Raw genomic sequence first — 57,671 nt, forward strand, 5'->3', positions numbered from 1 at the left:
CTATCCCCCATTTCCAGGCAGGTCACTCACGTGTTACGCACCCGTTCGCCGGTTGCCCTTGCGAGCCCCCGTGACTTGCATGTGTTAAGCACGCCGCCAGCGTTCGTCCTGAGCCAGGATCAAACTCTCCAAGAGAGTTGATATAGCTCTACCGAACGCGACCATCGGATACGATCCAATGATCGCATCCGGAATCACAGAATTCGTGTTTGTTCTCTCCCTGCCGCCCACGTGAGCAGCAGATCAACGAGAGCCACCGCACGATTCTCTCACACTCGATTGTCAATCAGCGACTACTAAATCCCCCAAGTTTTTGGGGAACGCGAAGTATAGCCCGAGTGATGGGAAGTTCAAGTGGTAGCTGGTCGTTGGTGATTGGTCGTTGGTGAATTCTGATTGCCGGCGAGCTCTGCTCGCCGGCGCTCCCTTCACGAACAACCAATCACCAATCACCAATCACCGAGCATCACTCCACGCGCCGCCCAGGCCGCTCGCTCTCGTCATCCTCGCCGAGTTCCTCGTCGAGCTCCTCGAACTCGTCCTCGAAATCGTCGTCCTCATCCTCGTCGAGGTCGTCGTCGTCGAGGTCGTCCTCATCCTCGTCGTCTTCGTCGTCCTCGTCGTCTTCATCGAGATCGTCGTCGTCGAAGTCGTCCTCGTCATCGAAGTCCACTTCATCGTCGAGATCATCGTCGTCGTCGTCAACATCGTCGTCCAACGGCTCATCGTCGAGATCGTCATCATCGCGGCCGCCTCGTGGTGACAGCGACATCTCCGACGACTCGAACATGTCCGACATTGCCCGGTTCTCCTTGCTGTGTAGTTAAACGAGGGATTGCGCGACGACTGTTAAATGGAGGCGCGCTCGCGCCCGCGCTTTGCCTCTCGCGAAAGCTTCTTTCGATCCGATGCGCTGAGGGAGCGCTTGCGGAGTCGAATCGATTGCGGCGTCACCTCGATCAACTCATCGTCTTCGATATACTCGAGGGCTGCTTCGAGAGTCAACTCCCGCGGCGGCTCGAGCTGAATGTGCTCATCGGCGGACTTCGAGCGCATGTTCGTCAGCTTCTTTTCCTTCGTCGGATTGACGTCCATGTCACCCGGCCGAGCACTCTCGCCAATAACCATTCCTTCGTACACTGCGTCACCCGGCGCAACAAAAAGCGTCGACCGCTCCTGGAGATTTGCGAGCGCGAATGCGACAATCGTGCCGTTTTCCATCGACACGAGTGAGCCGCGCGTTCGACCCGCGAGTGGCCCTGCCCACAATCCGTAGTCCAGGAAACGATGATGTAAAATGCCGGTCCCGCGTGTATCCGTCAGGAACTCGGAACGGTAGCCGAACAATCCCCGCGCCGGAATCCGATAGCGCAATCGAACGAGCCCCTGCCCGGGGTTTTTCATTTCGAGCATCTCGCCACGCCGCGGTCCCAGTTGCTCGATCACTACGCCAAGGAAATCCTCGGGCACGTCGATCATCAACTCCTCATACGGCTCGAGTCGTTCACCGTTGAGGCCCTCGCGCGTGATCACGCGCGGGCGCGAAACCTGGAACTCGTATCCCTCGCGGCGCATCGTCTCCATCAGAATGGAGAGGTGCAGCTCGCCGCGGCCAGAGACCGACCACGTGTCCGTCGAGTCGGTATCCTCGACGCGTAATGCGACGTTTTTTTCGAGCTCCCGCATAAGGCGCTCACGCAGCTGCCGCGACGTGACGAACTTTCCTTCCTTGCCGGCGAACGGGGAGTTGTTGACGATGAAATCGACCGAGATCGTCGGTTCCTCCACCGCGATGCCCTCGAGCCGCTCCGGCGATTCCACGTCCGCGATCGTGTGCCCGATCTCGACGCCTTCGAGCCCGGCGAGCGCAACGATCTCTCCCGCCGAAGCCTGCTCGACCTCGATGCGCTCCAGTCCCTCGAAGGTGTAGAGCTTCGTGGCGCGCGCGCGCTCCGTCGCCTGGTTCGTGTCGAGCGGCAAGAGCGCAACCGCATCACCGACGTGCACCGTGCCGCGCTCGATGCGGCCGATGCCGAGCCGGCCGAGATACGGTGAGTGATCGATCGTCGAGATCAGCATCTGGAACGCGCCTTTCGAATCACTCGGCGGAGCAGGCACATGCCTGACGATGGCCTCGAAGAGCGGCGTCAGGTCCGTTGCCGGCGTGTCGAGGCTGGCGGTCGCGACGCCGTCGCGAGCCGACGCGTAGACGACGGGCGCATCGAGCTGCGCCTCTTCCGCCTCGAGCTCGATCAAGAGATCGAGCACCTCGTCGTGCGTGCGTAGCGGATCGGCGCCGGCCCGATCGATCTTGTTGATGACGACGATGGGCGTACGACCCAGTCCCAACGCCTTGCGTAGAACGAAGCGCGTCTGCGGCATCGGTCCGTCGAACGCATCGACCACGAGCAACACGCCATCGACCATACGCAGGATGCGCTCGACCTCTCCGCCGAAGTCGGCGTGCCCGGGCGTATCGACGATATTGATCTTGGTGCCACGCCAGCGGACCGACGTGTTCTTCGCGAGAATCGTTATTCCCCGCTCGCGTTCGAGCGGGTTCGAATCCATCACGCGCTCCTGGACGACCTGGTTCTCGCGAAATGCGCCCGCCTGCCGGAGCATCTTGTCCACGAGGGTTGTCTTGCCGTGATCGACGTGCGCGATGATGGCGATGTTGCGGATTTGCATAGCCTTGAAGTATAGCGGGAGGCGCAAAATCCAAACAAGCCAACCGGTCTGATGCGGCTGTGGGAATCGCGTGACACTTGCGTCGGAACTCATACGAATACACAATGCGGAAGGACGCTCAGACACGCCCTTCGCAGGAGGTGGCCCATGAATGAGACCGACGAGGCTTCGCTGGAGAATTATCCCCACGGGCGAGGCTACGGGCACGACTACATGCGTGGAGGTGAGGTGCTTGGCGGCTACGGCTACGCCGAGCGAGATGAATACGAGAAGTGTCGCGGCGAGCTATTGGAGAGCACATCGCAGGACGCGATCGAGCTTCCGCCAGACGACAGCGAAGAAGCCGACACCAGAACCTGAAAACGCAGGGGCTAGAGTTTAAGGGTTAGGGGCTGGGGTTCACCCTTGCTCCGTCTTTTCGCACGCTCTGCCCTCGGCCCGACTAGCGCTTCGCGCCGGCCTTCACTGCCGGTTTCGAGACCGGCGTCTCGTTTGCCTTGCCCTGTCCCTGGCTCGCGAGATCGGATTCCGCGAACGATACGTCGAGGCCGCGCTGCTTGAGCATCGACATGAAGTTCAGTTTGTCCACGGCCTTCATGTACGCTTCCTTCGGCTCGACGCGTCCACCGTCGACGTGCTCGATGAGCGCGTCGTTCAGCGTCACCATGCCGAGACGGCGCGACGTCTGCATGATCGAGTGAATCTGGAACGTCTTTGCCTCACGAATGAGATTTGCGACGGCTGGAATCGACAACAGAATCTCGCGCGCCGCGACGCGGCCGCCGCCGATCTTCTTGCATAACGTTTGCGAGATGACGCCCTTGAGCGAATCGGAGAGCATGATGCGAATCTGCTCTTGTCGATCCGCTGGAAACTGATCGATGATGCGGTCGATCGTGCCTGGCGCCGTGGTCGTGTGCAGTGTTCCGAAGACGAGGTGGCCCGTTTCCGCCGTCTCGATCGCGATCGAGACGGTCTCCAGGTCGCGCAATTCACCGACGAGCACGATGTCCGGATCCTCACGAAGCGCGGCGCGCAGCGCGCTCTTGAACGACTTGGTGTGAACTCCGACCTGTCGCTGCGTGATGATGCAGTTCTTATTCGGGTGCACGAACTCGATCGGATCCTCGATCGTGATCACGTGATCATTACGGACGCGATTCACCATGTCGATCAGCGCGCACAGCGTCGTCGACTTGCCCGAACCCGTCGGACCCGTCACCAGCACCAAGCCTTTCGTCAGGTAGCAGAGATGCTGCACCTCCGTCGAGATCTGCATCTGATCGACAGTCACGACCTGCGAAGGAATCTGCCGGAAGACGCCCGCGACTCCCATGCGATCTTTGAGCGCATTCGCACGGAAACGTGCGCAGCCAGGAATCTCATGCGCGAAGTCCGTGTCGTTCGAGTCGTGGAACTCGATCCGATTGCGCTCGGGCATGATCGAGCGAAGCATGCTGTCGAGATGCGCGTTCTCGAGTGCGTCCCATCCTTCGAGACGGTGCATCTCGCCGTGCAGGCGAATGATCGGCGGCTCACCGCAGCGCAAGTGCAGATCCGAGGCGCTTCGTTCGACCGTCGTGCGCAGCAACTGCTCGATCGTCGCTTTCGCCTCCTCGCTGCCCTCGAAGTCGTGAACGTGGTCCAGCGCCGCATTCGCGCTCGCGCCCGGCGCTGACGCCGATGGCGGAGTCACGGCGTGCGCGGGCGTCGGTACGGTCGCCATTGGAGGCGCACTGGGCCGAGCCACGTTAGGCATTGCCGCGATCGGTGTCAGCGTCGCGGGCGCCGCCGGCCGTGGCGACGCGGGCGTCGGCCGAGAAGTGACGCGTGGGGCCGGCTCGACCGGTGTGAACATCGATGTGCCGCTCTGGAGACCAGCCAACGGATCGAAGCCGCTACCTTCTTGCTCGGCACTCGGCACGCCACTTCCCGGCGTGATACGCGCCCGCCACTTGCCTCCCTCTTGCGCGGCTCGTACCGCGAACGCGCCGTCGGCGAACGTGTAAGTGAAATTGGCCGCCTTGGTCGTGTCGAGCGCTCGACCGGCATCCGGCGGTGCGATCTCCTTCAGCAGTCCCACCACCTGCTGCGCGGTGAGCGGCGACTTCGTCACGGCGCGCGCGGCGCCCTGAACCTCGAGCTTCGCCGGGTCGCCCTCGTCGAGCGTCAGGGCATCCGCCCTGTTGCTGATGACTGCGGAAAGAAGACGGTCGAGTTGAGGCATGTCAGGTCAGTTGGCTCACGCTCGCGATGAGAAACCGATTCACCAGGCACACCTGCTCGCCCCAGAAGACGGGCATGAATCGCTTCGCGTAGCCGTTCAGAAAGTCGAGGAGTCGGGTTTGTTCGCCGCGCTTTTCCAGCGGCACGAACCCGCTGATCGTGGACCCGTCGATGAGCGTAATCTCAACCGCCATCGCACCGTCGGGCATATCGGACGAGGGATCCCCTTCGGGCGCCGCCGTCTCCACACGAGTCACCTGAGCCTTCGCGACGAGGACGACTTCCTGTTCATTAAGAAAGAACGGGAAGAAGGGCGCATCCTCGTTCAGGAGATCGATCGGTTCCTGAGGCTCGGCACGGATCCTCGTGCGCTCCGCGAGGAACACCTCGCCGTCGAGCCGGCGGCCGTCCGTGAGGACGACGCGGACGGCGCGACGCAACTTCTCAACTCGAAAGAGTCTTATGGTGTCCATAGCGGCAGGTTCTTCTCTGCCACCGACGCACTGCGCGCGACTCAGGTCACGGATGCAGGTGCAATTCGCGTTCGTACATCTCGCGACGCTCGAGCTGCACGGTCACGTGCTGGATACCCATCTCCTGAAGGAGATCGTGCGCGTTCTCGAGCACATCCTGATGGTTTTCCGGCTGCCTGACGATCGCGTGCACACTCATCGCGACGACGCCCGAGGTCACGGTCCAGATGTGCAGGTCGTGCACCGATTCGACTCCCGGTATGGACTGCAAGCGCGTTCGGACCGCTTCGAGGGCAATGTGCGGCGGTGCTGCCTCGAGCAGCACGTCGACGGCCTCACGCACGAGGCTCCACGCGCTGCCGATGATCAAGACCGTGCTGACGAGCGATGCGATCGGGTCCGCGATGATCCAGCCGGTCGTTCGCACGAACACGGCTGCAATGATCGTCCCGCCCGACGCGAGCAGATCGCCGAGCACGTGCAGGTAGGCACCGCGGACGTTCAGGCTCGCTCCATTCACCCCGTGCAGGATGTAGACAGCGATCACGTTCACGACGAGGCCGATGGCGGCAAAGACGAGCATCAAGCCGCCGGCGACATGCTCAGGATGGCTGAATCGCCGGATCGCTTCCCACACGATCCAGAACGAGATGAGTAGCAGCGTCGCGCCGTTCAGCAGGGCGGCGAGGATCTCCCAACGCAGGTACCCGTACGTCTTTTCCGGTCTGCTCGGCTGCCGGCACATCCATCCGACGAAGAGTGAAAGGCCAAGTGCGCCGGCGTCCGTAAGCATATGCCCGGCATCCGCAAGGAGCGCCAGCGAGTTCGACAGCAACCCACCTAAGACCTCGGCGATCATCAGGGCCAGCGTTAGGCCCAGCGCGATCTGGAGTGCTCGGGTGACAGAAGGGCGCGGCCCGTGAAGCCCATGCTCGTGCGCGCAGCCGGCATGATCCTGATCCGGGTCGTGCTCGTGCACGTGCTCTGTTGCTTGTGAGTGCGAATGGGCCATGTCTCGGTGCTCCGACCCTGGTGCTGGCGAGGGACGATTGGATTAAGGTAGCTTACAGCCTGTGCTTACGCGCCTGATCGCCATTGTCGTACTGCTCACGTTGAATGCCTTCTTCGTCGCCGCCGAGTTCGCGCTGGTCCGGTCGCGACGCACGCGCCTCGAAGCAATGGCACGCGCAGGAGACAAGTTGGCGCGTCTCGCGTTGCGTGCGACGGGCAACCTCCCGAGGCTCCTCTCCGCAAGCCAACTCGGCATCACCGTCGCAAGTTTGGCTCTCGGCGCCCTCGCTGAAGACGCGCTCGGCAGCAATCTGACGATCTGGCTCGATACGCTGCCGATCGGGTTTCGACTCGCGGTTCGCGTCGGCATCGCATCGGCAATCGCGATCACGATCGTTACGTACTTGCACGTCGTCTTCGGGGAGTTGGCGCCGCGAAGCGTTGCGCTCGCGCATCCGGAGCGCTTCGCGAGACTGCTTGCGCCGCCGCTCATCATCTTCGAGACGATGGTTCGTCCCTTCACGATCGTACTCAACGGCTCAGCCGTTTTCGTGCTGCGAGTGGCGGGGCAATCTCCGCAGTCGCTCGACGAAGCCGTCCACTCGCCCGAGGAGCTTCGCATTCTTGTCGAGCAGAGTGAAGAGAAAGGCGCACTCGAGGCGGGCGACGCCGACATGCTCGAGGGAGTGTTCGAGTTCTCTGAAAAGAACGCTCGTGAGGTCATGACTCCGCGCACCGAGATCGACGCGCTGCCGTTGGATGCATCGTTGGATGAAACGCTGCAACTCATCGAGGAAACTCAGCGGTCGCGGTATCCGGTTTACGAGGAGACGATCGACAACATCATCGGTCTCGTCCTCGCAAAAGACCTTCTGCCAGTTCTTCGCAATCCGCCCGTTCAATTTTCTTTGCGCGGGATCATGCGACCCGTACATGTCGTGCCGGGATCGCGCGAAGTCGAGGAAGTGCTCGCGGATTTCAAGCGCCTCAAGGAGCACATGGCGATCGTACTCGACGAGTACGGAGGAACAGCGGGCGTCGTCACGATGGAGGACTTGCTCGAAGAGATCGTGGGCGAGATTCTCGACGAATACGACGAGCCGCCCGAGGCGCCGGAACGGGAAGGTCCGGACATCGTCGTCGTCGCCGGATCGACGCACATCAGCGAGCTGAATGAGCGATTTGGCCTCAGCGTGCCTGACGAGGATTACACGACGATTGGCGGATTCGTGTTCGGCGCGCTCGGTCGCTTGCCGGTAACGGGCGATCGGGTGACGGCCGGGAATGCGGTGTTCACGGTGCGCGAAATGGACGGCCGACGCATCGAATCGCTGGCGATCGACCTTCATGCCGCGGGCGACCGCCGTGCGGCAGTTCGCGCGGAAGAAGGCTAGTCGAGTGAGCGCGGGTCGCCCCCGGGGGCGGTGTGGCCTCCGTGCGCGGCGAGAGCGGGAGCGGGGCCGCTCCTGCTATCCGCGCGCACGGAACACCGACCGCCCCGGAGCGACCGCTCTCGCCGCGCACGGAAGCCAATCGTGCCCCGGAGTGACCGAGATCTCAAATACGGTCCGCCAATCGCACCGCGATCTGCGCCGCGAGGCGCATTGCTTCGATCATGCTCGAGGCATCGGCGATGCCGCGGCCCGCGATGTCGAGCGCGGTTCCGTGGTCGGGCGACGTTCGCGGAAACGGTAAGCCGAGCGTGACGTTCACCGCACTGCCGAACGCGGCGACCTTGATCGCCGTCATGCCCACGTCGTGATACGGAGCGATCACGGCATCGAACGCACCGCGCATTGCGCGCACGAAGACAGTATCCGCAGGGAATGGACCAGCGAGTGCGGCTCGTCTCGCCGCTGGGACCATGACTTCTTCGTCCTCGCGACCGAAACGCCCACTATCTCCGCCGTGCGGATTCATCGCGCATAACGCGATCCGAGGCTCATCGATGCCGAACCAGTCACGGAGTCCGTCTCGCGTCGTCTGGGCAATCTCGACGACGAGCTCGGTGGTGAGCGCGTTCGGCACGTCGCGCAAGGGCATGTGCGTCGTCGCGAGCACAACGCGCAACGGATTCGTCATCGACCCGTTAGGCCGCGTCGCCGCCAGCATCATCGCGACGCGAGTGTCGGTGAGCGCCGCGAGCATTTCGGTATGGCCGGGATACTCGTAGCCACCGGCGTGTAGCGCGGCCTTGTCGAGCGGAGCGGTCACGATCCCCTGGACGTCGCCGCGCAGGGCAAGCTCCACTGCGCGCTCGATCGCAAGACCGGCCAGTCGCCCCGCGGTTGCGGCGCTACCGCCGGCTTGCCATACGCCGATCGCCTCGTCGACGTCGAGCGGCGTACCGGTCGGCCCGACGATCAAAAAACGAGCGCTCGCACGGACGCTGTCGTCGGCGAGCGCTTTTTCGATGATCTCCGGACCGATTCCGCGAACGTCACCCAACGTGACGGCGATGACGGGTTCGCGCGACAGGCTGCCGTCGCGCGTGTTCACCGTTCCGAGGTCTTGGTTCCTATTGCCGTTTGGTCGAGCCGAACGGAGACGTAGGCGCGCTTGCGCAGCGAGTCGAGATAGCGGCGGACACCGCCCTCTTCGGCAAGTCGGTTGCGGATGATCTCCTTCATCTCCTTGTACTCGTACTCGCCACCGGGATTCGCGCTGATCAGCTGGGCAACGACCACCTTCGGGATTCCCCGCTGCGGATCGGGAATCTCGAAGACGACGATGTCGTTAGGCGATTTCCCCGTGAACGCCTTCTGATACGACTCCGGCAAGGAGTCGCGCGGCATTGGATCGAGGATGCTCGTCTCCTCTTTCGCCGCGTAGTCGTGATGCTTCTTCGCGAGTGAATCGAAGGGCGCGCCTGCCTTCCACTGCTTGGCCACGGTGTCGGCCTCACCGCGCGCTCGCATCAGATCGGCCGAGTCGAGCTTCGGACGAATCAGAATGTGTCGAGCCTTCACCTCGCCGGCGGCGACGCGATCGACGCGAACGATGTGATACCCGAAGGGACTCTCGAACACGGGACTCAGCTCACCCGGCGGAAGCGACCAGACCCAGCGCTCGAATTCGGTGACATACTGTCCCCGGCGCGCCCAGCCAAGATCGCCCCCGGTTTCCTTCGTCGTCGGATCCATCGATTCGCGCTTCGCGAGCAGCGCGAAATCACCGCCCCGCTTGATCTCGGCAAGAATCGATTCGGCTTTCGCCTTCGCGATCTCCTTGTTGATGACCGTCGGCTTCGGCGCGATGACGATCTGACGGAACGTTACCGTAGCGGGACGCCGCGGCAGCGACGCACGACTGCGCGCGAACGCATCCTGAACGTCCTTATCGGTCACGTTCGCGGGAATGATCTTGTTGTCCTCGCGCAGCTTCTGCATCGTGCGCTGCATCGTCTGATCGCGCCGCATCTGCTCGACGAGCATGCGCCGATACTCCTCGGGACTGCCGAGGCCTGCCTTGGCCAGCTCCGATCGGAATTGCGTCTCGGTGGGGAAACGCGCCTTCACATCGCGAATCTGGCGATCGACCGCGGTGTTCAAGTCGTTATCCGGCACTTCGACCTTGAGCTCCTTCGCCTTCAGCAGCAAGAGCTCTTCGTCGACCATCGTGTTGAGCGTTTGTAGCTCATACGCGTGTAGCGCGGTCGAGTCCGTCGGCACCTGAACGCCGCGCTGCTGCTCCGAAAGAATCCGCTGCTGCAGATCGAAATACGTAATCGGCTGGTCGCCGACGATCGCAACGATGCGATCCAGCGCGGCGTGCTGCTGGGCAGCTGGCTGAGCCGCCGGCTGCTGCGCGAGGAGTGGCGCGGCAAACAGCGTGATCGCCAGCGCGAGGAGTGACGGTTTTCGATTCATAGCCATTCATTACCCTGAACGGGTCCCCAAGTGTCAACGCGGGCCGCGGGTAGAGGGTAGAGGGTAGAGGGTAGCGGTGACCCTCGAACCCTCTGCCCCCAACCCTCTGCCCTACTACGGCTTCTTCGTCGGCTGCGGAGCGGGCGCGGTGGGCTGCGGAGCTGCGCCCGGTGTCGGAGCCGCGCCGCTCGGCGGCGCACCCGGCAACGGAACCTGCGATTTCGGCTGATTCGCAGAACGACTCGAATCCGCCACCGCCCGAATCTTCTGCGCGCTCTGAACCGAGCGCTCGACGCCCGCGCTGTTGATCGACGACTTGAACTTCGACTGGAGGACCGCCGCGAGAGGCTGCGGCACTGGAACCGGCTGTGCCTGACCGCCAAGAATGCGATCGACGTACGACTCGACGCGGCTGGCGGCGAGGCGCTCGCGCTCGGGCGCCGTCTTCGCGCTATCGGCAAGCGCCTTTGGATCGATGGCAAGCTGCTGCCACAGCCCCTGCACGAGCTGCGCGAACTGGCCGTAGAGCTGCGTCTTGTCCTCGGCGCTGAGCGTCACTTTTGCACTGTCCGCCTTCTGCAGCATGACCTCACGCTGCGCGATCGACGACACGAAGTGCTTCACGATCGAATCCGGAAGCTGCGGCAATTGACGTGACACCTGCATGTTCGGCGGCATCGTCTCGACCCAGCCCAGGAACTCGGAGACCGTGAGGTCACCGCCCTTGAACGTCGCGAGCACCGAATTGTCCTTCTGGTGCTTCACGGGATCCGCGACCGCGCTCTTCGCGGCCGCTCCGCCATTTGGCTTGACTTCGATGTTGGCAGACTTGTCCAGGTTCGCGAGATAGACGCTATCAGCCTTGTTGACCGCGCCTTGGGAGTACTTCTGCGCGTAGTCGGCCCTGTCGACCTGCGAGAACGGCAGCCGCTGCACGATGTGAAAGCCATAGGTCGACTCGATGAGCGAGGGCCCGATCTGGCCCGGCTTGAGTGCGGCGACGCCGTTGGCGAAGGGGGGAACCATCGAGCCCTTCTCGTAGACGCCGAGATTGCCGCCCTTCCCCTTCCCGCTGGGATCGCTCGTGTACTTGTCGGCCATCTGAGCGAAGTTTGCGTTGTTCACAGTGGCGAGAACCGATTCGGCCTTCTTGCGAACCGAATCCTTCTGCGTTTGCGTCGCCGCCGGCGGGAAGGCAAAAAGAATATGGCGCGCCGCGTAGAGATCGCTGGCCGCCTGGTTGTAGCTGGCTTCGCTACCCGAATCGACCTTGAACGATTTCACGAGTGTGTCGGTGAACTTGCGCAGGCGCATGTTCTTGGTGATCGGCTCGACTGCCGCATCGATCGCCTTCTTATCCGTGAGCGAATCACCAACAGCGGCCGCGTGCGCGAGCAGCTGGTAGTTCACCCAGAGATCGGCAACGATTCCGGCGTTCTCCTTGGTGATCGGCACCGGCACCTTGGCATTGCCGAGGAGATCAGCGAGCCGAGAGACCGAGAGCTCCTGATCGGCCGCCTTTGCCGCGACATCGACGTGGGCGGTGAGCGCTTCCTTGAGTCCATCACACGCGCCGAGCGCGATTGTGAGGGACGCGGCCGCGACGAGTGCGAACAAGGGACGAGCACGCATGTGAAAGAAAACTCCGGAGCTGTAAGGGAGATTGAGCGAAGGCCGAGAGACGCTGGCGTTAGGCGACGAGGCTGCGCAACGCCCGGACGAGTCCGTCCAGCATTGGCGCACCCCCGAGTCGCGTCAGCTTGAGTGAGAGAGGAACTGCCCGCCTGACCTCGGCCTGAAACTGCACCTCGTGAAATGCCGCCGACAACCCCTTCATTCGGGGCGCGGCAGTGTCGCGAAAGTTAACACGAGCCTCGTTTCCACGCACGAGGATGCCTTCTATCCCCAAAGTCCCACCGAGGATCCGTAGTTGGGCAGTCGCGAACATCGTCTCGGCGGGTGGAGGGACCGGGCCGAAGCGATCGCGCAGCTCGCCGCGCAACGCTTCGAGGTCGCGCGGATCCTCGATGCGTGAGAGGCGGCGATAGACGTCCAGCTTCGCCTCGTGCGCCGGGACAAAATCATCGGGAAGGTAGTTCGGCAAATCGACGGAGACGTCCGCTGGGACGAGCTTCGGCGCGCCGTCGCCCTGAACGAGCCGGCGTACGGTCTCGTCGAGCATTCGCAAATACATATCGAACCCGACCGCGTGGACGAACCCCGATTGCTCGGGACCCAGAAGGTTGCCGGCACCACGCAGCTCGAGGTCTTTCAGGGCAATGCGATATCCGGCTCCGAGCTCCGTGTGATGCTCGAGAATCGAGAGACGCCGCTCGGCGTCGACGTCGACATTGTCCGGGACGAGGAGGTAGCAGTACGCCCGGCGGTGCGACCGGCCAACGCGTCCGCGCAGCTGATAGAGTTGCGCAAGTCCGAAATAGTCGGCGCGATTCACGAACATCGTGTTGGCGTTAGGTACATCCAGGCCCGATTCCACGATCATGGTGGAGACAAGTACGTCGACGGCGCCGTTGACAAACCGATGCATAACGTCCTCGAGCTCGCGCTCACGCATCTGTCCGTGCGCGACGGCGAGGCGCGCCCGCGGAACGACGCGCTGAATGTGGTCGGCGATGCCCTGGATAGTCTCTATACGATTGTGGACGAAGAACACCTGCCCGCCGCGATCGAGCTCACGCGAGATCCCCTCGTCGATGAGCCCGTCGTCCCATGGCTCCACGTAAGTGAGCACGGGCGATCGGTCGCGAGGCGGTGTTTGCATCAACGTCATGTCGCGCAGACCGGCGAGTGAGAGATGCAACGTGCGCGGGATGGGCGTCGCGGTCAGCGTGAGCACGTCGGTCTCGAGCTTCAACTGCTTGAGCCGTTCCTTGTGCTTCACGCCGAAGCGATGCTCCTCGTCGACGATGATCAAACCCACCCGCTTGAAGATGACGTCGGGACTGAGCAGCCGATGCGTACCGATGACGATGTCGATGGTGCCGTCGGCGAGCTGCGCGAGCACCGCCGATTGCTCCTTCGGCGTCTGAAAGCGGCTCAACATCGCGACGCGCATGGGGAAGTCGGCGAGACGTTCGCCGAACGTGCGCGCGTGCTGGTCGGCGAGAATCGTCGTGGGCACCAGAACGGCGACCTGACGCTCCGATTGCACGGCCTTGAAAGCCGCGCGAACGGCAATTTCCGTCTTGCCGTATCCGACGTCGCCAACGAGCAAGCGATCCATCGGCCTAACGCTTTCCATATCGCTCTTCACTTCAGCCGTCGCCTTTCGCTGGTCGGGCGTGTCCTCGAAGAGGAATGCCGACTCGAGCTGGCGCTGCCAGGCAGTGTCCGGGACGTGCGCAGCACGCGTCGCCACCTTCCGGCGAGCATAGAGGTCGAGCAACTCGACCGTCATCTCATGAATCGCTGTGCGGGTCTTCTCGCGCTGCTGTCCCCAACGCTTGCCACCGAGTTTGTGCAATCGCGGCGGCGGCGAATCTTCACTCACGTCGCTGGCCGACCGAAAGCGCTCGAGCTGGTCGATCCTGTAGAGCGGCACGTTCAACCGGTCGCCACCCTCGTACTCGATCACCGCGACTTCGATCGTGCTCTGTCCGACGAAGATCGTCTCGATACCGCGAAAGATGCCGACGCCGTGCTCGAGGTGAACGACGAAATCTCCTGGCTTGATCGCGAGCGTATCGATGGCGATGCCAGTCGCGTAGCGGCGCGCGCGGCGGATTCGCCGCTCGCGGCGGAAGATCTCGTGGTCGGTGAGAATGCGCAGTCCGGCGTGCGTATCGCGAGCAGGCACGACAAAACCGCCGTCGAGCACGCCGATCGACAAATGAGCCGGAGAAGGAGCGTACTCACCGTCGTTGAGGAGCTCGTCCAGTCGCTCGCACTGGCCCTCGTTGTCGCAGAGAATGATCGTCGTTAGGTCATCGCGGATGAGCCGCTTGAGCTGCCTGATGTCGCGATCGATCGGCTCGGGCGGTCGGAGGGGAAACACAATCTCTGGCGGCTCCTCGCCCTCGACGAGGGAGACCACGCTCCCGAAGGCCTGGATGGCGCGCGCCGCCTCGTCAGGCGATATGAACAATTCGTCGCGTGAGACGGTGTCCTCGCCGCGCCGGCGCGCGAGCTCGATGTGGTGCTGCGCGTCGGCCCAGGTGCGCTTCAGCTCGGGCTCGAAGTGTGATCCGCGCGGTACGAAGAGAAGCGTGTCGGGTGGGAACAGCGTGACAATCGAAAGTCGGTCGGCAGTGGTGGCGTCGTCGCGTACCTGTCCGTCCACCGGCAACACGAGCGCGAGATCGACGGCTCGCGTGGAGCGCTGGGTGTTGATATCGAAGTACCGCAAATCGACGATCTCGTCGCCCCAGAGCTCCGCACGCACGGGCTCGGGCATGCCAAACGAGTAGACGTCGAAGATGCCGCCCCGAATGCTGAACTGGGCGACGTCCTCGACCATCGGAACGCGCTCGAAGCCGATCGATTCGAGGTGCGCGGCCAGCGACTCCAGGCGGTGAACACCTCCTTTGCGCAGCTCGACGCGCAGATCGCGCAGTGCGCGCGGCATGCGCGTTCGCTCGAGCAGGGCACGCGCGGTCGTGATGAGAACGTGGATCTCGCCGCGCGTTAGGCGCTCGAGCGTCTCGACGCGCTCGCCCGCGACCTCCATATGCGGCTCGGCTTCGCCGAAGCCTTCGCGCGGCGGATAGAGCGCGATCGGCGTCTCGTCCACGAGCGTGCCGAGATCGGCCAGCCAGCGTTCGGCCTCCGTGACACTCTCCGTCGCCACGACGAAGAATCGCGTCGTGAGGCGGCGCGAGAGGGCCGCGAGCACCGAGGCGTCGGCCGATCCGGGCAAGCCGCCAATCGTTCGCCGGTCGGCAGGCGCCGGAACAGTGTTGAGCAAACGCGTGAACGCAGGCAGGCGCTCGATCGCGTCGAGCAGCGGGGCGAGGGGCATGTCGCGCGATCTTGCCGTTAGGCCGGGACAGTCGCTCGCCGTCGCACTCCGACGAGCACACCTTCGGCAACGAGAAGCGCGAGCGCGGCGAACAGGATCGGCTCACCCACCGATCGCCGCGATGCGGAGCGGAACGAAAGCGTGGCGAGTTGAGTGCGGTCGGCAGCCGGGATCACTTGCTGCGCGTGAATCCGCCGACCCACGTCGTCCGCGCTGATCCGATCGAGTACCGATTCGCTCGATTCGGGATTCACGACGAGCGCACCGACGCGCCGGCCGGCGCGCTCGAGAAAGTACGTGCCCGCGTGCGCCGGCGCCTGGAGATCGTCGCCGAGCGCGGAGCGCGCACCGCCGAGGTCCTCGATCGCGTCAGCCCAGCGCGGCCTCGGGAGCAATTGGCCTGGATTCGCGCCGACGACACCGCCGGGCTCGCCGACGAGATGCTCGGTGAGGACGTTGGCGAGCCACGGGACGAACGCGGCACGGATGGGAAAGGTCGTTGCCGCCGGATCGAGCGGCGACGCCACGATCGCATAACGAGGCCCGGCGACGATCCACGGCTCGCGGCCCACGCGCGCAATCGTGTCGGCGTCGGCGCCGCCTTGTGGAACGAGCTCGTAGCGCGCGATCGCCGTGACGTCGACAAACGCGCCAGCTTGTGAATCGGGCACGGCGGTGCCTAACGTGTGCTCCCCGGAGACGGTGGTCTCGCCGCGGCGAGCAGCGCCGAAGCGCCAGGGCACGCCAACTCGTTCCAGCGCGCGATTCGCTGCGCCCAGGCGCACGGGATCGCTCGGCGCGAGGATGAGCGCCGGCAAGGACGTCAACTCGTCGGCCGACATGACGGCGATGTCGTGTCCATCGACGACGCGCCCATTGCCCTTGAGGACGTCAATCGCACTGCGAACAAACGGACCGGCTTCCGGCGACACGGATACCGCCGGCGGCGGGCCAATCCACACGGCGAAGTGCCTCACGTTGTCACCGGGCAGCTCGTCTGGTTCGAGCTCCACCGTTCCGTCCACCCAGCCACGCTCGGGCGGCGCGGCACGCATGAGTATTTCCTCACCAGGAGAAGCGGTCCCGCGCGCCAGTGAGCGGCCCCCAAGAGTGATGCGGTACGTTGTCGAGTCTTTGCTCATCACGCGGCCCACGACCGCGCCGCGCGGCGTCCAGCGCTCAGGCCGAGCCTCCGCGGCGACGACCGCACGGTTGGCCGGAGGGGTTCCCCCGGGCAGCCAGAGCAGCACCTGCGTGTCGCCGACGTCCGTGTTCTGCGTCCAGGCCGTGCGCTGGCCATCCGTCAGAACGATGATCTGGCGCGAATCCAGACCTGCCGAACGCACCGCGCCTCCAGCGCGCGAGAGCGCGAGCGGCAGATTCCCCGCTCCCGCCAAGGGTTCGACGCGGTCGAGCTCCTCGCTCAGCGTCGCCTTGCCACCGCCGCGTACTCGGCCGTCCGCCGTAATCAGCCATAACCGATCGGTTGTGTTCGCGGAGCCAAGAATATCGTGCGCGGCAGCTCGAAATTGCTCGAGCAGTGGACGGCCATTGACGACCAGCGTCGTGCTGAGCGAGTTGTCGAGCACGATGGCGAGCGCCGTTGGGGCATGGCCCGCGCCCGCGAGTCGCGTGACGGGACGCGCCGCCGCCGTGGCGATCAACAGCACGATCGCAACGCGCAGCAGCATGAGCAGGATGTTGCGCAGCTTGAGCGAACGGCTGTGCTCCTGCTCCGCACGGGCGAGATATCGGGCGGCGGGAAAGTCGATGCGCGTGCCGATACGCCGTCGCAGCAGGTGGATCAGCAGCGGGATGAGCGCGGCAGCGCCGAGGAGGAGATAGAGCGGAGCGATCAGACCCACGAGCAGCTTATATGAAGTCCCGCTCCTCGCGTCGTCATGGCAATGCCTGACGAGCGGCGAACGCGCGACGCAGCGGCACACCGAACGGAGCGTCCGTAAAGATCAGCTCATACGTCGCGCCGATCGAAGTGAACATCGTGCGCCACTCGTCGATTACTTCGCCCACGGTCTGCCGATACGCGGCGCGAACGTCGGCCACGCTTGCCGCGATCTCGAGCGCGCTCTCCGGATCGACGAAGACCGCTTCGCCGCTCGAGGGCAGCTCACGCTCCGCCGGATCCATGAGGTGCAGGACCGTGACGTCGTGGCCAACGGCGCGAAGACCACGGACCGCTCGCTCGACTTCGGGAATGTCCATGAGTAAATCTGAAACAAGTACGATCATTCCTCGCCGGCTGATGAGACGGGCAGCCTGCTCGAGTGCGGCGGGAGCAGACGATGCGCGGCCCGCGCCGGATTCCTCGAGCGCAGCCACCACGCGGCGCCACTGCCCATTTCGCGCGCGCGGCGGTACGGCGCTCCGAATCTCCGAGTCGAATCGGACGAGACCGACGGCGTCGCGCTGTCTCAGCAGTAAGAGCGCCAGTGCGGCAGTCAGGCGTTCGCCGTACGCCAGCTTCGTGAGTCGCGGTCCATTTGGCTGCTCCGTACCGGCGAGGGCGTAGAGCTGCTGACCGCTCCACACCATCGATTTGCTGACGTCGAGCACGATGCTCGCCCGGAGGTTCGTCTCTTCTTCGTATTGCTTCACCACCCAGCGGTCGGCGCGAGCGGCGATCTTCCAATCGATGTATCGGGGGTCGTCGCCAGGCTGGTATGGGCGGTACTCGGCGAACTCCACCGAGAAACCCTTGCGGGGCGATCGGTGCAGTCCTGACATGAATCCGTCGACGATCCAGCGAGCGACGATCTCGATTCGACCCAGGGCTGCGAGACTGGCCGGATCGAACAGATCGGCCCGCGGCGCCTGGGCGTTTGAAGCCGCGTCCATGACGCGCGGAAGCTAGGCGGGAGGAGGGGGTAGGGTCCAGGGACCTAGGGGCAAATGGAGGAAGACAGACACCCACCTAACACTTCGCGGGGCTCGATCGTATTCTTTTATAGGCAGGGGAACTTGCGGGCCCAAGATTTGTATGCCTATTTGTATACAACACTCTCGGAGACGTGAAGTCATGCGCACAACGCGACTCATGCTGCCCTGGTCTGCGGTGGTGCTCTTCTCCGGCGCTCTTGCTGGTTGCGCCACAACCGCGAGCCATGCTGGGGATGGTTTGCGAGAGACTGAAGCAAGTCTCGTTCAGACGACGCCGGACGAGTGGCGTCAGCTGAGAGACTCCGCTAGGGCGCAGGAAGTCGCGGACGAAGTAGGCCCGAGGGCATCGATCACCGCTGACTTCGATTACGCCGGGGGAAGTCGCCAAGTCGACGCGACGTTTCACATGTACGACGACGCATATGTCATCGTCGGCCATCTCGACGCGAGCGGGCGGCTCAAGATCGTATTCCCGTCCCAACCTGGTGACGACGGTTTCGTCCGCGGCGACAAGATCTATCACGTGCCGTCATTCTTTGCTGGCTTCGTGGACGACTATGCATGGCGCTACTCCAATGATTACCGATATCGCTATCACAGCGCCGCGAGCAAATACGATTCGTACGATGCGAGCCTCGGCTACGTGTTCGTGATTGCTTCATGGAGGCCGATGCGGCTCGATCGCATCGCCGATGGTAATCGATGGACCACGTACGACGTCTCCGATGTCAGCTACATGCAGGACCCGCGCGAAGCGATCGAGGAGCTTGGCTCCCTCATCGCTGGAGACAATCGTGAGGCATACACGATCGAGTACGCGCATTACACGACGACGAACTACGGCACGTACTCGATGAGCAGCGCGGATTATCTCTACAGCAATGGCTGCTCCGGCTACTCGTCGTTCGGTTATTCGCGTTTCTTCACTCCATTCCTGTTCTCGCCGTATTCTGGTTTCGGGTACAGCCAGGGGGGCTGCTACTCCCAACCGTACTATTACGGCTATCCCGTCGCGTACACACCGACGGCTGTCGCTCCACCGCCCGTCAATCCTCGCGGCCGTCCCGCGATTCCAATCGGAGCGCCAGTCTTCCACGGACCGGGCGCAGAGACGGGTACCGTTGCGGTGCACCGGCCGGACGCGGCAAACTCGACGCCGACTTCCGGCACCGGCGCGAACTCCGCTCTGAAGATCGGCACGTACCATCGGCCAGGGTTGATCGCCGAGGACGCACCAGGGCCGCATATTCGCGGACAGGGACGCGTCACTGGCACCGAGATTTCTCCTTCGTCGCGTCCGACGATTCAACAGATGATCGGCTCGCGGCGCACCGATCAGGGTGGTCAGTCTTCGGCTCTGGGCGATGCCAGAATCCGAAATGCCGGCGCTCGCGATAACGGATGGTCGTCCACGAACCGAGGTGGAGTGAACATCACGCGGAGTGGCGCCGAAGCGGGAAGTCGCTGGAATGGCGATAACGGCAATCGTCCCGCCCACGCTTCCGGCGGCGAGTCCCACGCCTACACGCCGCCTTCGCGCAGTGCGCCGGCGCGCACCGAAGGACACTCTGCGCCGCGCGGCGAAGCGTCGCATGCCGCCCCGGCGCGCAGCGAGCCGGCCGCGCGATCGGCGCCGGCGAGGTCCTCCTCCGGCTCATCGAGCTCCGGATCGTCGAAGAAGCCGTGATCGGTGATTGGTTGGTGGTGATTGGTGGTTTGTGAATTCGGAGTCCCGCGAGCGTCGCTCGCGGGACATTCCTTATCTACGAACCACCAAAGACCAATGACCAACTACTAGAGAGGAGGCCTCGCGCGCGGTTCTTTTTTGCACGGCTATATTTCGCCCTGCGCTGAGACTACGTCCGGCTGTGTGGTGCCGACGCGAGTCGCGCCTTCTGCCGACCGATCTCTGATCGCTGTTCGACCCCGGTCATCCGGCCGCCCTTCGGTCGCCATCCATTTTCACGTCAACAGCATCCGGCTCGCTTGAAGCTCGATCATATTCGCAACTTCTGCATCGTCGCGCACATCGATCACGGGAAGTCGACCCTGGCCGACCGTCTGATCGAGGCCACGGGCGCGCTGCAGAAGCGTGAAATGAAGGAGCAGGTGCTCGACACACTCGACCTCGAGCGCGAGCGCGGCATCACCATCAAGCTCAACGCCGTGCGGATGACGTATACGGCAAAGAGCGGCGAAGCCTACGAGCTGAACCTCATCGATACGCCCGGGCACGTCGACTTCACGTACGAGGTATCGCGCTCGCTCGCGGCATGCGAAGGCGCGATCCTCGTCGTCGACGCCTCACAAGGCATTCAGGCGCAGACGCTGTCGAACCTCTTTCTCGCGCTCGACGCCGGACTCGAGATCATTCCCGTCCTCAACAAGATCGATTTGCCGGGCGCGGAACCGGAGCGGCGCAAGCAAGAGGTGCACGATCTGATCGGCGCCGACCCCGACGACATTCTCCTCGTGAGTGCCAAGGAAGGAATCGGGATCGACGCCCTGCTCGAGGCGATCGTCGCCCGCGTTCCGGCGCCCACCGGGGACGTGAACGCGCCCGTGCGCGCGTTGATCTTCGACTCGTACTACGACAAGTATCGCGGTTCGATTCCGAGCATTCGCGTCGTCGATGGGTCGATCAGGCCGGGCCAGCACATCGTCTTTGCGGCCGGCTCGGGACAGGATTACGAAGTTGCTGAAGTCGGCTATCTGCAGCTGCGGCAGGTGCCGACGGACGAGCTCGGCCCCGGAGAAGTGGGATACGTGGTCGCCAACGTACGCTCGGTGAAGGAGACGCGTGCCGGCGACACGATCATGGACGCGGAGCGCCGTGCGGAAAGTGCGCTTCCGGGCTACCGGGATGTTCACTCGATGGTGTTCGCAGGACTCTACCCGACGGACACGACGCAGTACGAAACGCTCCGCGACGCGCTGGAGAAGTTGCAGCTCAACGATGCGTCGCTCCACTACGAGCCCGAGACATCGACCGCGTTAGGCTTCGGCTTTCGCTCCGGGTTCCTTGGCCTGCTGCACATGGAGATCGTGCAGGAGCGACTGGAGCGCGAGTTCGATCTCGATCTGGTGACGACGGTCCCGAGCGTGGAGTACCACGTTTTTCGGACCGACGGGCAGGAGGAGCTGATCGAGAATCCATCGATGATGCCGGCAGCGGGCGTCGTCGACCGCGTCGAGGAGCCGTTCGTCAAAGCGCGGATCATGGCGCCCGCCGAGTACATCGGGCCGATCATGACGTTGGGCACCGAGCGACGCGGCGTGTACAAGAACATGACCTATCTGGACACGACCCGGGTGGAATTCGATTGGGAGTTCCCCCTGGCCGAAATAATCCTGGACTTCTTCGATCGCCTGAAGACAATCAGTCGCGGCTACGCGAGTCTCGACTACGAATTTCTCGAGTATCGAACGAGCGATCTCGTGAAGCTCGACATGCTCATCAACGGCGATCCGGTTGACGCCTTCTCGGTCATCATCCATCGCGACAAGGCCTATGACTGGGGCCGGAAGATCGCCGACAAGCTGAAGGAGCTGATTCCGCGGCAACTCTTCGAGGTCGCGATCCAGGCCGCGATCGGCAACAAGGTGATCGCGCGAACGACCGTGAAGCCGCTCCGCAAAGACGTTCTCGCCAAGTGCTATGGGGGCGACATCACCCGCAAACGCAAACTGCTCGAGAAGCAGAAGGAAGGAAAAAAGCGGATGAAGCAGGTCGGCTCGGTCGAGATTCCCCAGGAGGCGTTCCTCGCGGTCTTGCAAGTGGATTGAGGGGCTAGCTACCACGGCCCGGGGGCTAGGGAGTGGAGACTCGCGCGAATCTCGTCGTACAGACTTCCTTTCTCGGCGACACCGTCCTCACGACGCCGTTGCTTGCGTATCTCGGCGAGCGCGCGCCGGTCGACGTCGTCGTGACTCCCGCGTCAGCTCCGCTCCTGGCGAACAATCCGTCGATCCGTGACCTGATCGTCTACGACAAACGGGATCGCGATCGAGGCCTCGGCGGATTCGTTAGGCTTGCGCGGTGGCTACGTGCAAATCGTTATGCGCGCGCATACCTCACGCAGGGTTCGATGCGAAGCGCGGCACTGGTCCTGGCCGCGCGCATTCACGAGCGCGTCGGGTTCGCGACTTCCGCCGGGAAGCGGCTCTATACGAGGCGCGTGCCCTACATCGAGAACGAGCATCACGCCATGCGCCTCCTGCGATTGGCGACTGGCGACGCGAAGCTCACGCGAACCGATACTCAGCCACGACTCTATCCGGGAGGCGATGAAAGACGCGCCGTCGACGCGTTTCTGACCCAGCGTGGATGGACTGGCGAGCCGTTGATCGCGCTCGCGCCGGGAAGCGTCTGGGCGACGAAGCGCTGGCCACACTATGCGGAGCTTTCAGGCGAAATCGGCGGCCGTCTTGCAATTGTCGGATCCGCCGCGGATCGCGAGCTCGCGGCCGAGATCACTCGTGCAGCGGGACCGCGCGCGATCGATTGCACAGGGAGCTTGTCGCTGCTCGGGTCGGCGGAGCTGATCGGGCGAGCGCGCGTGCTCGTCACAAACGATTCATCTCCTCTCCACCTCGCGTCGGCCATGGGCACGCCGACGGTGGCGATCTTTGGCCCTACGGTCCCCGAGTTTGGCTTTGGACCGCTCGCGCCGCGATCGATAGCGCTCGGCATCACTACGCTGGCGTGCCGTCCGTGCGATCGCCACGGCCCGCAGCGCTGCCCACTGGGCCATTGGCGCTGCATGCGCGAGATTACGCCGCGCCGCGTCGCGGACGCGGTGCAGGAGCTCGCGGCGTCCTCGCCTCCTTTTCATCCGTCCCCCCGTTGAGCATGGTGACCAAGAAACGACATCGCTACATCGTCGGCGTCGATCTCGGCGGAACGAACATCGTCGCGGGCGCGATGTTGGAGGACGGGTCGGAGCATTATGGCATGCGCTCGATCGCGACGTCGCCCGAACTGGGCGCCGAGGGCGTCGCCGATCGCATCGTTGGGCTCGTGGAGGGCGTGATTCTCGACACGATCGCGCAGACCGACGCACATCGCCGGGACTTCATGGGCGTCGGCGTGGGCGCGCCAGGTCCTCTCGATCGCGAGCGCGGCGTCGTCATCGTCGCGCCGAATCTCGGCTGGCGTGATTTCCCGTTACTCGATCACATCACGAAGCATCTCGGCATGCCGGCCACGCTCGACAACGACGCGAATTGCGCGACGGTCGGCGAGTGGTGGCAGGGCGCGGCGAAGGGCGGACGCAACGTGGTGGGAATGACGATCGGCACCGGCATCGGCGGTGGATTGATCATCGACGGCCAGCTCTTTCACGGCTCGTCGGACGTCGCCGGTGAAATTGGCCACACGACCATCGATCTGAACGGACGCCATTGCAAGTGCGGCAACTACGGCTGTCTCGAGGCGTACGCGTCCGGGCCGGCGATCGCGACGCGCGCGCGCGAGATTCTCGTGCGCGAAGAGACGGCATCGCTGCTGCCGAGTCTCGTCGGCGGCCAACTCGAGCGGGTGACGGCGCAAACGGTCTATGATGCCGCGAAGCAGGGCGACGCGGTCGCCAACGAGATCGTACGCGACACGGCGCGCTACCTCGGCGCGGGCGTTGCGAACTTGCTCAACACGTTCAACGCCGACGTCGTCGTCATCGCCGGCGGCGTGACGCAGGCGGGCGATGCGTTGTTCGTGCCGCTGCAAGCCGAGGTGCGTCGGCGCGCGTTCAGGCCCGCGGTCGAGGCGGCACGCATTGTCCCTGGCGCGCTTCCCGGAACGGCAGGCGTCGTCGGCGCGGTCGCGACGTTTCGCATGGGGAAAGGCCTCGGCCTCGAGGCTTGAGCCACGGGCCGTGGTAGCTTCATGACGTCATCCAAACGCCGCATCGGCGTGATCGGCACTTTCGTCTGGGACGTGATCTACGGCAGAGACGCTCGCGCCGTACCCGTCGAGGAATGGGGCGGCATCAGCTACGCCATGGCCGGCCTGGATGCCGCGCTTCCCGACGACTGGGAGATTGTGCCCCTCATCAAGGTGGGCGACGACCTCGCTGCGCGAGCGCAGGCCTTTTTCCGGGCGTTGCGTCACGCCGCGCCCGATGCGGCACTGGTCGAGGTCGCGGCGCCGAATCAACGCGTCGAGCTGCGCTACCACACGGAGGATCGGCGTAGCGAATTTCTCAGCGGTGGTGTGCCGGGATGGTCGTGGGCCGGGCTCAAGCCATTGCTCGATCTCGCGCGTGTCGAGGCGCTCTACGTGAATTTCCTGAGCGGGTGGGAGCTGGATCTCCAGACGATGCTCCTGCTTCGCCAGTACTTTCGGGGCCCCATCTACTGTGACCTGCACATGAAGGTCATGGCCGTCCAGCCGAATGGGCTGCGCACACCGGAGCCGCTGCCTAACGTGGCCGACTGGTGCAGCTGCTTCGACCTTCTACAGGTCAACGAGGACGAGATGGCGATGATGGCGCCGGATCCGATGGCGCTATCCGCGACGGCGCTCGCGGCGGGCGTTTCGTGTCTCGTCGTGACGCTCGCGAAGCGAGGCGCGGTGTATTTTGCGGCGCCGGGTTTCGACGCGATCGGCGACCTCCCGCCGCGCGGCGGATTGTCGACGTCGCCGCGGGGCGGTACGGGACCGCTCGGAGCAGTGCGAACCGCGCTCGTACCCGGGGCGGCGACCCGCACCGGGGATCCCACAGGTTGCGGGGACGTGTGGGGTGCAACGTATTTTTCTCGCCTCATTGCGGGCGACCGACTGATCGACGCGCTCACCGCCGCGCATCGTGCGGCGGCGCGCAATGTCGAGCACCGGGGAGCAACCGGACTCGCAAACTTTCTTCGCGGAGAGCTGAGCCTCAGGTGACGACCGTCGTCAACGTACCACCCTCGCTGGACGATCATTCGTTCGACGAAGTCCTGCGCCAGTTGACGACTGTTTCGAGTGACACGAAAGTGCTCCTCGATGCGCGTCATGTTCGCTGGGCATCGCCGTTCGGTCTCACCGCATTGCTCACGCTCGCGCAGACGCGTGCCGAGATGCCGGCTCTCGCTGTTCCAGAGCTCGAGGAGACGGCGTCATACTGGGCCCGCGCCGGATTCTTTCGCCACGCGGAAGAGTTGTACGAGCTTCACGGCACCTATCCGAAGCGCGCAGGCGCCGCCGACAGCAATGTGCTGCTCGAGATCACCAGTGTCGCGAAGAGCGAGGATGTACACGATGTCGTCGGTCGGATACAACAAAAAGCGCAATTGATGCTTCGTGAGCTCAATCTCGATGCGAAGGCGACCGTCGGCTTCGCGATGACCCTGTCGGAGATCTGTCAGAACATCGTCGAACACGCAGGACGCGGCGGCTGGGTAATGGTGCAGACTTATCGATGGACGAAGCGGCTCGGCCGACGCGTCGTCGTCATCGCCGTCGCCGACGCGGGCGTCGGCTTTCGCCAGTCTCTCGAGAGCGCGCCGGGCAAGGAGCGGGGGGATCGATGGGACGATGGGGCAGCGCTGGAGGACGCCGTCATTCGTGGTGTAAGCCGGTTTCGTGATCCCGGTCGCGGACAAGGCCTCGCCGGCGTGCGACGCTATCTCGGTCGCTGGGACGGCAAGCTTGCCGTTCGCAGCGGTACGGCTCGCATCGCTATAGTTCCGAACTGGGACGACGACGTAGCACTGGCCAAGCACTTGCCTCCCTTCCCCGGCGCCCAGGTTCAGGTCACGATTCCAGAGCGCGCACCAGTGCAATCCTCGCCGCACGCTTCTGCCCGAACCAAGCGATGATGAATCACATCGATCTCAGCTCGGTGTTACGACAGACCGTTGCGTGCGAGTTGTACTCGAATCTCGTGACGCGACCGACGGGAGCCGCCGTCCGCGATCAGATCGAGCGATTGCTCGTCGACGTGCGCGACCGCACACTGACGGTGATCGACTTCTCGCAGGTCTCGATGATCGATTTTTCCTGCGCCGACGAGGTGATCGCCAAGCTGCTGCTGCGTTACGAAGCCGACAATCCGCCACGCGAGGCGTACTTTCTCTTTCGCGGCGTGACCGAAGAGCACTGGGAGGCAATCGAGGCGGTGCTCGAACGACGAGGGCTCGCGCTGGTGCTCGAGCAGGCGGATGGGATTCACGTCGTCGGCACGCTGAGCGCCGATGAGCGTCGCGTCTGGGAGATGGCGCAGAAGATCGGCCGCGCGGCGTCGACGGAGTTGGCCGCGGCGCTGGACGCCCCGGCCCACGAGGTCGCGCAGGCGCTCGAGCAGCTCCGGCGACGCCGACTCGTTATGCGCGTCGGCGACGACTACGTGGTGGTGGGAGCGCATCGTGGCTGACGATACCCTCAATCGGCCCCTCCGCGTCGCGCGGCTCATGGCGACGAGTGCGCGGGATGCGGAGCGCGGACCGATGGTGTTCATGCATCCCGAGAATGCGCGTGAGCGTTTGCTCATCGACGGTGAGCTCGTGTGGGTGTACGGGCCGCGCCGGCACGAATTGGCGACCGTCCGCTTCGACGAGACGGTGCCCTTCGGCGACGTCGTGCTGCGGGACGTGGTCGGCGCGTCACCTTCCGAGATCGTACGCGTCATCAAACCAGACCTCGACAGCCGGGGGCGTCGCGGTGCCCTGGCGTAAGAGGGGCTAGGGGTTGGGGACTAGGGGCTAGAGCAGTGCCTGATGATAGCCGCTTGGTCCCAAGCCCTAGCCCCTAGCCCCTAGCCCCTTCCAACATGCCCAGCCGCCGACATCGCACGCTCGACCTCGCGACGCTCGCGCTGCACGCGGGCGACGACCAGCACGATGCCGATACGCCGGTCGTCTCGCCCATTTATCAATCGGTAAACTTCAATCAGGAAGTCGGGACCGCCGAGGGGTTGCGCTACCCTCGTTATGGCAATTCGCCGAACGCGGAGACCGTGCAGCGTCGGGTTGCCGCCCTCGAGGGTTCGGAGGCGGCAGTCCTGCTCGCCAGCGGACAAGGCGCAACGGCGTGCGCGCTGCTCGCGCTGCTGCGTCCCGGCGACCATCTCCTGGCGAGCGCGTGGATCTACGGCGGAACGCAACGCCTCTTCTCGCAGGAGTTCGCGACGCTCGGCATCGACGTCTCGCTCCTCGATCCCACCGAGACTCGCGTCTGGCGACGCAAGATGCGCAAGGAGACGCGCGCGATCTTTCTCGAGTCGCCGGTGAATCCCACGTGTCGCGTGCTCGACCTTCGCCCGGTGAGCCACTTCACACAGGAAGAAGGGATCGCGCTCGTCGTCGACTCGACATTTGCAAGCCCGGTGAATCTGCGACCGATCGAGCACGGCGCCGACGTCGTCATTCATTCGGCAACGAAGTATCTCAACGGCCACCACGACGTGTTAGGCGGCATCGTCTGTGGGACCGAGGCGTACATCGAAGAAGTCCGGCAGAAGATGACGCTCTGGGGCCAGGCGCCGGATCCGTTCGCCTCGTGGCTGCTCGAGCGCGGTCTCAAGACGCTCGACGTGCGTATTCGACGCCACAACGAGAACGCGATGCAGATCGCGCAGTGGTGCAGCGAACGCAAGGAAATCAAGCGCGTGCACTACCCAGGACTCCCATCACACCCTGATTACGAGGTCGCGCGCACGCTTCTTGATGGGTTCGGCGGCATGATGGCGCTCGAACTCTCTGGCGGAGCGCGCGCCGCCGAGCGGTTCGTGCGGAAGCTCAAGTTGTTCCGGCACGCCCCCAGTCTCGGCGGTGTGGACTCCCTCGTCTCGGAACCGCGTTTCACGTCACACGAGCACGTGGAGCCGGAACAGCGAGCGCGCGCCGGCGTGCCTGACGGATTTCTCCGTCTCAGCGTCGGCATCGAGTCGGCCGTAGACCTCATCGCCGATATCGAGCAGGCGCTTCGCTGAGTACTGCATGACGGAACTCGCACGACCAACTCTCGGAGATCGCAGGCGCACCGAGCGCCGTACGAATCAGAATCTCGCCGAGCTGACGCTGCCGGAGTTCCGGCGCATGCTAGTGACGACGACGCTGTTCGTCATCGTCCTCGTGCTGTTCCTCTGGATGGTGCGCACCGTCATTATCGCGACCATCCTTGGCGTCGTGGTCGCCGTGTATCTGCGGCCGGTGTACCTGCGGATCCTCAAGGGCATTCCGAACAAGTCGGCGTCGGCGACGATCACGCTGCTCATTCTGATCGTTCCCGTCATCGCGTTGCTGATCTACAGCTACATGGAAGTCGCCGATGTCGCGACGTACGTCGACGCGCATCGAACCGAGATCGCCGGGAAGATCGATGCCGCGCTGCACCGTCTTCCGTTCATGCAGAACGCGAACACGGGCGAATCAGTCGAACGTTGGGTCGTCATCGCGTCGAACTACGGCACGAGCATACCTAACGCGATTCGCGCCGCACTCGGCACCTTCGCGATTGCCGCGACGATTTTCGTGTTTACGGCGTTCTACTTCATGATCGACGCCGAACGCATTGCCGCCTACCTGCGAAGCAAGATCGCACCGCGGTATCAGGAGCTGATGGCGTCGCTCGAGGAAAACGTGCGGGGCGTACTGTACGGCGCGATCTATTCGACTTTTCTGACACAGGCGATCAAGTCAGTAATCATTCTCTTGATGAACCTGGCCTTTCACGTTCCACTGGCCGGTGTCCTCGCGATTCTGTCTTTCATCATTGGCTTCTTCCCGATCGTCGGCTCGTGGAGCGTGTATGTTCCCGTCGCGTGCTGGCTGGCCATCTTCCGCGACGCCCCGGGCCAGGCGGTCGTCATGCTGTTGATCGGATTCTTCGTGAACACGATCTACATTTCGACCTTCCTCCGACCCAAGATCGCCGCCGAGCGATCGAAGGTCCTGAACTTCTACTGGATGTTGGTGGGTCTTGTGACGGGCGTGTATACGTTCGGGCTGGTGGGGATTCTACTGGGCCCAATCGTGATTGGCCTGCTCAAGGCCATCCTCGATACAATCACGACGAGCGCCAATTGGCGACTGTTGGACGCGGATGGTGACGGTCTTACCGACGATGCGTCTGACAGTATGCCATGATTCGCTTCACCAAAGTCACCAAGGAATACCCACGCCTCGGCGCGGCGCTGAGCAACGCTTCATTCAGCGTGGCCAAGGGCGAGTTCGTGTTCCTCACCGGGCCGAGCGGCGCCGGGAAGAGCACGATTCTCAAGCTCATCTACATGGAAGAGCGCCCGACGAGCGGTGAAGTTCGCGTCGGCGGCATGAGCTCGGTGACGATTCGACATCGGGAAGTCCCAAAGCTCCGTCGGCGGCTCGGGATCGTCTTCCAGGATTTCCGTCTGCTGGAAGATCGAACCGCGGAAGCCAACGTCGCCTTTGCGCTCGAGGTCACCGGCGCTCCGCGCTCGGCGATCGGAAACAAAGTCGCCCGCGTCCTGACGCAGGTTGGGTTGGCATCGAAGGCGACGTCCTATCCGCGACAGCTCTCGGGTGGTGAGCAACAGCGCGTCGCGATTGCACGTGCGCTCGTCAACGATCCTCTCTTGCTGGTCGCGGACGAGCCGACGGGCAATCTCGACGACCGCGCAACCCGCGGCGTGTTTCAGCTCCTTCGCGAGATCAACGCCAGTGGAACGGCCGTCATCATGGCGACCCACAATCTCGAGCTGATTCGCCGCTCCGACTGCCGTACCATCGAGCTCAATCACGGTCAGATCGTGTTCGACTCTGCCGAAGCGGCGCAAGCCGCCATCGAGCGGTTCGCCGAATAACTACGCCCCGGACCTATGCCAGCAGCTCGCGACGCCTTCTCCGCCTTTCGGCGTGCCCCGCTTCTCAGCGCGTTGAGCATAACGACGATTGCGTTTTCACTCTTCGCCGTTGGTCTGTTCGGGCTTGTCGTGCTCAACATTCGTCAGGCGCTGGAGAAGCTCGAGGAGCGCGTCGAGATTCGGGCCTTCGTATCGGAGAAGACACCGGTCGAGCAGATCGCGCTCGCTGCGGGTGACGTCGCCAGATATCCAGAGGTGCAGAGCGTCGATCTCGTGACGCAGGAGCAAGCGCTCGAGCGCGCGCGGCGCGAGCTGGGTGAGTTCAAGGATGTGTTCGAAGCGGAGTTCTTGCCACCGTCGATCGACATCCGCCTGAAACCGGGATATCGCGATCCGGAATCGGTGAAGCAGGTCGCCGCTCGACTCAAAGCGTTGCCGATCGTCGACGACGTCCGGTTCGGCGAAGAGTGGATCGCGCAGCTTTACCGTTTGCGCAACATCGCCGGCGTCGCCGGCGTCGCGCTCGGGCTCGCGTTTGCCGCGGTCGCGGTGATCATCATCGGCTCGACGATCCGCATGGCGGTGCTCGCGCGCAGCCGCGAGATCTCGATCATGCGCCTCGTCGGAGCGACGGACGGCTACATCCGCCGGCCCTTTCTGATCGAAGGGTTCATGAAGGGGGTGCTTGGCGGTGCGCTGGCGTTGTGCCTAACGTGGCTCGCGATCTGGATCGTAGGCGCGTATCTCAACTTCCAGACCGTCTTCTTCGATCAAACGATCGCGATCGTCGGCCTGGCCGGCGGCGCGATGATGGGGTTCTTCGGGAGCGCCTTTTCGGTTGGCCGACATCTGCGGCGGGTGTAACCATGGGCGGAGCGCGAAGCGTTTGGCGTAGAGGGTTGCTCGGTGCCCTGGCGCTGACGATTGCTTCGGCTGCGCCGCTCCACGCGCAGGACAAGCTTCGCGCGCAGCGGGAAGAGCTCGATCGCATTCGCCAGGAGCGCGCCGACCTCGAGCGACGAATGCTCGAGTTGCGCGCGAGCGTCCACGACCTCTCGGAAGAAGTCGCCAACCTCAACGCGCGGCGCGAGGCGACCGAGCGTCTTGTCGCCGCACTCGATCGCCAGCTGGCGAGCATCAACAGCGACGTCGACGAGGCGTCGCAGAACATGATTCGCACCGAAACCGAGCTCGCCGACAAACGCGCGACCTTGAAGCTGCGACTCGTGGACATCTACAAGCGCGGCCCGCTGTTCACCGCCGAGGTCCTGCTGTCCGCGCAGTCGTTCGGCGAGCTCGTTGCCCGATACAAGTATCTGCATACGCTCGCGCTGCACGACCGCGCGCTCGTCGCGCGTGTCGAGGAGCTACGCGATCAGGTTGGCCGCGATCACGACCGGCTCGTTCACCTTCAGGAGGCGCTCGAGCAGAATCGCAACGATAAGCGCATGGAGGAGGACAACCTTCGCGGCCTGGAGCAGGAGCGCTCGTCGAAGCTGGCCGAGACACAGCTGAGTGCCCGTCGAACGGAGCAGAGTATCGATCGGCTGCGTCGAACCGAGGCGCAGATCGCCACGACGATCGCATCGCTCGAAGCGGACCGGCGGCGCACCGAGAACAGTCGTGGAGTTGCGTCAGCGCACAGCACGAGCTCGATCAAGACGAGCGATTACGGCCAGCTCGACTGGCCCGTTGACGGACCGCTCGTTTACTCGTACGGCAAGGCGCAGACGGCGAGCAATGCGACGATTCGCTGGAATGGCGTCGGCATTCGCGCTGCGGTCGGCACCGCGGTTCACTCGGTCGCCGACGGCACCGTCGTCAGCGTTGGTTCGTTAGGCACGTACGGCACCACGATCATCATCGAGCATGGCGGTGGGGATTATTCCATCTATGGCTCGCTCGCCCGCGCCGACGTGCGATTGCATGAAACCGTGACCAAGGGCCAGCAGATCGGCACGGTCGGCGTCTCCGATCCCGATTTACCTCCGCATCTTCATTTCGAGATCCGGCATGGCGGCCCGGCGGTCGATCCGGCGAGCTGGCTCCGCGGCGAGCGATAAACGAGAGATATGAACGTCACCAAGCGCTGTACGGTATGCGCCCGGTTTCGCGCGTACGAGGTCGAGGACCGTTACTGCGTCGTCTGCGGCCACGAGTCGCTCGAAGGTGAATGCGCCTGCGGCCGCCGCTACGACTACCTGCGCGACGAAGACGATGAGGTGACGCTGCACTGCCCTCGTTGCGGAAAAGTCCTGCGCGGACGTCAGAAAGAATACGATGCCTGAGCGGCCGCGGCCGCCAAAGAAGATCGTCCGAAAGAAGCCAGCGCCAACCAATCTCCTGCTCGGCGCGCACATCTCGATTGCCGGCGGCACGTCTCAAGCGCCGGCCCGCGCCAGAGCGATCGGCGCGACGGCGATGCAGATCTTCACGAAGATGGCCAGTCGTTGGGCGGAGCGCGCATGCGCCGACGACGAATGCATGGCCTTTCGCGCCGCGCTCGCGGACACGGATGTGCGCGCGACCGCGGCACATGATTCGTACTTGATAAACCTCGCGAGCCCGGACCCGACGCTGCGTCGTCGCTCGATCGAGTCGTTCGTTGCCGAGCTCGCGCGTTGCGAGGCACTCGGTCTCGACTACCTCGTCTCGCATCCGGGCAACTACATCGACGACCGGGCCAGCGGCATCCAACGCAACGCCGACGCGATTACCGAGTCGCTCGAGCGTGTGCCGGGCAGGACGGTGCTCTGCATGGAGCTCACGTCGGGTGCGGGGACGGCCATCGGATCCTCGTTCGAGGAGCTTGCGCAACTCATCGAACGCGTAGTACCGAACGGTCGCGAGCGTATGGGAGTTTGCGTCGACACATGCCACGCCTACTCAGCCGGCTATGATCTCGTTCGCGACTTCGACAACGTCTGGCGGCGCTTTGCCGACATCGTCGGGATGCCGCGCCTTCGAGTGATGCACCTCAACGACTCGAAGACCCCCTTCGCGTCGCGCCGCGACCGACACGAACTGATCGGCGAAGGATCGCTCGGCGCAAAACCGTTTCGTCGCATTATGACCGATGAGCGTTTCGTCGCCGTTCCGAAGCTGATCGAAACGCCGAAACTCGACGACGCAACGAAGACGGACTCGCGGATGCTCGCGCGCCTGCGGCGCTACGCGTCGGCACCATTGACCAAGTCCTAACCCTCTTTCCCTCTCACGGTTAGCGGGTCCATTCTGCTATTGTTCTTGTCTGCCCCTATGACAAAGAAACAAGACGCACTCGACTACCACTCGCGCGGCCGACCCGGAAAAATCGCCGTCGTCCCGACGAAGCCGCTGACGAATCAGCGGGACCTCTCGCTCGCCTACTCGCCTGGTGTCGCCGAGCCCTGCCTCGAGATCAAGCGCGACGCGGACCTCGCTTACTCGTACACCGCGAAGGGCAACCTCGTCGCCGTCGTCACCAACGGTACCGCCGTCCTCGGCCTCGGCAATATCGGCGCGCTCGCCGGCAAGCCCGTGATGGAAGGCAAGGGCAATCTCTTCAAGCAATTCGCGGACATCGACGTCTTCGACATCGAAGTCGGTTCGGAGAACGCGGACGACGTCATCAAGTTTTGTCAGCTGCTCGAGCCAACGGTCGGCGGTATCAATCTCGAGGACATTCGCGCTCCGGATTGTTTCTACATCGAGGAAACGCTCCGCAAGACGATGCGGATTCCCGTGTTTCACGATGATCAACACGGGACGGCAATCATCTCCGGTGCGGCACTGCTCAACGCGCTCGAGATCGTCGAGAAAGCGATCGAAGATGTGATCGTCGTTTTCTCGGGTGCAGGAGCCGCGGCCATCTCCACCGCCGAACACTATGTCCGGCTTGGCGTGAAGCGTGAGCATATACTCATGTGTGACCGGCAGGGCGTGATCTACAAGGGCCGCACCGGCGACATGGATCCGTACAAGGCGCGCTTCCAGGTGCAAACCAGGGCGCGCACGATCGCCGACGCACTCGAGGGCGCCGACGTCTTCGTCGGATTGTCCGTCGCCGGCGCGGTCACCGGCGAAATGATCGCGAAGATGGCGCCGAAGCCGATCGTGTTCGCGTTGGCCAATCCCGTACCGGAAATTCTGCCTGACGAGGTCCGCGCGGTTCGCGACGACGCGATCATTGCCACGGGCCGGAGCGACTACCCGAACCAGGTCAACAACGTCCTCGGCTTTCCATTCATCTTCCGCGGCGCGCTCGACGTACGCGCGACCGAGATCAACGAGGAGATGAAGATGGCAGCGACACGCGCGCTCGCGTTGCTCGCGAAGCAGGACGTGCCCGACAGCGTCGCATCGCTCTACGGATTGCGCCAAGTACAATTCGGTCCGGATTACCTGATTCCCTTTCCATTTGACCCGCGTGTCCTGCTCTGGATCGCGCCGGCGGTCGCGTGGGCGGCCGTTGCCAGCGGTGCAGCGAACGACTTCGTCGAGCTCGACGCGTACCGCGAACGCCTCGAGGCGCGACTCGGCCGCGCGCGCGGCGTCATGCGCGGCGTGATCAATCGCGCGAGCTCGAATCCGAAGCGCGTCGTGTATCCCGAAGGTGAGGAGCCGAAGATCATACGAGCCGCTCAGATTGTGGTCGATGAGGGCATTGCCGAGCCCATACTGCTCGGGAACCGTGCCGCCATCGAGCGCGCGGCGTCGCAGATGAGCATTTCGCTGGACGACATCGTGATCGAGGATCCGTCGAGCTCACCATTGCGCGAAGCGTACGCGCACTTCATGTGGGCGAGGCGTCAGCGAAAAGGAATGAGCCTCGAAGAGGCTCGCCGTCGTCTCTACAACGGCAATTACTTTGGATCGTGCATGGTCGCTCGGGGCGATGCGGATGCCTTGCTCTCCGGCGTCAACCTGCACTATCCCGAGACGATCCGGCCAGCACTCGAGGTCGTGGGAGCCCATCCCAAATCGGGTCTCGTGAGCGGCATGTACATGCTCGTGTTCGAGAAGCACGTGGTATTCTGCGCCGACACGACGGTGAACATCGATCCGACGGCCGAGCAGTTGGCGCAGATCGCATACGCCGCCAGCCGGGTGACACGGAACTTCGGGATCGAGCCACGGATTTCAATGCTCTCGTTCTCGAATTTCGGCTCCGTGCGTCACCCCGAGGCAGAGAAAGTGGCCCGAGCAGTTCAGTTACTGCGGCAGCGCGACCCGTCGTTGATCGTGGATGGAGAGATGCAGGCGGACACGGCTCTCGATACCGAGATTCTTCAGCGCGACTATCCATTCAGCGCGCTCAAGTCCCAGGCGAACGTCCTGATCTTTCCGAACCTGAGCGCCGGCAACATCGCATACAAGTTGCTGGATCACCTGGGTGGGGCAACGGCGATCGGACCTATCCTCGTCGGAATGAGCCGCCCCGTGCACGTACTCGAGCGCGGAGCCGATGTCCAGGACATCGTCAACATGACCGCGGTTGCGGTCGTCGACGCGCAGGGCCGCACACAGCCAGCGGAGCCAGCAGCGGCGCGTACCACGCCGGCGAACGGCATCGCGCCGACAGTCTACTCGAGGTTATGACCCATATGGCAACACAGACGCAACCGCAGCAGGAAGCAGCAGACATTCAAGGACGAGTCGGGTTGGAGGCCCAGGGACTCGAGCCTAACGGCGAGGTCCATTGGAACCTCGTTGCCGCGGTGCTGATCCAGAATGCGGCGCGGCGCGCCGAGGGTGATTTCGCCGAAATGGGACCTTTTGTCGCCATTACTTCACCCCACACCGGGCGGTCTCCGAACGACAAGTTTGTCGTGCGTGAGCCACAGTCGGAACGGGATGTCGACTGGGGCAAGGTGAACCAGCCGATGGCGCCAGAGAAGTTCGAGACACTGCTCGCCGACGTGCGCGCCTATCTGAATGGTCGCGAGGAGCTCTTCGTTCAGGACCTCTACTGCGGGGCTGATCCGAAGTATCGGCTATCGGTTCGCTATGTCTCGCCGAGCGCGTGGCACATGGCGTTCGTCCGGAACATGTTCATTCGGCCGAACGTCGCCGAACTGGCCACCTTCGATCCGAACTTCACCGTGCTTCACGCGCCGGAGTTCCAGGCCGACCCGACGAAACACGGCACGCGCTCCAGCACGTTCATCATTCTGAATCTCGCAAAGCGGATGATCCTCATTGGCGGCACGCGCTACGCCGGTGAGTTGAAGAAGGCCATGTTCACCGTGATGAATTACTACCTGCCTAAGCAGGGCGTTCTGTCGATGCACTGCTCGGCAAACGTCGGCAAGGCGGGAGACTGCGCGCTGTTCTTCGGCCTGTCCGGCACCGGCAAGACGACGTTGTCGGCCGATCCGGAGCGGTCCCTCATCGGCGACGACGAGCATGGATGGTCGACCGAAGGAACGTTCAATTTTGAAGGCGGCTGCTACGCGAAGGTGATCAATTTGTCGGCCGACAACGAGCCAGACATTTATCGTACCACGCAAATGTTCGGCACGATCCTCGAGAATGTGGTCCTCGATCCAATCACGAGAAAGGTGAAATTCGAGGATCAATCGATCACGGAGAATACCCGCGCATCGTATCCGCTACACTACATCCCGCATTTCGTACCTAACGGGCGCGCGGGACATCCGAAGAATATCGTCTTCCTCACGGCAGACGCATACGGCGTTCTCCCACCGGTCGCGAAGCTCACGCGCGATCAGGCGATGTACTACTTCCTCTCTGGCTACACCGCGAAGGTCGCGGGCACGGAGCGTGGGGTGAAGGAACCTCAGGCAACATTCTCGTCGTGCTTTGGCGCGGTCTTTCTCGTTTGGCACCCCTGGACGTATGCGGAGATGCTCGGGCGGCTCATCGAGGAACATCATGCCGACGTCTGGCTCGTCAACACGGGGTGGACGGGCGGCGCGTACGGCGTCGGCACGCGGATGAAGCTCTCGCACACACGGAAAATGGTGCACGCGCTGTTGCGCGGCGATCTCGCGAGCGCGAAGACGATGGTCGATCCAACGTTCGGGCTTGCCGTCCCAACGGAGATCACCGACGTCCCGAAATCGATCCTGCAACCGCGCCAGACCTGGAACGACGGCGCGGCATACGATGCTCAGGCAAAGAAGCTCGCTGGCATGTTCCAGGAGAACTTCAAGAAGTTTGAATCGTTTGTCAGCGAAGCGGTTCGCAGTGCAGGTCCCCGGGTCTGAGCGTTCGGCCCTATGCCAGAATTGGGTTCGTTCATGACAGATCTCGGGAAAGCGGCCGAGCTTGAGGCTCGAGAGGTGTGGGACGCGAATTGTGCGAAGGGGGCGAATCCAAGCGTGCGCACGAAAGCGATGATCGCGCAAGCCCATGATTGTGAATGGCTGGAGGATTGAGAACCTCGCGCCCGGTTCGTCGCCTTCACCAAGAAGGATCTCGCGAGAGGAGTGCCCGCTCGACAGCGCTGCAAGGCCAGTCGATTGGATTCGCTTCAGATTGGCGTCATTGGCGTCCAAAGATCTTGATCTCTTTTCGCCGCACCGCCGGCGCGGAATGTGTGCGACCTCGGTTTACGCTCTGAATTTTGATTTATGCACCAAAGCCGCTCGCTGATGGCGCGTGAGATGCCCGAGCGACAAATGGAGATCATCCGCGATCCGTTGTGGAACAATATCGCCGTCGACACGTTGGCGATGCGACTCGTCGATACGCCGGCATTCCAGCGTCTCCGCTACGTGCGTCAGTTGGGCCTCGCGTTTCTCGTCTATCCCGGCGCCACGCACACCCGATTCGAGCACGCGCTCGGCACATATCATCTCGCTCGACGCGCGCTGGCGCTCCTCGATGAGCGAGGCGCCCTCGCGGGCATCTCGAAGGTCGATTGCTCCACCGTCCGCGTCGCCGCGCTGTTGCACGACATCGGTCACTATCCCTTCTCCCATGCGCTCGAGGAGATCGGCGCGCTGCATCACGAGGAGGTTGCGCGGCCGCTGATCACGAGCGGCGCCGTTGCCGACGCGCTGAGCGGCGCGATGAGTGACGACACCCCCGATCAGATCATGGCGCTCATTCGCGGCGCCAGCGCGAGTCCCTTGCAGCGTCTCATCTCGGGCTCACTCGATCTCGACAAGCTCGATTACCTGCGACGCGATGCCTTTATGTGCGGCGTGCCATACGGCGAGATCGACGTCGATCGTCTCTTGAATTCACTCACGGTGGTGCAGGCAGACGACGGCGCGGAGATCGGCATCGTCGAGAAGGGGCTCTCGGCACTCGAATCGCTGCTCTTCGCCCGGTACCAGATGTACCGCAATGTGTACTGGCATCACGCGGTGCGAAGCGCGACGGCGATGTACAAGCGCCTCGTCGAAGATGCCGTGAACGCCGGCTCGCTCGACGCGGCGACCCTGGCCGGCTTCACCGATGAGGGTTTGCTACACGATCTGGCACGGCGAGCACCGAGCCCGTTGCTCGTCGCCTTGCGTGAGCGCCGGCTCTTCAAACGCGCCTTCCAGTGTCCCGCCGGCGACCTGGCGCCCGAGGCAGCCGAGTGGATCGCGGATGATCGAACGCTCACTCGGCGCGTCGAGGATGCGGTTGCCGCAGAGCTCGGGCTGAACCGGGGGGAGCTCCTGCTCGACTATCCCACCAAGACACAGATGCTGGGTCTGGACATCCCGGTGCAACGGCGCAACGGCGACGTATTTCGCCTCACGACGCACGGCGAAGGGGCGATCAACCTGCCGAAGCTTGCCGAGGAATTCTATCGGTCCGCGCGATGGTTACGCGTGTTCACCCGTCGTCCCGTTCAACTGCGTCGCGACCAGGTCCTCGGAATAGTCACGCGCTCGCGTGACGACGTGTGTTCATCTCTCGATCACGGTCGATCGCTACTCCTGTCATCCTGAGGAGCCCTTCGCTCCTCAGGATGATGGAGACGGCCTAACGCTTCGGCGCAAAAGTCAAGGTCGGTCGCGGCGATGGCTGGATGAGCTTTAATGATTTGACGCCGCCATTGGCCATCTCGTACTCGACGAAGAATCCCGCCGGCACATTGTTCCCCGTCATGCGGAATCGCGTCGGCGAGTCTGCGAGAAGGGTGTACACCGGCTGACCCGGCACCGTCAGCTTCAACTCGCCGTCGTACGTCACGTCAATCGCGAGCGCCGGCGTCTCGGAGACGAACTTCCCCGTGAGCCTGCCGGCCTCGTTCGCCGCAAGTACGATCTTCCGCGACGTGTCGGCGGCCTCGGGACGGCGGCTGAAAGTACCGATCCCCTCGAAGTCGACGCTCTTGACCTTGCCGTCAGCGCCTAACGCGAACGTCACGAAGCTGGGACCCACCGCACGGTTGGTCCACTTTGCGCGGAACGTGTCGTAGTGCCAGTGCTCGAGCTCTCCGTCGAATGCCGTGCCATACGACATCTTGAGCACGCCATTCGCGAACCGAACGTTCGCGTCGCCGTACATGCTGTCGCTGTACACACCGACGTACTGGTCGAGCGAGAGTGACGGTTTGGTGTTCACCGCGCGCTGAGCGAGACGCTTTTGTTCGGCCTCCTTGGCTTGCGCACGCAACTTATCGTACTGCTTGAGGAATTCACCGTTCCAGTCACGTGCCGGCTCGCTGAGCAGTGCGTCGAACATGCGGTACATCGCAATCGCCGGCACCGGCGACCCATTCGCGTTCGTGAGGATCACCATGCCCAGCTTCTCCTCCGGCATCAGCGCGACCATCGCGCTCATTCCATCGATGTTGCCGCCGTGCTGATCGAGCTCGCGTCCTCGATAATCCTGGAGGAACCAGCCCATCCCGTACGCCTCGAGATGCGTGTACGGATTGATCTGCTTCGAGTCCGCGCCGACGGGGATCGTCATCTGTGACGTGTGCGTCTCGCCGAGCGCGGACGGGCTGACGAGCGACTTGCCGTTGACGCTGCCTTGCGCGAGCTGAAAGCGAACCCACTTGATCATGTCCGCCACGTTCGAGTTGATCGCGCCAGCCGGTCCAATATTGTCGATGTTGTGCCACGGCACGACGATCAACGTGTCGTTGACCTCGACGTGCGGCGTCGCGACGTTCGTCTTGCCGGCAAGGTCGCGGACCGACGTGTTGCTCTCCGTCATGCCTAACGGCATGAAGATCCGCTCGCGCACCAGCTCGTCCCACGATTTGCCGGCGGCGTGCGCGACGGCCTGTCCGGCGGCCAGGTACATGATGTTCTGGTAGCCGAAGTGGGAACGAACGCTCCAGGTCGGCTTCAGGAAACGCACCCGGCGCAGGATCTCGTCGCGATCGTAATCCGTGGCGTACCACATCAAGTCGCCGCGCTCGAGGCCACTCCGGTGCGTGAGCAGATCGCGCAGCGTGAGCTCGCGCGTGACGTACGGATCGAAGAGCTGCAAGCCGGGCAGGTACTTCGTCGCGGCATCGTCCCAGTGCATCTTGCCCTGATCGACCATCATGGCGGCGAGCGTCGCGGTGAACGCCTTCGAGCTCGACCCGATCGCGAAGAGCGTATGCTCATCCACCGGCTGTGTCGTTCCCATCGTGCGCGTGCCGTAACCCTTCATCAGCACGATCGAGTCGTTCCTGACGACCGCGATCGCGAGGCCTGGCACGTTCCAGTCCTGCATCGCCTTTGCGATGTACTGGTCGAATCCCGCGAGCGAGGGCTTCGGGGCAGGTTTTTGTGCGAGTGCCGGCGTGACACACGTCAGCGCGGCAAGGGCGAAGGCCGTGCGCAGTGCAGAGCGACGCATTTGCATTGGGGACCTCGGGAGGGGAATCGAACGCAGCGCGGCCAATATCGCGCTTCGCACGGCGACGCGAAAGCTACCTTCCTAGCGCGCTTCCTGTTCCAGCGGCCGTTCGCGTCCTCTCGCTTCAGCGAGCTTGCGGGCGATGCCGCGATAGAACGCCGCGTCGTCGCGCCGGCCTTCCTCGTCGAGACTCAGGGCGGCGCGCTCGAGCGCGTAGAGAATGTTTCCAAGGTACAGCGCGGCAATGCTCGCGACCGTCTCGTCCGTCATGACACCCGCGGCTGGGTGGCCATCGGCCCAGTCGGCGTATCAGTGCGCGCGCCATCGACGTCGGTAATCTCGACGACGATCGCCGTTATGTTGTCGAGTCCACCGCGGCCGTTCGCCTCGGAGATCAATGCGTGCACCTTGCGATCCGGTGTTGCCCGCGAGATGAGCAGTGTCTGAAGACGGCGATCGTCCACCATTCCGGTGAGGCCGTCGCTCGCGACGAGGAACACGTCGCCGAGCTTTACCTCACCGCGGTACACGTCGGGTTCCACCTCGGGGCTCGCGCCGACGCAGCGCGTGATCACGTTGCTGTACGGGTGATAGCGCGCCTGCTCCGGCGTGAGGAACCCGGCGTCGACCTGCTCCTGTACGTACGAGTGATCCTTCGTGAGCTGGATGAGGGCTCCATCGCGAAGGAGGTAGACGCGCGAGTCGCCAACCTGGCCGATGAGATACCGGCGTCCGGCGATGAGCAGCACGGACACCGTCGTACCCATCCCCTGCTTGTCGACCTCCGTCAGCGTTCGGTCATGGATCTTCCGATTCGCGTTCTTGAGAGCATCGGTGATCAGCCGATCGACACCATTGGTCTCGAGATCGCGAATTTCAAGGAGATCCCGCCGCACGATTTGTACGGCCATTTCGCTCGCGACCTCGCCCGCAGCGTGGCCGCCCATGCCATCCGCAACGATGAAGAGGCCGCGCTTGTCGTCCGTCTCCGCCGCGAAATTGTCTTCGTTGCCGGAGCGGATCATCCCGACATCGGTCCGAGCAGCGTGAAGCAGACGCACTATCAACTCGTCAGCTCTTCAAGAGGTAGAAAGCAACAGCGACGGCGGCGATCACGATGATAACCCACTTCCACGCGAAACCTCCACCTGTCGCACGCTCGGGCGCCGCGACAGGCGCTGGCTTCGCCGGCGCGGTCGCTCGCGGTTGACGCGGTGGGATCTTGCTCCGATCGATCGGCGTCGACGCAATCGCGCGCGTGCTCTTCGCGGCCGGCACCGGCACATCGGCGGCCCGGAACGTCAGCTTCACTCCGCCAAAGCGTACATCCGGCGCACCGTCGAGCCGCCGCTCGTGCGTGAGTCGCGAGCCACCCACATATGTACCATTCGTCGAGCTCAGATCGATGAGATACCAACCATCCTCTCGACGCTGCAGCTTCGCGTGGATATCCGACACGCTGTCGTCGTCGATGACGACGTCGTTGTGCGTGCCCCGACCGACGTGCGCGAGCGGCACGCGCACCTCAAAGCGCTTCCCGCGTGACACGCCCTCGTTGATGACCTCGAGGATGGCCAGCACCGGTCGAGAATCGGCAGCTGCCGGCGCTGCCAGCCCTGCCGGTGACGGCTGTGCGGCAGCAGCAGCCGGCGCGGGCTCGGGCGCGGGTGCATCGGGCACCGCGGAAACACGAAGCGTCGTGTCGGCGGGCGCTGCGGGCGCGACGGATGGCATCGGCCCCGCGGTGTCGTCGCTCGTCGACGATGGTTGCTTCGGACGCTCTGCACGTGCGCTCGTGGCAACTGGAGCGGGAGAAGCGGGCGCTTGCGAAGTCAGAGGCGTCGCCCCGGCCGGCATCGTCGCTGCCGGCATCGTTCCGGAAATGATCACGTCCGCGTAAAAACGAAATTCCTCGCCGCCAACGCGAACCACGTCCGATCGATTGAGCACTTGCGACTGCAGAACGCGTACGCCATTCACGTGCACGCCGTTCGTGCTGTGATCATGCAACAGATATCCGCGCTCGGACGGAACGATTTCGGCGTGCCGTCGCGAGACTTCGTTCTGCGCGACGACGACATCGGAGCTTGCGTCCCGCCCAATCGTGATCCCGCGCTCGGGCACGAGATACTCCTTTCCGTCGACGAGTGACACGAGACGTCCACCGGAGCCGATCGTCGCACGAGGCGCGCCGGGACGCTTTTCGAGGATGGACCGCACCTCGCTTTGCATCACGTGACGCGTTGTCCCGCCCTTGGTATCCTCCGCATAAAACAGCTCGCGCCCAGCGACCTCGATCTTGTCGCCGTGCATCAAGGGCGTGGGCTCGGCGCCGAGCGGAACACCGTTCACTTTCACGGCGGCATCGCCACTGCGCTGGATCACCGACTGACCCTCGGCGAGGTCGATCACCGCCTGCGTCCCAATGCGTTCATCGTCTGAGACCCGAATGTCGACGTCGGCACCGCCACCGAGTCGCGTCTTACCAGGCCCGAGCGTGTGTTGACTGTCATTGATTCGGAGGACCGGCATCGGTTACGCTGGCGCGGCGGACAGTCGCGCGCTGAGCGCGCGCGAACCCGGAAGCTCCTGCGAGCGCAGCGAGCAGGGGTCGGCAGAAACTACTCCAGCCCCCGCAACGCTCGCAAGCGGTGAAAAATGCGATAGTTGACGCGTTGCACGCGCGCAACGGACGATACGTGAACCGCTCACATTCCGCTGACGAGCGCGTCCCTGCCAGCTGTGCGCTCCCTCCCGCTGCCTCGTCCAACGGCCGCTCCGGTCTGCAATCGATACAGTCGCTCGTACAGACCACCTTTCGCCATCAACTGCCGATGCGTACCGCGTTCGCGCACTTGACCATGGTGAAGCACGAGGATCTCGTCTGCTCCCACGATCGTGCTCAGGCGATGCGCAATCGCGATTGTAGTGCGACCGCTCATCAGCACGGCGAGCGCGCTCTGAATCTCCGCCTCGATCTCGCTATCGACCGCGCTCGTCGCCTCATCGAGAATCAGCAGCGCCGGATCGGCGGCGATCGCGCGAGCGAATGAGAGAAGCTGTCGCTCCCCAACGCTGATCGACGCTCCCCGCTCGCCGAGCACGTGCGAGTATCCCTCCGGCAGGCGACGAATGATGCGATCGGCGCCCACACGCGAAGCCGCCGCGGTGACCTGCTCCTCACTCAATGGATTCGACAGACGAATGTTGCTCGTGATGTCACCGGCGAACAGGAAAATGTCCTGCTGTACATAGCCAATCAACGAGCGGAGCTCGTCGATGGGCATCTCACGAATGTCGACGCCGTTTACCGTGATGCGTCCGCGCTGCGGATCATAGAACCGCAGCAAGAGATTCACGATCGTGGTCTTCCCTGCCCCCGTGTGACCCACAAGCGCGAGCGTCTGTCCCGGTTCGGCCCGGAAGCTCACCCCTTTGAGCACCCACTCCGGCGACTGCTCACCTGTCGTCGTTCGCGCCACATGAGCGATGTCATACGCGAACCACACGTCGTGAAATTCGACGGTCACCTTCCGCGAGGTGAGGTGACGCGCTCCGTCCTTCGGCGTCAACGCGGACGTTCCGGCAGCGATTGGCGTGTCGATGAGCTTGAAAATGCGCTCGGACGCTGCCATCGCTTGCTGCAGCATGTTGTACTTATCGGAGAGATCCTGTAGCGGATCGAAGAAGCGCCGCACGAGTTGGAGAAACGCGGCAACCGTCCCCACCGTCAATGCGCCGATCTCTACACGTCGCGCGCCGGCAACGATCAAGCTCGCCAGTGCCACCGTCGTCAGGATTTCGATTGCGGGGAAATAGAGTGCATAGACGCGAATCGATTTGAGATGTGCGTCCAGATGGTCGCGATTCAGTCTGTCGAATCGCGCCGCCTCGTCTCGCTCGCGACTGAAGAGCTGGACGATTCGCATCCCCGTGATGTGTTCCTGCAGGTAAGCATTGATGCGCGCGAGACGCGTTCGAATCTCTCGATAGGCAGAGCGCACAGAGCGTTGGAAGATGCTCGACGTCATCCAGACGAACGGAATCACAGCAAACGACGCCAGCGCGAGTCGCCAATCGATAATGAGCATCAACACGCTGATCGCAACCAGCGTGAAGAGGTCGCCCATTCCCGAGACAACTCCTGCGGTAAAGAGGTCGTTCAGAGACTCGACATCGGACGTAACGCGCGTGATCAGTCGACCGACGGGATTTCGATCGAAGAACGCGACCGGCAGCTCCTGCAGATGCGCAAACAATTCGTGACGTAGATCGCGCATCACGCGCTGGCCAAGCAGACTCGTGAGCAGAGTCTCGCCGTACGAGGCGACGAATGAGAACGCGAGCGCGAGCGCAAAAAGGCCCGCCATTCGACCAGCGGCCGCGACATCGCGCGCGGGTAATGCGACGTCGATGACCCGTTGAGTCAGCATCGGCCCAACGAGTTGAAGCACGCCTTCGCCAGCGAGCAACGAGAGCGACCCCATGACGAGCCACCCGTAAGGCCGCGCGTAACGCAGGAGCCGGCGCATCAGCCGACCGTCGTAGGCTTTCCCGAGTGCGTCTTCCTCGTGGTATTCGGTTACGGGCGACGACATTGTCGTAAGGTAACGGCCCGGGCAGGCCGGTTTCGAGATGCTTCAGTCCGGCTTTACCGGCCGCGCAACGACCACTGTGGTACATCGGTTGCGTTTTTGGCGGGTGCGGTTCTACCCCCAATTTTTGGAGGAGACAGTATGGGTATCGTAGCGTGGATAGTTCTGGGCCTCATCGCCGGCGCAATTGCGAAGGCGATCATGCCGGGCAAAGATCCAGGCGGCGTCATCGTGACGATTCTCATCGGGATCGTAGGTGCGTTCCTTGGTGGGTTCCTCGGCAATCTGGTTACTGGAACCGGGTTGAATGGATTTTCATTGTGGAGCATTCTGCTCGCAGTACTCGGTGCGCTGTTGTTGCTGTGGATTTATCGAATGACAACCCGGGGCCGGCCGACGACACCTACCGTCTGACGCAAGGCCGCTCGTAGGACGTCACAGGGCCGGCGCGATGACGCGCCGGCCACTTTTTTTGTGCTTTATCGAGATGTTCTTCTCTGGACTTATAGCTTTGAGCCGACAGCTGACCTTCCTTTCGAAATGCCCCTCTGGCTCTATTGGCTCGTTCTCGGCCTCATCGCCGGGTCACTCGCGAAGTGGATTCTGCCGGGCCGAGATCCGGCCGGATGTCTGTTCACCATCCTCCTGGGAATCGGCGGCGCGTTGTTAGGCGGTCTTATCGGCTCGTATGTCGGCTGGGGAAAGGTCACCCAGGGCGAGCTCGATCTCCGTTCGATCGGTATTGCGACAGTCGGGGCCATCGTGGTGCTCATCATCGGCAGGATCCTGCGCGCCTTGACAAAGCGCACGTGACCGCGCCCTTCGGTTAACTTTCGCCCCATGAAGGACGCCATCGTCGTGCGGGGCGCGCGACAACACAATCTCAAAGGCTTCGATCTTCGAATTCCGCGACGGGCATTCACCGTCGTCACTGGCCCATCGGGCTCCGGGAAATCATCCCTCGCCTTTGACACCATCTACGCCGAGGGCCAGCGCCGATATGTCGAGTCGTTGTCCGCCTATGCGCGGCAATTCCTCGAGCGCATGGAGAAGCCGGACGTCGACTCCATAGATGGCCTCTCGCCGGCCGTTGCGATCGAGCAGAAGAATCCCACGAAGACGTCTCGATCGACGGTTGGAACGGCCACGGAGATTTACGACTACCTCCGCTTGCTCTGGGCGCGGATCGGACGCACGTATTGCCCGCTCTGCGGGCGCGAGATGAAGCCGGATAGGGTGCAGTCGGTTGCCGATGCCGTCGCCGAGCTCACCCCGGGCACTCGCTTCTCCGTTGCCTTTCCGCTTCGAATGTCGGACGAGGTGACGCACGAGGTCGTCGTCGACAACCTGCGCGCCGCCGGTTTTCTTCGACTCAGCATCGACGGGACCGTTAGGCATCTCGACGAGCTGGATGCACTGCCGATCGATGTGACCTTCGCGAAAGAAGTACTCGTCGTCGTCGATCGTCTCGCGGCTGGCGACGACGCACGCGGCCGACTCGTCGATGCCGTCGGGACAGCATTTCGCGAGGGCGACGGAGACTGCGTGATTCTCTTCAACGAGGCGGTGACGTCGCCGCGATTCCCACTTGCCGCCTCACGATGGCGCTTCACCGAGCGGTTCGAGTGCGCGAACGATGGGACGCGCGCACCCGCCCCGACGCCGCAGCTATTCTCGTTCAATAGTCCGCGCGGAGCATGCAAACGTTGTAACGGATTCGGCGCGACGCTCGAGTACGATGAGGCGCTCATCGTTCCCTATCCGGATCGTTCGCTGCGCGATGGCGCGATCGATCCGTGGCGCATGCCGCGTTATGACAATAAGCGTCGAGCACTTTCGGAATACGCAAAGCGCGAGCGCATACCGACCGATGTCTCCTGGCAGAAGCTCTCCGCGGCGCAGCGGCAGAAGCTGCTGCACGCGCGCGTACGCGGCTACAAGGGCATTTTCCCGTTTCTCGTCGATCTCGAGGAAAAGCGCTACAAGCAGTACATCCGCGTATTCCTCCGACAGTATCAGAGCGCTCGTGAATGCCCCGATTGCCACGGCGCCAAGCTGCAACCTGAATCGCTGCAGGTTCGAGTCAACGACCGCAGCATTGCCGAGGTGAGCGAACTGCCGGTCGACCGGCTGCTCGAGTGGATGTCGTCGGTCTCGTTGACGGCGTTCGAGCGCGAGGTTGCTGCCCACATCCTCAAGGAGGCGCGCGATCGCGTCCAGTTCCTGTGCGAGGTGGGACTCAATTACCTGACGCTCAATCGGGCGACGCGAACGTTGTCGGGCGGCGAATCGCAGCGCATCGGTCTCGCGAATTCCTTGGGATCGCAGCTCGTCGATACACTCTACGTGCTCGACGAGCCGTCGATTGGCCTGCACCCGCGCGACACCGAGCGTCTCCTCCGTCTCCTGCATCGTCTGCGCGACGCGGGCAATACGGTTCTTGTCGTCGAGCACGACCCGGAGACGATCCGCGCGGCCGATTTCATGGTGGAGCTGGGACCGGGCAGTGGCGAGCGTGGTGGACAGGTGGTCTTTGCCGGGCCGATGTCTCGCGTGGCCGAGAGCGCGCTCACCGGCGCGTACCTCACGGGACAGCGCGAGATCCCGCTCCCCGCTCGGCGTCGGCGCATCGGCCCCCGTTGGATCACCCTCACCGGCGCTCGCGAGCACAATCTCAAAGGCCTCGACGTCCGCATCCCGTTAGGCGCGGTAACGTGTGTGACGGGCGTCTCGGGTTCCGGAAAGAGTACGCTCGTGCACGACGTGCTGATGCGGGCGCTCGAGCTCCGCATTCACGGAGAACACAGCGCGAAACGGCATCTTGGCGAGGCTGTCGGTGCATTCGACACGATCACGGGTGTCGAGGCCCTCGACGACGTCGTGATGATCGATCAGAGCCCGATCGGCAAGTCACCGCGGTCCAATCCAGTCACGTACGTCAAGGCGTTCGACGAGATCCGGCGCATTTTTGCCGACGCGCCGCTCAGCCGCCAGCGCGGCTACACGGCGGGCACGTTCAGCTTCAACGTCGCCGGTGGCCGTTGCGAGACGTGTGAGGGCGCGGGCTATCTCGAGGTCGAGATGGTCTTCATGGCCGACGTGTACGTCCCGTGTGACGACTGCGGGGCCAGGCGATTCAAGCCCGAGGTTCTCGACGTGCGAGTGAACGGTCGCACGATCTTCGAGGTACTCGAGCTGACCGTCGACGAAGCAATTCGCTTCTTCCCACGCGAAGAGAAGCTCGGTCAGGCGCTGTGGCAGCTGCAGCAAGTCGGCCTCGGATATCTCCGGCTTGGTCAACCGGCAACGACGCTCTCCGGTGGCGAGGCCCAACGACTGAAGATCGCGCGCGAGTTGGCGCTCGCGAGTAAGAAGAGTGGTAAGAAGCTCTATATCATGGACGAGCCGACCACGGGGCTCCATCTCGAAGACATTCGCCGCCTTGCCCAGGTGTTCGATCGCCTCGTCGACGCGGGGCACACGCTGCTAATCATCGAGCACAACCTCGATGTCATCAAGTTGGCCGACTGGGTGATCGATCTCGGTCCGGAAGCGGGCGATCGCGGCGGCGAAGTGGTGGCGAGCGGGCGTCCGGAAGACGTCGCGCGCATGGAGCAGTCGCACACCGGACGCTGGCTTCGGACCGTGCTGCCCGGTGGCGACCGCCGCGCAGCGCCCCTCACTCTGGAGAGCGCCGTCCTCGTTTGACTTTGCGGGTCCCCTTCCTACCTTTGGTCGCGCCGAGAGCCGGTTTACGACCCGAAGAAGGGATGAACGCTTGCGGAGGCAACGCAGCTACGCTGGTCTTGTCGTCGCGATCGCTGCCGCCGGAATCGTCAGCGCTTTTGTCGCGTGCTCGGACTTCACGCCGCCAGGCGCCGCCGGTAGTTCCTCCACACTCTCCGTCAATCCGAAGACGGTCCACCTCAACGTCGGCGGCGACACGCAGCTCACAGCCATCGGTGCCTCGGGCGCAATCGTCTGGTCGTCGAACGACGACAGTATCGCAACGGTGAGCTTCGGGAAGGTCACCGCCGTGGCCAGTGGATCGGCGACGATCCGCGCGGTGAGCGGCACGAGTCAAGCAACGTCTCGCGTGACCGTTACGACGCCGGCGGCCGTCGCGCTGTCGACGACGAATCTCTTCTTCGACGGAGTCGCATCGGGAGTCATTCCCGATTCGCAGAGCGTTGACGTCACGAACGCCGGCCAGGATTCGCTGAGCGGACTCACCATCGACAGCGTGACCTACGGCGCCGCAGCGACCGGCTGGCTCGATGCGAGCCTAACGCAAACCACCGCGCCGGCGAAGTTGATCCTTCGCCCCAAGACGACCGCGCTCGTCGTCGGCTCGTACACCGCGAGCGTCTCGGTGTCGTCGCCCTTACTCGGCCTTCCACCGCAGCTCATCGCCGTGCGCTTCACGCTGATTCGGCCGGCAGCGATTTCTCTCTCGAGCACTACCGCGTCGTTCAGCCTGCAGCAAGGCGCGGCCTTACCGTCGCAGCAGTCGATCACCGTGAGCGACGGCGGCGACGCGCCGCTCACCGGTCTCTCGACGGGCACGATCGTCTACTCGTCAGGCGCCAGCGGTTGGCTCGATGCCAGTGTTGCGCCGAACGCGGCGCCGGCTTCGCTGTTGCTCCAGCCCAACACCTCGGGCCTGGCACCGGGAGACTACACTGCCACCGTACCGGTGACGTCGACGATCGCCGGAGTCGTCCCGGCCATGGTCACGGTCACCTACCACGTCACGGCGGCACCGCCTCCTCCGGTGATCGTCGTGAGTCCGCCGACCGCGACTTTCACCGCGGGCAAGAACTTTGGCTCGCTTCCAGTTCAACAATCGATCTCGATCACGAGCTCCGGCATCGGCACGGTGAGCGGATTGAGTGCAACGGCGAGCTACACGGGCCCGGTCACCAATTGGCTCGCTACGCTGACGTTCACCGGCAACGTCACGACAGCGCCGACGACGCTCAACGTGCAGCCGAACACCACCGGCCTGGCGGCGGGTGTGTACACCGCGACGATTCACCTCGCCTCGACGACGACGGGTGTCGTCGCGAAGGACATACCGGTCACGTACGTCATCGACGATCTCGTCCTCGACCAGTCGTCGATCCAGTTCCTCACAACCACGAGTACGCCGCCCGCGGCTCGAGTCGTGAGCGTCTCGAATGCGGGCAGTGGCAGCATCACGGGAGTGACCGCCACCGTCGCACTGCTCTCGGGTCGTGCCGACGCAAGCTGGTCCTGGTTGTCGGCGTCACTCGCGAGCACGGTGCCCCAATCACCGAGCGCGACTTCGCTCACGCTCACGGCCGGCCTTGCCGACTCGTTAGGTGACTTCACGGCGCTGGTGACCGTCGCCGCGCCGGGAATGGTCTCCAAGACGGTCAACGTCAGCTACCGTCGCCAGGCGACGATGGCGGGTGACGTATTGCCGATCCTGCAGATGCCGTCATGTTTCAATTGCCACTCGTCACCCACTGCGACCAACGTTAATATCGGCTTCGCGAACACTGACGAGGCGTACAGTTCTCTCCTCAACATCAACACCACCGGTAACGCCAATGGCCACACCTACGTCGTCGCCGGTGACTCGTTGAACAGCAACCTGTTCAAGCTGCTCAACGGCTTGGCGCCGACTGGCTATTTCAACATGCCGTTCCCGTGTTCCAACAACAATGCGTCTTGTATAAATTCTCAACTTCGAACGCGAATCTATATCTGGATTCAACAGGGGGCGCTCAAGCCGTGAGCGCCGCACGAACCGTCGATGCCCGATAGCCCGAGCCAATCGACCCCGCGAGCCGTAGCGACTGCGTACGTCGACGACGTCGCCTGGCGCGCCGTCGTCGATGCGACCCAGGGCGCGTACGAGGTCCTCGCGGAGCTTGCGCGCGACAGCGAGGGGGCTGTCGCGTTCATCGGCCGGCCGCTCGCCGGGGGCGAGCTGCTCGTTCTCAAGCTCGAGCCCGAGGCGCCTGACGAGACAGGCGTTCGCCACTACTCGCTGTTCGAGCTGAAGAAGCTCGACGATGCGGTTCCCGCGCCACACATCAACTGTCCCGTCTGCGCCGCGCTCGTCGGTGCGTGGCGTCCTCGATGTCCGGCCTGCGGTGTCATTATCGCCGCGGGCAGCGACGGCCCGGTTGGAACCGATGTGCTGCTCGCGTTCTATCGGTTCGTGTCCAGCCGGCACGATGTAATCGGCGAGCTCGCCACCGAAGGCGCCGGCCCGCCCGCCTACCTCGTTCGTGCCCGCGACGGCACCCAGCACTCCCTGGTACGTCTCGCGTTAGGCGGCACGGCTGGTGCGGGAGCGATGCGTTACGTCGTCGACGTCTTGCCGCTCGTCGGAGCCGCGGGCGGCGCTCCGGGCGCACCGACGCGTCTCACCCTCGATCTCGCGGCGTCGACTTCCGCGGTCGCTGTGCCGGCGGCGACGTCGGGCGGCGAGCGCACCTGCCCACAATGCGGCGCGCGCTTTGGGGCAGGCACGCTCTTCTGCCCACTCGACGGCGCCAGTCTTCGACCAGTCACCTCTGGCGCGGACCTCATCGGCCAGCTCATCGACGATCGCTACTATATCGAGCAGCGGCTCGGCGAGGGAGGAATGGGCGAGGTGTACGTCGCCCACCAGGTGCGCACGGGACGCAAGTGCGCGCTCAAGCTCATGCACCTGTCGATGACGCAGGATCCGGACGCTGTCGGTCGATTCCGTCGTGAGGCGTCGAGCGCGTGCGCGATCTCTCATCCGCATGTCGCGACCATTTTCGACTCGGGCGAGACCACCGATCGCCGCCCCTACTTCGCTATGGAATTCGTCGATGGCCGATCGCTCTCGCAGGCGATCCGGGACGAAGGCCGGCTGGATACGTGGCGCGCGACGGACATCGCGCGGCAAATCGCGCTCGGCCTCGCTGCGGCGCACGATCTCGACATCGTCCACCGCGATCTCAAGCCGGAGAACGTCATGCTTGGCGCCGCGCGCGGCGGCATGGACTATGTGAAGCTGGTCGACTTCGGCATCGCCAAGCCGACGACGACCGTGGCGGGGAACACGATAACCCGCACCGGTTTCATACTCGGCACTCCGGCGTACATGAGCCCAGAGCAGCTCTGCGCGGACAAGCTCGATGGCCGGAGCGATCTCTACTCGTTGGGGTGCGTGCTTTATGAAATGCTCACTGGCGAAACGCCGTTTGGCGGGAGCAGCCTCGAGAAGTTGATGATGCACCGCCTCACCGAGGATCCGCCGCACCCGCGGACACTCAATGAGCAAATACCGCCGCTTCTCGACGAGATCGTGACACGCCTGCTCGCGCGCTCAGCGGATGATCGCTATCCAGACGCCCACGCGGCCGCCGAGGTACTCGGCGCGGCACAGGATACGCTGGAGGGTCCGCGTCCGACGACCGGCGTCGGCGGGCGTGGTGGGCCGTTAGGCATGCGGACGCCCACCCCGAAGCCCCGCCCGACGCCGGTCGGAAGCGTCGCGGTCACCGCGGGGAATCGTCCGCCGCGCCGCTCGCGCGACAACGTTCCACCCGCGCCGCTCTCCCCGGCAATCCCCTTCCGAACGCCAGCGTTCGGCGTTCCGCGCGTCAGCGACGCAACCCTCGAGCGGCTGACTGCCGCTCGCCGGAATCGCCTGCGCGTCATTACCGGAGCAGCAGCGGTCGTTCTCGTCGCCGGCGGTGCGTTCGCGGCATGGCGCCTAACGGCTCACACCGCGGCGCCAGTTCAGCCACCGGCTCCCGTTGCTCGAGACTCCGTGAGGAGCGCGCTGCCCCCCGCGCGCGACACGCAGTCGGTGCCAGCCGCCGTGGCCGAACAGGTGAAGTCGCCCGGGCGCCGCACCGACACGGCGCGTGCTCCGAAGTCAACGGCAAAACCACCCGCTGCGATCGTCACCCACTCCGACCCGACGGCCTCTCAGGCAGTGACGCAGGCTCCAGCGACGACGGTCGCACCGGTCACGCCGTCGATCACGACCACCACGCCTCCGCGGGACACAAAGCCACTCGAGGTCGCTCCCCTGCCCGCTGCGGCGGCACCAGTCAACGATGCCAAGGCACGCGCCGACGCGGCGGAGGCGCAGCGCGCCGAAGTCGCCCGCGCTCGGGAGTCGATCGACTCATACGTGCGCGCCATTGGCGCAAAGCAGCTCGAGACGCTGCAGCAGCTCTTCCCGAGCATGAATCGGCAGACGCGCGACGGCTACGACGCGTTCTTCAACAGCGTCTCCGATCTCTCGACGCAGCTCATCGGGACGCCGGACGTCAGCCTGCACGGTGCAACGGCCGACGCCCAATTCGTGGCCGAGATGAAGTACCGCGATCCGTCGCGTGGCAACGTGAGCCAACGCACCTCGTACCGCGCAAAGCTCCAGCGCACGGATCGGGGATGGATCATCGTCAGTCTCGGCGCGGCGCAGTGACGGTTTAGAAGTTCCTCTCCAGTCCGACCGTCCACGTTGCCTTCGGCCGCATTCCTCCCTCGGAGATGGGGAAGAGGACGTTGCCGACAAAAATGAAGCCGGCGCCGACCAATAGCTTCCCTCCCATCGACGCCCCGACGATGTCGTCCCTTCCACTGGGAATGTTGGTTCGCGGCACGACGGTCCCGTCGATGAATACCGCGGGCTTCGGCAGCGTCAGCTTGTCGGTGCCCACCGGCCATTCCCCAACGACGTCGGCGGCGAGCGTGAACGGCGCCGCGATCAGCGCGTCGAAGCCGACGGCCGAGAGTATCCCGGAATTCTGATCGACGCCGGAGCGATACAGATATCCGATGTCGGCGTGCGGCGTGAATTGCTTCAGCGTGAGGGACGTGATGAACCAGCTGACCACCGACGTTTTGCCGGTCCCGAGCAAATCCTCCTTCTTGCCCGTCGGCAGACGCACATCGGCGAGAAACGCTGCACCGCCGATCGGCGATTGAACGAGATTGAACTTTGCTCGTATGGACACGTCGCCGATGCCGCTCTGCATTGCCGAGCCACGCGCCGTATCGACGAGCTGCGGGTCGGTCGCCGTCCCCTTCCAGTAGTGATTGATCGCGCTCGTTGCCGGTACGATCGTTCCGATGCTTGTCCCGCTCACCGACAAATTCACGAACGGAATCGCAAAGCCGATGTCCACGTTGTTCGTGATCCCCCATGTTGCCGATAGCGCAAACACCGAAACGCTCGCCTGCAGCGACGTGGCGACGTGAATGGTGTCGAGCTCGATAATCGGATCGCCCAGTCCCGGGGGCGGCACGTCCTGGTGCGTGAGAGTCATCTGCAGGTTGGTGAGCGGAACACCTCGCAGGGAAGCGAATGAGCTCTCGGTGTACTTCCCGCTGATGACGAGTCGTCCGCGGCCGAGGGTCTGTGAGCGCTCGCCAAAGATCGGACCAGTCGATTGGGCGGTCGCCGTGGGCAGGCCGGCGGCGTCGAAGACGAACGTCGTGCCGCTACTCGTCGCGCCAAGCGGTACGTTGGCGACGCTGTTGGTAATCGCATCATTCAGAAAGTCGACGACCACCTCGCCGACGGCCTCCGCATCAGGATTGTAGTGTGTCCCGTGGAAGCCTGTCGACAGCGAGAGGCATATCAGCGAGCTGCACGTCCCGAAATGGAATATCTCGCGCACCTTTGAGCGCACGTCGTCTTGTGCCCGGGCGGAAGAAACGACGACTACGACCGCAACGAGGGCCTGCAGCAGCTTCGCCATACGCGCGCCTCGGGAAAGCTCGGAGGGTGTCCAGGAGGGACCGCACAATCTCCGGGCTCCAAGCGATCTCGGCAAGACCCTGAACGAAATTTGATGTGCGGTTCTCGTGTCGTCGGGCAACGTCGTTAGGCGTCGTCGGAGCCCGGTGTTGCCAGGTCCGGCTTGGTAAATTGGGATTCGTTCGGCTAGATTGGGTGGTCTATTCCCCGATAGCTCAGTTGGTAGAGCGCTCGACTGTTAATCGAGTGGTCGTAGGTTCGAGTCCTACTCGGGGAGCTGTCATGAACGGCCAAGGTGCGACGCACCTTGGCCGTTTGCTTTGGCACCTGGATTTGAGTTGCGCGGCGGGATGCCCTTTATTTCCCGCGACACCGCTCAGAGGACCATGCCGAGCACCAACGCAATGAAGTCAGACCGAAAAGCGAAAGGTCAGGGCGCTTCACGCCAGAAGGATGACGCGCCCTGGATCGGCGTCATCATGGGCAGCAAGTCGGACCTCAAGTACTTGCAGCCGGCAGTCGACTTACTGACCGAGCTCCGCGTTCCCCACGAGGTGCGGATCGTCTCCGCGCATCGCACACCGGATTGGATGTTCGAGTACGCTTCCACGGCCGAATCGCGAGGCCTCGAAGTGATCATTGCGGCCGCAGGCGGCGCGGCGCATTTGCCGGGCATGGTCGCAGCCAAGACGATCCTGCCCGTACTTGGCGTGCCCGTTCCAGCGACGCTGCTCAACGGACTCGACTCGCTGCTTTCGATTGTCCAGATGCCCAAGGGCGTGCCCGTCGGTACGCTGGCGATCGGCGAGCCAGGAGCCGCGAACGCCGCGTTGCTCGCGGTGTCGATCGTATCGACAACGCGTCCCGAGCTCCGCGAGCGGTTGCGCGCATGGCGCGCTCAGCGCAGCGCGGAGGTCCTGGAGGCGCGCGACATCGTCCGAGGCGGCGGAAGCGGATGACGCCGACCATCCTTCCCGGCGCGACGATCGGCATTCTCGGCGGCGGACAACTCGGCCGCATGACCGCGATGGCAGCGCGCACACTTGGATATGATGTGCACGTGCTCGACCCGGATCCGGAGTGCGCCGCGAAAGCCGTGGTGGATCGTCTCGTCACGGCGCGTTTCGATGACGCAGGCGCAGCGGCCGATCTCGCGCAGCATTGCGATGTGGTGACGCTCGAGATCGAGCAGATCTCGACCGCGAGTCTCGACGCCGCGGCTCGCCACGCACCAGTTCGTCCGTCGTCGAAGTTGTTAGGCATCGTGCAGGATCGCGCGCTGCAGAAACGGTGGTTGACTGACGCGGGATTCCCCGTTGGCCCGTATGCCGAAGTCGCCGACGCTGATTCCGTTCGACGCACGGTGAGCAAACTCGGAGCGCTGGTCGTCAAAGCGACACGCGGCGGTTACGACGGTCGCAGCCAGGTCCGCGTCGGCGGCGTTGCCGACTCCAGCACGGCGTGGGCAAGCCTGGTTGGACCGTCCGGCGGTGCGCGACACGCCGTCGCGGAGCAAGCGCTCGATCTCGAGTCGGAGCTCTCGGCGATGATCGCGCGGTCACCCAACGGCGAAACCGCCGTGTATCCGCCCGCACTCAACTATCACGAGCGGCAGGTCCTGTCATGGTCCGTGATCCCGGCACCCCTGCCGGCCGACCTCGTGAAGCGCGCGACATCGCTCGCGCGCGGCATCGCCGACGCCGCCGGCCTCGAGGGCCTCCTCGCGGTTGAGATGTTTCTCACCACGAGTGGTCAGCTATTCGTGAATGAGCTCGCGCCGCGACCGCACAATTCCTTTCACGAAACGGAGCTGGCCTGCCCGACGAGCCAGTTCGAACAGCTCGTTCGCGCCGTGTGCAACTTGCCACTCGGCGATACGTCCATCGTTCGCCCTGCGGCGATCGTGAATCTCTTCGGCGATCTCTGGACTGACGGCGTTCCACGCTTCGACGCCGCGCTCGCCGAACCGATGACACGACTCCATCTCTACGGCAAGCGCGTTGCCCGGCCTGGGCGCAAGATGGGCCACATCTCCGCCTACGGCGACACCGCAGACGCCGCCTTATCGCGTGCACACGCCGCCGTGGCTCGACTCACCGCGGCAAGGAACGTTGGATGAACGTCCTCGTGCTCAATGCCGGCTCGTCGACCCTCAAGTTCCAACTCGTTCGCACGGATCAGGAACGCATGGCGGCGGGCACGGACGAGCGGTTGGCGCGCGGGCAGTACGATCGCATCGGTGGCGAGACGATCTACGCCGTGACGACCAAGGACGGTGCGACCTTTCGCGGCACGGCGCCGCTCCGCGACCACCGCGCGGCAATTGAGCATCTTCTCACGTGGCTCGCGAGCGATTCGTCCGGCGTTCCGATTTCGAGCATTGCGGAGATCGAGGCCGTCGGCCATCGCGTCACACACGGTGGCGAGCGTTTCTGGCGGTCGGTCCGCATCGACGACGACGTCGTAGACGGAATCGAAGAGACCATCGAGCTCGCTCCGCTGCACAATCCGAACAACCTCAAGGGCATCCAGGCGGCGCGCGCCGCGCTCGGTCCGGGTATCCCGCAGGTTGCCGTGTTCGACACGGCGTTCCACCACACGTTGCCGGATTGGGCCTATCTCTACGCGTTGCCCTATCAGTGGTATCGCCGCCATCGCATCCGACGCTACGGCTTTCACGGCACGTCGTACC

The 57,671-nt window shown here is 63.7% G+C and carries 45 protein-coding genes, 1 tRNA gene and 1 rRNA gene (1 of these 47 running past the window's edge); 29 read left to right on the plus strand and 18 right to left on the minus strand.

Going from position 1 to position 57,671, the window contains the following annotated elements; translation table 11 throughout:
* From VGH98_22730 to typA, 3 genes are all read right to left on the minus strand, one after another.
* Positions 1-135: ribosomal RNA gene (locus VGH98_22730) — 16S ribosomal RNA — on the minus strand; the annotation flags it as partial.
* 331 nt (positions 136-466) lie between these two features.
* Entirely contained in the window at positions 467-790 is a 324-nt protein-coding gene (locus tag VGH98_22735) for a hypothetical protein (GenBank protein HEY2378815.1), read from the minus strand.
* A 59-nt stretch (positions 791-849) separates the two neighbouring features.
* Positions 850-2,691, minus strand: coding sequence for a translational GTPase TypA (gene typA, locus VGH98_22740; GenBank protein ID HEY2378816.1), 1,842 nt, complete (start codon positions 2,689-2,691; stop codon positions 850-852).
* Positions 2,692-2,838: 147 nt separating this feature from the next.
* Here typA and VGH98_22745 point away from each other — a divergent pair, with 147 nt between their 5' ends.
* A complete protein-coding gene (locus VGH98_22745; GenBank protein HEY2378817.1) occupies positions 2,839-3,051 on the plus strand; it encodes a hypothetical protein in 213 nt (70 codons plus the stop codon).
* An 82-nt stretch (positions 3,052-3,133) separates the two neighbouring features.
* Here VGH98_22745 and VGH98_22750 read toward each other — a convergent pair whose 3' ends face one another.
* The 3 genes from VGH98_22750 to VGH98_22760 are packed head-to-tail and all read right to left on the minus strand — an operon-like array spanning position 3,134 to position 6,402.
* A complete protein-coding gene (locus VGH98_22750) occupies positions 3,134-4,918 on the minus strand; it encodes a type IV pilus twitching motility protein PilT (GenBank protein HEY2378818.1) in 1,785 nt (594 codons plus the stop codon).
* A gap of 1 nt (position 4,919) precedes the next feature.
* Positions 4,920-5,390, minus strand: a complete 471-nt coding sequence (locus VGH98_22755) for a hypothetical protein (GenBank protein HEY2378819.1) — start codon at positions 5,388-5,390, stop codon at positions 4,920-4,922.
* Between the two features lie 46 nt (positions 5,391-5,436).
* Positions 5,437-6,402 carry a cation diffusion facilitator family transporter gene (locus tag VGH98_22760; protein HEY2378820.1) on the minus strand — a complete coding sequence of 322 codons (966 nt, stop codon included), beginning with the start codon at positions 6,400-6,402 and terminating at the stop codon, positions 5,437-5,439.
* A gap of 61 nt (positions 6,403-6,463) precedes the next feature.
* On the opposite strand from VGH98_22760, the gene VGH98_22765 reads away from it, so the two are divergent.
* Positions 6,464-7,795: a hemolysin family protein gene (locus VGH98_22765; protein HEY2378821.1), complete on the plus strand. Its 1,332-nt coding sequence runs from the start codon at positions 6,464-6,466 to the stop codon at positions 7,793-7,795.
* A gap of 163 nt (positions 7,796-7,958) precedes the next feature.
* Here the strand turns inward: VGH98_22765 and pdxA are convergent, their stop codons facing one another.
* The 6 genes from pdxA to VGH98_22795 all read right to left on the minus strand — a co-directional run bounded on the left by pdxA (position 7,959) and on the right by VGH98_22795 (position 18,104).
* A complete protein-coding gene (gene pdxA / locus VGH98_22770) occupies positions 7,959-8,900 on the minus strand; it encodes a 4-hydroxythreonine-4-phosphate dehydrogenase PdxA (GenBank protein HEY2378822.1) in 942 nt (313 codons plus the stop codon).
* A complete protein-coding gene (locus VGH98_22775; GenBank protein HEY2378823.1) occupies positions 8,897-10,270 on the minus strand; it encodes a peptidylprolyl isomerase in 1,374 nt (457 codons plus the stop codon). The genes pdxA and VGH98_22775 overlap by 4 nt, the downstream gene beginning before the upstream one ends.
* A 114-nt stretch (positions 10,271-10,384) precedes the next feature.
* Entirely contained in the window at positions 10,385-11,902 is a 1,518-nt protein-coding gene (locus VGH98_22780) for a peptidylprolyl isomerase (protein ID HEY2378824.1), read from the minus strand.
* Positions 11,903-11,960: 58 nt separating this feature from the next.
* Positions 11,961-15,248 carry a transcription-repair coupling factor gene (gene mfd, locus VGH98_22785; protein HEY2378825.1) on the minus strand — a complete coding sequence of 1,096 codons (3,288 nt, stop codon included), beginning with the start codon at positions 15,246-15,248 and terminating at the stop codon, positions 11,961-11,963.
* Between the two features lie 17 nt (positions 15,249-15,265).
* On the minus strand, positions 15,266-17,113 hold the full coding sequence (locus VGH98_22790) for a BatA and WFA domain-containing protein (protein HEY2378826.1): 1,848 nt from the start codon (positions 17,111-17,113) through the stop codon (positions 15,266-15,268).
* Positions 17,114-17,147: 34 nt separating this feature from the next.
* Positions 17,148-18,104: a DUF58 domain-containing protein gene (locus VGH98_22795; protein HEY2378827.1), complete on the minus strand. Its 957-nt coding sequence runs from the start codon at positions 18,102-18,104 to the stop codon at positions 17,148-17,150.
* A gap of 181 nt (positions 18,105-18,285) precedes the next feature.
* Here VGH98_22795 and VGH98_22800 point away from each other — a divergent pair, with 181 nt between their 5' ends.
* The 18 genes from VGH98_22800 (at position 18,286) to VGH98_22885 (ending at position 38,802) form a co-directional block, all read left to right on the plus strand.
* Positions 18,286-19,833: a hypothetical protein gene (locus VGH98_22800; GenBank protein ID HEY2378828.1), complete on the plus strand. Its 1,548-nt coding sequence runs from the start codon at positions 18,286-18,288 to the stop codon at positions 19,831-19,833.
* A gap of 299 nt (positions 19,834-20,132) precedes the next feature.
* On the plus strand, positions 20,133-21,932 hold the full coding sequence (gene lepA, locus VGH98_22805) for a translation elongation factor 4 (GenBank protein ID HEY2378829.1): 1,800 nt from the start codon (positions 20,133-20,135) through the stop codon (positions 21,930-21,932).
* A 32-nt stretch (positions 21,933-21,964) separates the two neighbouring features.
* Positions 21,965-22,996 (plus strand): lipopolysaccharide heptosyltransferase II, encoded by a 1,032-nt coding sequence (gene waaF, locus VGH98_22810; protein HEY2378830.1) that lies wholly within the window; start codon positions 21,965-21,967, stop codon positions 22,994-22,996.
* 2 nt (positions 22,997-22,998) lie between these two features.
* Complete coding sequence (locus tag VGH98_22815) at positions 22,999-24,009, plus strand: ROK family protein (GenBank protein ID HEY2378831.1); 1,011 nt, start codon at positions 22,999-23,001, stop codon at positions 24,007-24,009.
* 21 nt (positions 24,010-24,030) lie between these two features.
* Positions 24,031-25,032 (plus strand): PfkB family carbohydrate kinase, encoded by a 1,002-nt coding sequence (locus VGH98_22820; protein HEY2378832.1) that lies wholly within the window; start codon positions 24,031-24,033, stop codon positions 25,030-25,032.
* Positions 25,029-25,946, plus strand: coding sequence for an ATP-binding protein (locus VGH98_22825; protein HEY2378833.1), 918 nt, complete (start codon positions 25,029-25,031; stop codon positions 25,944-25,946). Before VGH98_22820 ends, VGH98_22825 begins: the two co-directional genes overlap by 4 nt.
* The gene (locus VGH98_22830; protein ID HEY2378834.1) at positions 25,943-26,500 is read left to right on the plus strand and encodes a hypothetical protein; all 558 of its coding nucleotides are present in this window, start codon (positions 25,943-25,945) and stop codon (positions 26,498-26,500) included. Before VGH98_22825 ends, VGH98_22830 begins: the two co-directional genes overlap by 4 nt.
* On the plus strand, positions 26,493-26,801 hold the full coding sequence (locus tag VGH98_22835; GenBank protein ID HEY2378835.1) for a molybdopterin dinucleotide binding domain-containing protein: 309 nt from the start codon (positions 26,493-26,495) through the stop codon (positions 26,799-26,801). Before VGH98_22830 ends, VGH98_22835 begins: the two co-directional genes overlap by 8 nt.
* A 95-nt stretch (positions 26,802-26,896) precedes the next feature.
* Entirely contained in the window at positions 26,897-28,057 is a 1,161-nt protein-coding gene (locus VGH98_22840; protein HEY2378836.1) for an aminotransferase class I/II-fold pyridoxal phosphate-dependent enzyme, read from the plus strand.
* 7 nt (positions 28,058-28,064) lie between these two features.
* Positions 28,065-29,213 (plus strand): AI-2E family transporter, encoded by a 1,149-nt coding sequence (locus VGH98_22845; GenBank protein ID HEY2378837.1) that lies wholly within the window; start codon positions 28,065-28,067, stop codon positions 29,211-29,213.
* Positions 29,210-29,908 carry a cell division ATP-binding protein FtsE gene (gene ftsE / locus VGH98_22850; GenBank protein HEY2378838.1) on the plus strand — a complete coding sequence of 233 codons (699 nt, stop codon included), beginning with the start codon at positions 29,210-29,212 and terminating at the stop codon, positions 29,906-29,908. Before VGH98_22845 ends, ftsE begins: the two co-directional genes overlap by 4 nt.
* A 15-nt stretch (positions 29,909-29,923) precedes the next feature.
* Positions 29,924-30,772, plus strand: a complete 849-nt coding sequence (locus VGH98_22855; protein ID HEY2378839.1) for a permease-like cell division protein FtsX — start codon at positions 29,924-29,926, stop codon at positions 30,770-30,772.
* 2 nt (positions 30,773-30,774) lie between these two features.
* Positions 30,775-31,971 carry a peptidoglycan DD-metalloendopeptidase family protein gene (locus VGH98_22860; protein HEY2378840.1) on the plus strand — a complete coding sequence of 399 codons (1,197 nt, stop codon included), beginning with the start codon at positions 30,775-30,777 and terminating at the stop codon, positions 31,969-31,971.
* Positions 31,972-31,980: 9 nt separating this feature from the next.
* Positions 31,981-32,196, plus strand: a complete 216-nt coding sequence (locus tag VGH98_22865; protein HEY2378841.1) for a hypothetical protein — start codon at positions 31,981-31,983, stop codon at positions 32,194-32,196.
* Positions 32,189-33,109 (plus strand): deoxyribonuclease IV, encoded by a 921-nt coding sequence (locus tag VGH98_22870; protein ID HEY2378842.1) that lies wholly within the window; start codon positions 32,189-32,191, stop codon positions 33,107-33,109. Before VGH98_22865 ends, VGH98_22870 begins: the two co-directional genes overlap by 8 nt.
* Before the next feature lie 57 nt (positions 33,110-33,166).
* A complete protein-coding gene (locus tag VGH98_22875) occupies positions 33,167-35,488 on the plus strand; it encodes an NADP-dependent malic enzyme (protein ID HEY2378843.1) in 2,322 nt (773 codons plus the stop codon).
* On the plus strand, positions 35,485-37,119 hold the full coding sequence (gene pckA / locus VGH98_22880; GenBank protein ID HEY2378844.1) for a phosphoenolpyruvate carboxykinase (ATP): 1,635 nt from the start codon (positions 35,485-35,487) through the stop codon (positions 37,117-37,119). Before VGH98_22875 ends, pckA begins: the two co-directional genes overlap by 4 nt.
* 399 nt (positions 37,120-37,518) lie before the next feature.
* Entirely contained in the window at positions 37,519-38,802 is a 1,284-nt protein-coding gene (locus tag VGH98_22885) for an HD domain-containing protein (protein ID HEY2378845.1), read from the plus strand.
* Between the two features lie 34 nt (positions 38,803-38,836).
* Here the strand turns inward: VGH98_22885 and VGH98_22890 are convergent, their stop codons facing one another.
* The 5 genes from VGH98_22890 to VGH98_22910 form a co-directional block, all read right to left on the minus strand.
* Complete coding sequence (locus VGH98_22890) at positions 38,837-40,663, minus strand: serine hydrolase (protein ID HEY2378846.1); 1,827 nt, start codon at positions 40,661-40,663, stop codon at positions 38,837-38,839.
* Positions 40,664-40,738: 75 nt separating this feature from the next.
* Complete coding sequence (locus VGH98_22895; GenBank protein ID HEY2378847.1) at positions 40,739-40,927, minus strand: hypothetical protein; 189 nt, start codon at positions 40,925-40,927, stop codon at positions 40,739-40,741.
* On the minus strand, positions 40,924-41,718 hold the full coding sequence (locus VGH98_22900) for a Stp1/IreP family PP2C-type Ser/Thr phosphatase (GenBank protein ID HEY2378848.1): 795 nt from the start codon (positions 41,716-41,718) through the stop codon (positions 40,924-40,926). The genes VGH98_22895 and VGH98_22900 overlap by 4 nt, the downstream gene beginning before the upstream one ends.
* A gap of 10 nt (positions 41,719-41,728) precedes the next feature.
* Positions 41,729-43,189 (minus strand): FHA domain-containing protein, encoded by a 1,461-nt coding sequence (locus VGH98_22905; GenBank protein ID HEY2378849.1) that lies wholly within the window; start codon positions 43,187-43,189, stop codon positions 41,729-41,731.
* A 176-nt stretch (positions 43,190-43,365) separates the two neighbouring features.
* Entirely contained in the window at positions 43,366-45,255 is a 1,890-nt protein-coding gene (locus VGH98_22910; protein HEY2378850.1) for an ABC transporter ATP-binding protein, read from the minus strand.
* Positions 45,256-45,393: 138 nt separating this feature from the next.
* Here VGH98_22910 and VGH98_22915 point away from each other — a divergent pair, with 138 nt between their 5' ends.
* The 5 genes from VGH98_22915 (at position 45,394) to VGH98_22935 (ending at position 53,701) form a co-directional block, all read left to right on the plus strand.
* Entirely contained in the window at positions 45,394-45,666 is a 273-nt protein-coding gene (locus VGH98_22915; protein HEY2378851.1) for a GlsB/YeaQ/YmgE family stress response membrane protein, read from the plus strand.
* Positions 45,667-45,792: 126 nt separating this feature from the next.
* Entirely contained in the window at positions 45,793-46,065 is a 273-nt protein-coding gene (locus tag VGH98_22920) for a GlsB/YeaQ/YmgE family stress response membrane protein (protein ID HEY2378852.1), read from the plus strand.
* Positions 46,066-46,092: 27 nt separating this feature from the next.
* On the plus strand, positions 46,093-48,960 hold the full coding sequence (gene uvrA / locus VGH98_22925) for an excinuclease ABC subunit UvrA (protein HEY2378853.1): 2,868 nt from the start codon (positions 46,093-46,095) through the stop codon (positions 48,958-48,960).
* Between the two features lie 70 nt (positions 48,961-49,030).
* Entirely contained in the window at positions 49,031-51,016 is a 1,986-nt protein-coding gene (locus tag VGH98_22930) for an Ig-like domain-containing protein (GenBank protein ID HEY2378854.1), read from the plus strand.
* Between the two features lie 18 nt (positions 51,017-51,034).
* Positions 51,035-53,701 carry a protein kinase gene (locus VGH98_22935; protein ID HEY2378855.1) on the plus strand — a complete coding sequence of 889 codons (2,667 nt, stop codon included), beginning with the start codon at positions 51,035-51,037 and terminating at the stop codon, positions 53,699-53,701.
* Between the two features lie 4 nt (positions 53,702-53,705).
* Here VGH98_22935 and VGH98_22940 read toward each other — a convergent pair whose 3' ends face one another.
* Positions 53,706-54,980 (minus strand): hypothetical protein, encoded by a 1,275-nt coding sequence (locus tag VGH98_22940; protein ID HEY2378856.1) that lies wholly within the window; start codon positions 54,978-54,980, stop codon positions 53,706-53,708.
* Positions 54,981-55,183: 203 nt separating this feature from the next.
* On the opposite strand from VGH98_22940, the gene VGH98_22945 reads away from it, so the two are divergent.
* From VGH98_22945 to VGH98_22960, 4 genes are all read left to right on the plus strand, one after another.
* Positions 55,184-55,256 (plus strand) — tRNA-Asn (locus tag VGH98_22945).
* Positions 55,257-55,383: 127 nt separating this feature from the next.
* Complete coding sequence (purE, locus tag VGH98_22950) at positions 55,384-55,938, plus strand: 5-(carboxyamino)imidazole ribonucleotide mutase (protein HEY2378857.1); 555 nt, start codon at positions 55,384-55,386, stop codon at positions 55,936-55,938.
* The gene (gene purK / locus VGH98_22955; protein HEY2378858.1) at positions 55,935-57,098 is read left to right on the plus strand and encodes a 5-(carboxyamino)imidazole ribonucleotide synthase; all 1,164 of its coding nucleotides are present in this window, start codon (positions 55,935-55,937) and stop codon (positions 57,096-57,098) included. The genes purE and purK overlap by 4 nt, the downstream gene beginning before the upstream one ends.
* On the plus strand, positions 57,095-57,671 hold the 5' end (the start) of the coding sequence (locus VGH98_22960) for an acetate kinase (GenBank protein ID HEY2378859.1). It continues 668 nt past the right edge of the window; 577 of the gene's 1,245 nt are visible here — the first part of the coding sequence; it begins with the start codon at positions 57,095-57,097; its stop codon lies off the right edge, out of view. The genes purK and VGH98_22960 overlap by 4 nt, the downstream gene beginning before the upstream one ends.

The organism is Gemmatimonadaceae bacterium, from assembly GCA_036496605.1.
GTDB lineage: Bacteria > Gemmatimonadota > Gemmatimonadetes > Gemmatimonadales > Gemmatimonadaceae > AG2.

What these genes read in the sequence shown, in the direction of transcription:
- VGH98_22735 (HEY2378815.1), bottom strand. Translation starts at nt 790, where the DNA reads ATGTTCGAGTCGTCGGAGATGTCGCTGTCACCACGAGGCGGCCGCGAT.
- typA (HEY2378816.1), bottom strand. Translation starts at nt 2,691, where the DNA reads ATGCAAATCCGCAACATCGCCATCATCGCGCACGTCGATCACGGCAAG.
- VGH98_22745 (HEY2378817.1), top strand. Translation starts at nt 2,839, where the DNA reads ATGAATGAGACCGACGAGGCTTCGCTGGAGAATTATCCCCACGGGCGA.
- VGH98_22750 (HEY2378818.1), bottom strand. Translation starts at nt 4,918, where the DNA reads ATGCCTCAACTCGACCGTCTTCTTTCCGCAGTCATCAGCAACAGGGCG.
- VGH98_22755 (HEY2378819.1), bottom strand. Translation starts at nt 5,390, where the DNA reads ATGGACACCATAAGACTCTTTCGAGTTGAGAAGTTGCGTCGCGCCGTC.
- VGH98_22760 (HEY2378820.1), bottom strand. Translation starts at nt 6,402, where the DNA reads ATGGCCCATTCGCACTCACAAGCAACAGAGCACGTGCACGAGCACGAC.
- VGH98_22775 (HEY2378823.1), bottom strand. Translation starts at nt 10,270, where the DNA reads ATGAATCGAAAACCGTCACTCCTCGCGCTGGCGATCACGCTGTTTGCC.
- VGH98_22780 (HEY2378824.1), bottom strand. Translation starts at nt 11,902, where the DNA reads ATGCGTGCTCGTCCCTTGTTCGCACTCGTCGCGGCCGCGTCCCTCACA.
- mfd (HEY2378825.1), bottom strand. Translation starts at nt 15,248, where the DNA reads ATGCCCCTCGCCCCGCTGCTCGACGCGATCGAGCGCCTGCCTGCGTTC.
- VGH98_22795 (HEY2378827.1), bottom strand. Translation starts at nt 18,104, where the DNA reads ATGGACGCGGCTTCAAACGCCCAGGCGCCGCGGGCCGATCTGTTCGAT.
- VGH98_22800 (HEY2378828.1), top strand. Translation starts at nt 18,286, where the DNA reads ATGCGCACAACGCGACTCATGCTGCCCTGGTCTGCGGTGGTGCTCTTC.
- VGH98_22815 (HEY2378831.1), top strand. Translation starts at nt 22,999, where the DNA reads ATGGTGACCAAGAAACGACATCGCTACATCGTCGGCGTCGATCTCGGC.
- VGH98_22820 (HEY2378832.1), top strand. Translation starts at nt 24,031, where the DNA reads ATGACGTCATCCAAACGCCGCATCGGCGTGATCGGCACTTTCGTCTGG.
- VGH98_22830 (HEY2378834.1), top strand. Translation starts at nt 25,943, where the DNA reads ATGATGAATCACATCGATCTCAGCTCGGTGTTACGACAGACCGTTGCG.
- VGH98_22840 (HEY2378836.1), top strand. Translation starts at nt 26,897, where the DNA reads ATGCCCAGCCGCCGACATCGCACGCTCGACCTCGCGACGCTCGCGCTG.
- VGH98_22845 (HEY2378837.1), top strand. Translation starts at nt 28,065, where the DNA reads ATGACGGAACTCGCACGACCAACTCTCGGAGATCGCAGGCGCACCGAG.
- ftsE (HEY2378838.1), top strand. Translation starts at nt 29,210, where the DNA reads ATGATTCGCTTCACCAAAGTCACCAAGGAATACCCACGCCTCGGCGCG.
- VGH98_22855 (HEY2378839.1), top strand. Translation starts at nt 29,924, where the DNA reads ATGCCAGCAGCTCGCGACGCCTTCTCCGCCTTTCGGCGTGCCCCGCTT.
- VGH98_22860 (HEY2378840.1), top strand. Translation starts at nt 30,775, where the DNA reads ATGGGCGGAGCGCGAAGCGTTTGGCGTAGAGGGTTGCTCGGTGCCCTG.
- VGH98_22865 (HEY2378841.1), top strand. Translation starts at nt 31,981, where the DNA reads ATGAACGTCACCAAGCGCTGTACGGTATGCGCCCGGTTTCGCGCGTAC.
- VGH98_22870 (HEY2378842.1), top strand. Translation starts at nt 32,189, where the DNA reads ATGCCTGAGCGGCCGCGGCCGCCAAAGAAGATCGTCCGAAAGAAGCCA.
- VGH98_22875 (HEY2378843.1), top strand. Translation starts at nt 33,167, where the DNA reads ATGACAAAGAAACAAGACGCACTCGACTACCACTCGCGCGGCCGACCC.
- pckA (HEY2378844.1), top strand. Translation starts at nt 35,485, where the DNA reads ATGACCCATATGGCAACACAGACGCAACCGCAGCAGGAAGCAGCAGAC.
- VGH98_22885 (HEY2378845.1), top strand. Translation starts at nt 37,519, where the DNA reads ATGCCCGAGCGACAAATGGAGATCATCCGCGATCCGTTGTGGAACAAT.
- VGH98_22890 (HEY2378846.1), bottom strand. Translation starts at nt 40,663, where the DNA reads ATGCAAATGCGTCGCTCTGCACTGCGCACGGCCTTCGCCCTTGCCGCG.
- VGH98_22895 (HEY2378847.1), bottom strand. Translation starts at nt 40,927, where the DNA reads ATGACGGACGAGACGGTCGCGAGCATTGCCGCGCTGTACCTTGGAAAC.
- VGH98_22905 (HEY2378849.1), bottom strand. Translation starts at nt 43,189, where the DNA reads ATGCCGGTCCTCCGAATCAATGACAGTCAACACACGCTCGGGCCTGGT.
- VGH98_22910 (HEY2378850.1), bottom strand. Translation starts at nt 45,255, where the DNA reads ATGTCGTCGCCCGTAACCGAATACCACGAGGAAGACGCACTCGGGAAA.
- VGH98_22915 (HEY2378851.1), top strand. Translation starts at nt 45,394, where the DNA reads ATGGGTATCGTAGCGTGGATAGTTCTGGGCCTCATCGCCGGCGCAATT.
- VGH98_22920 (HEY2378852.1), top strand. Translation starts at nt 45,793, where the DNA reads ATGCCCCTCTGGCTCTATTGGCTCGTTCTCGGCCTCATCGCCGGGTCA.
- uvrA (HEY2378853.1), top strand. Translation starts at nt 46,093, where the DNA reads ATGAAGGACGCCATCGTCGTGCGGGGCGCGCGACAACACAATCTCAAA.
- VGH98_22935 (HEY2378855.1), top strand. Translation starts at nt 51,035, where the DNA reads ATGCCCGATAGCCCGAGCCAATCGACCCCGCGAGCCGTAGCGACTGCG.
- VGH98_22940 (HEY2378856.1), bottom strand. Translation starts at nt 54,980, where the DNA reads ATGGCGAAGCTGCTGCAGGCCCTCGTTGCGGTCGTAGTCGTCGTTTCT.
- purE (HEY2378857.1), top strand. Translation starts at nt 55,384, where the DNA reads ATGAAGTCAGACCGAAAAGCGAAAGGTCAGGGCGCTTCACGCCAGAAG.
- purK (HEY2378858.1), top strand. Translation starts at nt 55,935, where the DNA reads ATGACGCCGACCATCCTTCCCGGCGCGACGATCGGCATTCTCGGCGGC.